This window comes from Chryseobacterium endophyticum, assembly GCF_056333165.1.
Map to the genome: position 1 here is coordinate 230686 of NZ_JBWGXE010000002.1, position 57671 is coordinate 288356.

At 40.1% G+C, this 57671-nt stretch carries 49 protein-coding genes (2 of these 49 only partly in view); 33 read left to right on the top strand and 16 right to left on the bottom strand.

Annotation, left to right across the window (positions count from 1 at the left end):
• The 8 genes from AC0N32_RS05420 to AC0N32_RS05455 all read left to right on the top strand — a co-directional run.
• Nucleotides 1-891, top strand: partial view of an aldose epimerase family protein gene (locus tag AC0N32_RS05420; protein ID WP_476392843.1) — the 3' portion only. It extends 270 nt beyond the left edge of the window; only the last 891 of its 1161 coding nucleotides appear in the window; its start codon lies beyond the left edge, outside the window; its stop codon occupies nt 889-891.
• Nucleotides 892-893: 2 nt separating this feature from the next.
• Nucleotides 894-2621 (top strand): sodium:solute symporter family transporter, encoded by a 1728-nt coding sequence (locus AC0N32_RS05425; RefSeq protein WP_476392844.1) that lies wholly within the window; start codon nt 894-896, stop codon nt 2619-2621.
• Between the two features lie 87 nt (nt 2622-2708).
• Complete coding sequence (locus AC0N32_RS05430; RefSeq protein ID WP_476392845.1) at nt 2709-3245, top strand: hypothetical protein; 537 nt, start codon at nt 2709-2711, stop codon at nt 3243-3245.
• Nucleotides 3235-3399, top strand: coding sequence for a hypothetical protein (locus AC0N32_RS05435; protein ID WP_476392846.1), 165 nt, complete (start codon nt 3235-3237; stop codon nt 3397-3399). Before AC0N32_RS05430 ends, AC0N32_RS05435 begins: the two co-directional genes overlap by 11 nt.
• Nucleotides 3400-3521: 122 nt before the next feature.
• Nucleotides 3522-4004 carry a Crp/Fnr family transcriptional regulator gene (locus tag AC0N32_RS05440; RefSeq protein WP_476392847.1) on the top strand — a complete coding sequence of 161 codons (483 nt, stop codon included), beginning with the start codon at nt 3522-3524 and terminating at the stop codon, nt 4002-4004.
• A 68-nt stretch (nt 4005-4072) separates the two neighbouring features.
• Entirely contained in the window at nt 4073-4429 is a 357-nt protein-coding gene (locus tag AC0N32_RS05445) for a DUF4260 domain-containing protein (RefSeq protein WP_476392848.1), read from the top strand.
• Between the two features lie 358 nt (nt 4430-4787).
• Nucleotides 4788-5432, top strand: coding sequence for a 3'-5' exonuclease (locus AC0N32_RS05450; RefSeq protein WP_476392849.1), 645 nt, complete (start codon nt 4788-4790; stop codon nt 5430-5432).
• A gap of 3 nt (nt 5433-5435) precedes the next feature.
• The gene (locus AC0N32_RS05455; protein ID WP_476392850.1) at nt 5436-7340 is read left to right on the top strand and encodes a DUF294 nucleotidyltransferase-like domain-containing protein; all 1905 of its coding nucleotides are present in this window, start codon (nt 5436-5438) and stop codon (nt 7338-7340) included.
• A gap of 134 nt (nt 7341-7474) precedes the next feature.
• On the opposite strand, the gene AC0N32_RS05460 is transcribed toward AC0N32_RS05455, so the two are convergent.
• The gene (locus AC0N32_RS05460; protein WP_476392851.1) at nt 7475-7720 is read right to left on the bottom strand and encodes a hypothetical protein; all 246 of its coding nucleotides are present in this window, start codon (nt 7718-7720) and stop codon (nt 7475-7477) included.
• On the bottom strand, nt 7692-8378 hold the full coding sequence (locus AC0N32_RS05465; RefSeq protein ID WP_476392852.1) for an NUDIX hydrolase: 687 nt from the start codon (nt 8376-8378) through the stop codon (nt 7692-7694). The genes AC0N32_RS05460 and AC0N32_RS05465 overlap by 29 nt, the downstream gene beginning before the upstream one ends.
• A 524-nt stretch (nt 8379-8902) precedes the next feature.
• On the opposite strand from AC0N32_RS05465, the gene AC0N32_RS05470 reads away from it, so the two are divergent.
• The 6 genes from AC0N32_RS05470 to AC0N32_RS05495 all read left to right on the top strand — a co-directional run bounded on the left by AC0N32_RS05470 (nt 8903) and on the right by AC0N32_RS05495 (nt 19065).
• Complete coding sequence (locus AC0N32_RS05470; protein WP_476392853.1) at nt 8903-11281, top strand: beta-L-arabinofuranosidase domain-containing protein; 2379 nt, start codon at nt 8903-8905, stop codon at nt 11279-11281.
• 16 nt (nt 11282-11297) lie between these two features.
• Nucleotides 11298-13208, top strand: coding sequence for a sialate O-acetylesterase (locus tag AC0N32_RS05475; RefSeq protein ID WP_476392854.1), 1911 nt, complete (start codon nt 11298-11300; stop codon nt 13206-13208).
• A gap of 29 nt (nt 13209-13237) precedes the next feature.
• On the top strand, nt 13238-14689 hold the full coding sequence (locus tag AC0N32_RS05480; protein ID WP_476392855.1) for an MFS transporter: 1452 nt from the start codon (nt 13238-13240) through the stop codon (nt 14687-14689).
• 8 nt (nt 14690-14697) lie between these two features.
• On the top strand, nt 14698-15816 hold the full coding sequence (locus tag AC0N32_RS05485) for an endo-1,4-beta-xylanase (RefSeq protein WP_476392856.1): 1119 nt from the start codon (nt 14698-14700) through the stop codon (nt 15814-15816).
• Nucleotides 15817-15903: 87 nt separating this feature from the next.
• Complete coding sequence (locus AC0N32_RS05490) at nt 15904-16878, top strand: glycoside hydrolase family 43 protein (protein WP_476392857.1); 975 nt, start codon at nt 15904-15906, stop codon at nt 16876-16878.
• Between the two features lie 153 nt (nt 16879-17031).
• Nucleotides 17032-19065 carry an alpha-glucuronidase gene (locus AC0N32_RS05495; protein WP_476392858.1) on the top strand — a complete coding sequence of 678 codons (2034 nt, stop codon included), beginning with the start codon at nt 17032-17034 and terminating at the stop codon, nt 19063-19065.
• A 113-nt stretch (nt 19066-19178) separates the two neighbouring features.
• On the opposite strand, the gene AC0N32_RS05500 is transcribed toward AC0N32_RS05495, so the two are convergent.
• On the bottom strand, nt 19179-19775 hold the full coding sequence (locus AC0N32_RS05500; protein WP_476392859.1) for a hypothetical protein: 597 nt from the start codon (nt 19773-19775) through the stop codon (nt 19179-19181).
• A 161-nt stretch (nt 19776-19936) separates the two neighbouring features.
• Here AC0N32_RS05500 and AC0N32_RS05505 point away from each other — a divergent pair, with 161 nt between their 5' ends.
• The 3 genes from AC0N32_RS05505 (at nt 19937) to AC0N32_RS05515 (ending at nt 23105) form a co-directional block, all read left to right on the top strand.
• A complete protein-coding gene (locus tag AC0N32_RS05505) occupies nt 19937-20809 on the top strand; it encodes an AraC family transcriptional regulator (RefSeq protein ID WP_476392860.1) in 873 nt (290 codons plus the stop codon).
• A gap of 69 nt (nt 20810-20878) precedes the next feature.
• Nucleotides 20879-22069 carry a galactokinase gene (gene galK, locus AC0N32_RS05510; RefSeq protein WP_476392861.1) on the top strand — a complete coding sequence of 397 codons (1191 nt, stop codon included), beginning with the start codon at nt 20879-20881 and terminating at the stop codon, nt 22067-22069.
• Nucleotides 22053-23105: a UDP-glucose--hexose-1-phosphate uridylyltransferase gene (locus tag AC0N32_RS05515; RefSeq protein WP_476392862.1), complete on the top strand. Its 1053-nt coding sequence runs from the start codon at nt 22053-22055 to the stop codon at nt 23103-23105. The genes galK and AC0N32_RS05515 overlap by 17 nt, the downstream gene beginning before the upstream one ends.
• Before the next feature lie 66 nt (nt 23106-23171).
• Here AC0N32_RS05515 and AC0N32_RS05520 read toward each other — a convergent pair whose 3' ends face one another.
• Nucleotides 23172-23621, bottom strand: coding sequence for a PA2169 family four-helix-bundle protein (locus AC0N32_RS05520; protein WP_476392863.1), 450 nt, complete (start codon nt 23619-23621; stop codon nt 23172-23174).
• 163 nt (nt 23622-23784) lie between these two features.
• On the opposite strand from AC0N32_RS05520, the gene AC0N32_RS05525 reads away from it, so the two are divergent.
• The 6 genes from AC0N32_RS05525 to AC0N32_RS05550 all read left to right on the top strand — a co-directional run bounded on the left by AC0N32_RS05525 (nt 23785) and on the right by AC0N32_RS05550 (nt 28930).
• Nucleotides 23785-24453: a MarR family winged helix-turn-helix transcriptional regulator gene (locus AC0N32_RS05525; RefSeq protein WP_476392864.1), complete on the top strand. Its 669-nt coding sequence runs from the start codon at nt 23785-23787 to the stop codon at nt 24451-24453.
• 2 nt (nt 24454-24455) lie between these two features.
• Nucleotides 24456-25925, top strand: a complete 1470-nt coding sequence (locus tag AC0N32_RS05530; RefSeq protein ID WP_476392865.1) for a phytoene desaturase family protein — start codon at nt 24456-24458, stop codon at nt 25923-25925.
• Between the two features lie 5 nt (nt 25926-25930).
• Nucleotides 25931-26767 (top strand): phytoene/squalene synthase family protein, encoded by an 837-nt coding sequence (locus tag AC0N32_RS05535; protein WP_476392866.1) that lies wholly within the window; start codon nt 25931-25933, stop codon nt 26765-26767.
• Between the two features lie 24 nt (nt 26768-26791).
• Nucleotides 26792-27247: a sterol desaturase family protein gene (locus tag AC0N32_RS05540; protein ID WP_476392867.1), complete on the top strand. Its 456-nt coding sequence runs from the start codon at nt 26792-26794 to the stop codon at nt 27245-27247.
• Nucleotides 27248-27961, top strand: coding sequence for a lycopene cyclase domain-containing protein (locus AC0N32_RS05545; RefSeq protein WP_476392868.1), 714 nt, complete (start codon nt 27248-27250; stop codon nt 27959-27961).
• A 618-nt stretch (nt 27962-28579) separates the two neighbouring features.
• Nucleotides 28580-28930, top strand: coding sequence for a hypothetical protein (locus AC0N32_RS05550; RefSeq protein WP_476392869.1), 351 nt, complete (start codon nt 28580-28582; stop codon nt 28928-28930).
• Between the two features lie 63 nt (nt 28931-28993).
• Here the strand turns inward: AC0N32_RS05550 and AC0N32_RS05555 are convergent, their stop codons facing one another.
• From AC0N32_RS05555 to AC0N32_RS05585, 7 genes are all read right to left on the bottom strand, one after another.
• A complete protein-coding gene (locus AC0N32_RS05555; protein ID WP_476392870.1) occupies nt 28994-30424 on the bottom strand; it encodes a sugar MFS transporter in 1431 nt (476 codons plus the stop codon).
• A gap of 199 nt (nt 30425-30623) precedes the next feature.
• On the bottom strand, nt 30624-33080 hold the full coding sequence (locus AC0N32_RS05560; protein ID WP_476392871.1) for a glycoside hydrolase family 3 N-terminal domain-containing protein: 2457 nt from the start codon (nt 33078-33080) through the stop codon (nt 30624-30626).
• A gap of 258 nt (nt 33081-33338) precedes the next feature.
• On the bottom strand, nt 33339-34217 hold the full coding sequence (locus AC0N32_RS05565) for an alpha/beta hydrolase (RefSeq protein ID WP_476392872.1): 879 nt from the start codon (nt 34215-34217) through the stop codon (nt 33339-33341).
• A 268-nt stretch (nt 34218-34485) separates the two neighbouring features.
• Nucleotides 34486-35652: an esterase gene (locus AC0N32_RS05570; protein WP_476392873.1), complete on the bottom strand. Its 1167-nt coding sequence runs from the start codon at nt 35650-35652 to the stop codon at nt 34486-34488.
• Between the two features lie 252 nt (nt 35653-35904).
• Nucleotides 35905-38196 (bottom strand): glycoside hydrolase family 3 protein, encoded by a 2292-nt coding sequence (locus tag AC0N32_RS05575; RefSeq protein WP_476392874.1) that lies wholly within the window; start codon nt 38194-38196, stop codon nt 35905-35907.
• Between the two features lie 11 nt (nt 38197-38207).
• Nucleotides 38208-40472 carry a TonB-dependent receptor gene (locus AC0N32_RS05580; RefSeq protein ID WP_476392875.1) on the bottom strand — a complete coding sequence of 755 codons (2265 nt, stop codon included), beginning with the start codon at nt 40470-40472 and terminating at the stop codon, nt 38208-38210.
• Nucleotides 40473-40514: 42 nt separating this feature from the next.
• Complete coding sequence (locus AC0N32_RS05585; protein WP_476392876.1) at nt 40515-40670, bottom strand: hypothetical protein; 156 nt, start codon at nt 40668-40670, stop codon at nt 40515-40517.
• A 328-nt stretch (nt 40671-40998) separates the two neighbouring features.
• Here AC0N32_RS05585 and AC0N32_RS05590 point away from each other — a divergent pair, with 328 nt between their 5' ends.
• Both AC0N32_RS05590 and AC0N32_RS05595 read left to right on the top strand, forming a co-directional pair.
• Nucleotides 40999-41748: an NUDIX hydrolase gene (locus AC0N32_RS05590; RefSeq protein ID WP_476392877.1), complete on the top strand. Its 750-nt coding sequence runs from the start codon at nt 40999-41001 to the stop codon at nt 41746-41748.
• Between the two features lie 3 nt (nt 41749-41751).
• Nucleotides 41752-42216 (top strand): NUDIX hydrolase, encoded by a 465-nt coding sequence (locus AC0N32_RS05595; RefSeq protein WP_476392878.1) that lies wholly within the window; start codon nt 41752-41754, stop codon nt 42214-42216.
• 1 nt (nt 42217) lies between these two features.
• Here the strand turns inward: AC0N32_RS05595 and AC0N32_RS05600 are convergent, their stop codons facing one another.
• Nucleotides 42218-42451, bottom strand: a complete 234-nt coding sequence (locus AC0N32_RS05600) for a hypothetical protein (protein WP_476392879.1) — start codon at nt 42449-42451, stop codon at nt 42218-42220.
• Between the two features lie 201 nt (nt 42452-42652).
• Here AC0N32_RS05600 and AC0N32_RS05605 point away from each other — a divergent pair, with 201 nt between their 5' ends.
• From AC0N32_RS05605 to AC0N32_RS05640, 8 genes are all read left to right on the top strand, one after another.
• Nucleotides 42653-45502, top strand: coding sequence for an AsmA family protein (locus tag AC0N32_RS05605; RefSeq protein WP_476392880.1), 2850 nt, complete (start codon nt 42653-42655; stop codon nt 45500-45502).
• The gene (locus tag AC0N32_RS05610) at nt 45503-46114 is read left to right on the top strand and encodes an alpha-ketoglutarate-dependent dioxygenase AlkB family protein (RefSeq protein ID WP_476392881.1); all 612 of its coding nucleotides are present in this window, start codon (nt 45503-45505) and stop codon (nt 46112-46114) included.
• A 120-nt stretch (nt 46115-46234) separates the two neighbouring features.
• Entirely contained in the window at nt 46235-46453 is a 219-nt protein-coding gene (locus AC0N32_RS05615) for a hypothetical protein (protein WP_476392882.1), read from the top strand.
• 379 nt (nt 46454-46832) lie between these two features.
• Complete coding sequence (locus tag AC0N32_RS05620; protein WP_476392883.1) at nt 46833-47063, top strand: glutathione synthase; 231 nt, start codon at nt 46833-46835, stop codon at nt 47061-47063.
• A 110-nt stretch (nt 47064-47173) separates the two neighbouring features.
• Entirely contained in the window at nt 47174-48172 is a 999-nt protein-coding gene (locus AC0N32_RS05625) for an SDR family oxidoreductase (protein WP_476392884.1), read from the top strand.
• Nucleotides 48173-48381: 209 nt separating this feature from the next.
• Entirely contained in the window at nt 48382-50181 is a 1800-nt protein-coding gene (locus tag AC0N32_RS05630) for a hypothetical protein (RefSeq protein ID WP_476392885.1), read from the top strand.
• Nucleotides 50182-50293: 112 nt separating this feature from the next.
• Entirely contained in the window at nt 50294-51148 is an 855-nt protein-coding gene (locus AC0N32_RS05635; RefSeq protein WP_476392886.1) for a GLPGLI family protein, read from the top strand.
• A gap of 47 nt (nt 51149-51195) precedes the next feature.
• Nucleotides 51196-51576, top strand: coding sequence for a VOC family protein (locus AC0N32_RS05640; RefSeq protein WP_476392887.1), 381 nt, complete (start codon nt 51196-51198; stop codon nt 51574-51576).
• A 71-nt stretch (nt 51577-51647) separates the two neighbouring features.
• Here AC0N32_RS05640 and AC0N32_RS05645 read toward each other — a convergent pair whose 3' ends face one another.
• From AC0N32_RS05645 to AC0N32_RS05660, 4 genes are all read right to left on the bottom strand, one after another.
• A complete protein-coding gene (locus AC0N32_RS05645; protein ID WP_476392888.1) occupies nt 51648-52052 on the bottom strand; it encodes a VOC family protein in 405 nt (134 codons plus the stop codon).
• 97 nt (nt 52053-52149) lie between these two features.
• Nucleotides 52150-53436, bottom strand: coding sequence for a TolC family protein (locus AC0N32_RS05650; RefSeq protein WP_476392889.1), 1287 nt, complete (start codon nt 53434-53436; stop codon nt 52150-52152).
• Nucleotides 53437-53518: 82 nt separating this feature from the next.
• On the bottom strand, nt 53519-55936 hold the full coding sequence (locus tag AC0N32_RS05655) for an ABC transporter permease (protein ID WP_476392890.1): 2418 nt from the start codon (nt 55934-55936) through the stop codon (nt 53519-53521).
• Between the two features lie 71 nt (nt 55937-56007).
• Nucleotides 56008-57671, bottom strand: the 3' portion of a protein-coding gene (locus AC0N32_RS05660; RefSeq protein WP_476392891.1) for an ABC transporter permease. It continues 751 nt past the right edge of the window; the window shows 1664 of its 2415 coding nt (coding positions 752-2415); its start codon lies beyond the right edge, outside the window; the stop codon is at nt 56008-56010.

Genomic DNA, 57671 nt, shown 5'->3' on the forward strand with positions numbered 1-57671 from the left:
GGATTTACGAAGCCTGAAGATTATTTCAACGGAAATCCATACTATTTCGGTGCATTGATCGGAAGATACGGAAACCGGATTGCCAATGCTAAATTTACATTGGAAGGCAAAACCTATGACATCGATAAAAATGACGGACCGAACAGCCTCCACGGAGGAAAAGACGGGTTCCATACTAAAATCTGGACGGTAGAGCCGGTGAAGGATGCCAAATTACCAACCTTAAAATTAACCTATGTAAGTGCTGACGGTGAAGAAGGATATCCGGGAAAACTTACCACAACGGTTCTGTATACCCTTACCGACGATAATGCCCTGGAAATTTCTTACGAAGCGGAAACGGATAAAACGACGGTCGTAAATCTTACACAACATTCCTATTTCAATCTTTCCGGAAACTTTTCCAACCTGATTACCGATCACGAATTGCAGATCAATGCCGATAAATTCTTACCGGTGAACAAAACGCTTATTCCTGTAGGAGAGCAGAAAGAGGTTAAAGGCACTCCGTTTGATTTCACGGCTGCCAAAGCCATCGGAAAAGACATCAATGCAGAAGACGAGCAGCTTAAGCTGGGCGGCGGATACGACCACAACTGGATCCTGAACGGAAACGGGATGAGGGCCATTGCCACCGTATACCATCCGGCCAGCGGAAGGGTGATGGAAGTAATGACCGATCAGCCAGGCGTTCAGTTCTATTCCGGAAATTTCCTGGATGGAAAATTCGATACCAAAACCGGTGGCAAATATGAGAAGAGAAGCGGATTTTGCCTGGAAACCCAGCACTATCCGGATTCTCCGAACCAGCCTGCTTTCCCTTCCACGGAGCTGAAGCCTGGACAAAAGTATCAGACCAAAACCATTTATAAATTTTCAGTTAAAAAATAAGTATGGGAAAACTAGCAACCATTGATATCATCATCTTTCTTATTTATTTTGTGGTGGTAGCCTCCTACGGGATCTGGATTTACAGAAAGAAAAAATCCGAATCTACAGGGAGTAAAGATTATTTCCTTGCCGAAGGTTCACTGACCTGGTGGGCCATCGGAGCCAGCTTAATTGCATCCAACATTTCAGCGGAGCAGTTCATCGGAATGAGTGGTGAAGGGTTCTTCGTTGGGGTAGCGGTTGCCGCCTATGAGTGGATCGCTGCTGTAGCCCTGATTATTATTGCCGTATGGTTTATTCCGATCTATCTTAAAAACAAGATCTATACGATGCCGCAGTTCCTGGAAACCCGTTACAACAAATCGGTTTCCCTGATCATGGCGGTGTTCTGGCTGTTTTTATATGTTATCGTAAACCTGACTTCCATTCTGTATCTCGGGGCATTGGCCATTGATACTTTATTGGGTGGAGAACACCTTCATATTATTATGATCGTCCTTCTGCTGATGGCTTTGCTGATCGGTCTGGGAGGAATGAAAGTAATCGGGTACACCGATGTGATCCAGGTAGCGGTATTGATTATCGGAGGTTTTGCCACCGTATATATGGCATTGCAGATTGTTGACCAAAGGATCAACGGTGCTGCGGTAGGAAATGCTTTTGCAGGATTCAATACCCTGATGAACGAAGCGCCGGGCCATTTCAAACTGATGCTGAATAAGCCAACCACCACCACGACTACTTTAGGAATGCCTCAGAACCTGGACGTTCAGAAGTATGTGGTATTGCCGGGACTGGCGATGTATTTTGCCGGACAGTGGATCGTAAACCTGAACTATTGGGGCTGTAACCAGTACATTACCCAGCGTGCTTTGGGAGCAGACCTGAAAACGGCCAGAACCGGGATTTTGTTTGCCGGATTTTTAAAGCTTTTCATGCCGATCATCGTTATGCTTCCGGGAATTGCAGCGTATGTACTATATACCAAAGGACAGCTTCCGGGATTCAACGGGGTGAAGGATGGCGCGTATTCAGCGATATTAGGATTTTTACCTGAAGGCCTGAAAGGACTTGCCGTTGCAGCTTTAACCGCAGCGATTGTAGCTTCCCTGGCTGGAAAAGTAAACAGTATTTCAACGATTTTCACGTTGGATATCTACAAAAAATACCTGAAAACGGATGCCACTGAAATCCAGATGGTAAGAACCGGAAGATGGGTGATTATTTCAGCCATGGCTGTTGCCCTGCTCTTTACCTGGACCGACGTCTTAGGCATCGGAGGAGAAGGAGGGTTTACTTTCATCCAGAAATACACCGGATTTATCAGCCCGGGCGTATTTGCGATGTTCTTGCTGGGAATGTTCTGGAAGAGAACCACCGGGACGGCCGCTTTGGTAGGGGTAATCTTAGGTTTCGTATTAGCGATCTTCTTTAACAGCTTTGCCATCGGCATCTTCGGAAAAGAAACCTGGCTGTATACGGCATTTACGTATGAAAAACTGGAAAACGGCGTGGTGCATACCATCACCGAAATCCCGTTTCTTATCAATATGGGATGGTCATTCTTCATTACCATTGTTGTCATGATCCTGATCAGCCTTGCCGGTCCTAAAGTCAACCCGAAAGCTTTTGCTATCGACAGCAAAATGTTTAAAGTAGACGCCAGAACCATGGTGCTGATTGTAGTTACTTTATTGTTGCTTACCGCTCTTTATGTAAGATTCTGGTAGTATTTAATTATCATATGTCAACAAAACAGGATGCCATTGGTGTCCTGTTTTTTTTTGTATAAAAGCGTTTTTTCGTATATTCACTTCATGAAACAGAGACAGGAAATAGGTCTTGAGTTTGAAATTGATAAGCTTACGAATTCCATTCAGAATATCATTACCGGTGACAGCTTTACAACAGAAGTAATTCTGGTGAATTCTATTTCTGAATTGAAGGTTGTTTTGAAAAAGAACGGTTGGCAATTTAATTGGAAAAACGAATTGAAGCAACCGCAAAGGGAAGTTTATAAACTTTCAATAACAAATAATCAGAATATAATTCAGGGTTTGATTAGCTTAGAAGTAAAATCAGATCATGTCTATATGCATTTAATAGAAAGTGCGCCATTTAACAAAGGAAGAGAAAAAGTGTATGTTGGTGTTCCCGGCAATCTGGTTGCTTTCGCTTGCAAATTATCTTTCCAAAGAGGTCATGACGGCAATGTATCATTTGTTGCCAAAAGCCAGCTGATTAAGCATTATGAGGAATCTTTGGAGGCAACTCATATAGTTGGTAGAATTATGATCATCGGTAGAATTGCTGCTTTAAAATTAACGAATAAATATTTTCCTAATGAAAAATAAATCAAAAGAACTGGATGTAGACTTCATAGGTGATGGAAAGCCCTTAACAAAACAGGAAGAACAAAGAATAAGCGATTTTATCAGGAAAAATAAAAAGGACAGTTCTGTCAAATCTGCTGAGAAATTAAATAAGAAGACTGAAAAGATGAATTAATTATTTAATTGAATATAGCTCCTATAGTGAACGACTTTACCGCACTCATCCAACAGCATTTCGGGCCGCTCAGCACTGAGGATCTAAATATTATTCGATCTTATTTTAAAGAAGAAAGACTCATGAAAAATGAATTTTTCACAAGGTCGGATCAGGTGTGCAACCGTCTAAGTATCGTAAAATCAGGAATATTGCGGGTATTTGCGCTTTCAGACGGAAAGGAAATCACCCAATGGATTTCTGTCCCGGATACCTTTATTACGGAAGCGATGGGTTTCTTCTTCAATCAGCCCAACCGTTGGAATATACAGGCTTTTACACAAGTAGAATTGCTAACCATCACGAAAACGGACTATCAGAAACTCTGTAAAGAATTCCCGAAGTGGAACGAAATCGAGAAACAGTTCGTTATGAAATGCTTCATGATGATGGAAGACCGGATTTTCTCTCATCTTTCGATGACAGCTGAAGAAAGGTACAATCAATATTTTGATCAGAATAAAGAATTATTTCATCAGGTTCCGCTGCAGTATATCGCTTCTGTTTTGGGAATGACACCGGAAACCTTCAGCAGAATAAGGAAACGTCAGTCCCAAAACTCTTGATATTTGTCAAGTAAAAGATTTCAGCATTATCAGACCTTTGTGGTATTAATTTTTAAATGATTAACACAATGAAAAATCTTTTGCAGCTCGAAGAATTAGGACCGTTTTTATTTGCTATTTTTCTTTTTGCCCAATTATCCTATTCTTGGTGGCTTTTTCCGGCCGGTCTTCTTTTGCCGGATCTGTCTATGGTCGGTTATTTAATCAATCCTAAGGCAGGAGCATGGTCTTACAATTTTTTCCATCACAAACTGGTGGCTATTCTTGTTTTAATGGCCGGATTCTCGTTTGACATTCCACTTGTTGAACTCATAGGAATTATCCTGTTGGGACATTCTTCCATGGACCGGATTTTCGGGTACGGATTAAAATTCAACGATGATTTCCGGCACACGCACTTAGGGTGGATCGGGAAGAAAGATTAAATCCAAAAAGGATATTAATTTTTCAATGGGGATTGCACTCCGTAGGTGTGCTATTAAAAAATACCCGTTTGGAAAAGCCACTGCAAAAGATAGAACTCCTTTGGAGTTCGGGCTTTCCTTTTTATGATTACTACACAGATATTGCTCCTCTGGAGCAGGACAATTCTATTGAATATTTAAGTAGATGATCAAATACAAAACAGGAAGACAGAAAATAAGTGATTTTCTTAGCAACAATAAAAAATCTGCTAAATCTTCGAGCGTATGTTTCAAAAATAAGGAATACAATTTAAAACTATTACAGCCAAACAGTCGCTTAAAAGTATCAATATCACTACATTTGTATAAACATTCTCCTGTGAATCCTTACCTCTTGTTTATCGATACAGAAACCACTGCCGTTCCCAAACGCTGGGATTTGCCGTATTCCGATACCGTAAACTGGCCTTCTGCGGTTCAGGTATCCTGGATCATCTGTTCGGAAAACGGAACGGAGGTGAAAAAAGAAGACCGGTATATTTTTGAGGAAGATCTTACCATTAGTGAAGAATCATTCCGGGTTCATGGGATTACGGAAGAATTTTTGCGATCCCGCGGGAAGAGCAGGAGGGAAGTGCTGGAAGCCCTTGCAGATGATATTTTAAAATACCGGCCACTAATCATCGGCCATTTTCTGGAATTTGACCTTCACATCCTCGCCGCCGATTTTCTTAGAGCGGAACTCCCGAATCCTTTTGAAGACGGCCGTTTTTACTGCACCATGCTGAAAAGCCGGCAATACACCTCCGGAAGTTCAAAAACCGGTATGCGGTTACCGGAACTCAGCCGGTATTTATTGGGTGAAATGTCAGAACCTTCCCATAATGCGATGATCGATGCGGCGGCAACAGCCCGTTGCTTCTTTGAAATCCGGCGGCAGAACCAATTGTCTCCAAAAGACCTGGAAGAAAAATACAAACTGATCCGTGAAAAACTACACTTTCCCGTTTTAAAACCTTTATAATGTATGGAACATCTGATCCCGCTTTTACAAAAAACACCGCCTTTCAGCCTTTTGCCGGAAAGCGTACTGCAGGAAGTTTCCGAAAGCATGCAGAAGAAAACATTCCATAAAGAAACCCTGGCTTACCGTCAGGAAGTGACGGAAATGCAGGGCGTGGATGTCATTATGGAAGGCGAATATGAAACATTTTTCTTCGATGCGTCCCAAAATAAACGTTGCATTGAAGTTCACCATTCGCCGTATTGTTTCGGGGGAATCTCCGTGGTGCTGAACAGGGTTCGTGCCCTAAAATCCGTAATGGCCAAAAAAGGAACTGTGGTTTATACCTTGCCTAAAAAAGAATTCACGGAACTTTGCAATGCTTACGAGGATTTTTTCCATTATTTCACTTCGGATTTCGGGAAGAAAATGCTGGATGAAGAATTCGCGCACTTTGTGAAAACCCCCGCGTCTTTTGAGGAAAGTTATTTTGCGGCGGACCAGCTGTACTCCAGGAAAATAGAAAGTATTGCTTTTAAAGATATCGTTTCGTGTCCTGAAAATACACCCATTTTTGAAGCGGCCCGTGTGATGGCTAAAAATAAGGTCAGCTGCCTGTTCATAAGAGAAGAAAACAGCCGAAAGATTATTGGCTATGTTACGGATATTACCTTGCGGGATAATGTAATCGCCCAATGCGTAGATCCGCAGAAAGCTGTGAAGGAAGTTATGGATAATCCGATTGTTTCCATTTCCAGCGATGCCTATCTCTATGAAGCGGTACTGATGATGTTCAAAACCAAAACCCGATATTTACTGGTGGAAAAGGACGGTGAAATGGCAGGATTCCTCAGCCGGAACCGTTTGCTGAGCGAACAGGCACAGTCGCCGTTGGTCTTTATCCAGTCGGTGAAGCAGGCCGGAAATACCGCAGAGCTTCGGAAAAAGTGGTTGCAGGTCCCGGATATGATCAATCAGCTCTTGGGCCGCGGCGTTCACGGGGAAATTGCCAGTCAGATTATCACGACTATTGCCGATACCATTACGGTAAAGGTGATTGAAAATGTCATTCGCCAGATCGGGAAACCGCCGGCGAAATTCGTATTTATGGTCACCGGAAGCGAAGGACGGAAAGAGCAGACGCTTAGTACCGATCAGGACAATGGCATCATTTACGAAGACAAAGCCAATGAACAGCGCGAAATGGTGCGTGAATACTTTCTCGACTTTGCCAAAAGGGTTTCCGACGATCTCAATACCATCGGTTTTGTCTACTGCAAAGGCGAATTTATGGCCAGCAATCCGAAATGGACCCACTCTTTGTCACATTGGAAAAGGAATTATGAAGAATGGATCAATGAGACGGTTCCTGAAAATGCAATGAAATTTTCCACTCTTTTCGACTGCCGCTATATTTATGGCGAAGAATCCATTATCAACGAACTGAAAGATTTTATCCAGGAACAGTTGCAGGTTCCGAACGAAAGGTTCTATACTTTTATTGCTAAAAATGCATTGCAGTACGAACCGCCTCTAACATTCTTCAAACGGATCAAAACACAAACCATCGGAAAAGCGGAAGTTTTCGACATCAAAACCGCCATGAGCCCGATTGTCGACCTGCTCCGGGTGTATGCTTTAAAGCATCACATCAATAGTGAGAATACCGGTGAAAGGATGAAAAAATTACAGGAAACAGGCGTGTTCAGCAAAGAACAGTATCAGGAGCTGCATCATTCGTATTATTACCTGATGGCTTTGCGCCTAAAAAACCAGGTCTACCAGATCAACATCGAAAAGAAAATGCCGGATAATTACATCGAGATCAGCCGCCTTACCAAGATCGAGCGGGTAACGCTGACTGAGATTTTTAAAGCGATCAACAGCTTTCAGCAGGGTATCCGTATGAAATTTACGGGAAGTCTATAGAAGATTATTCTGCTGTCAGAAACAATATGATGCTTTACGGGAGTATTGCTCTACTTCACTTAGGTAACGGTCTACTTCACTTTGGTAACAGTCTACTTCACTTTGGTAACAGTCTACTTCACTTGGGTAACGGTCTACTTCACTTGGGAACGGTCTACTTCACTATGGTAACAGTCTACTTCACTACTGTAACGGTCTACTTCACTTGGGTAACGGTCTACTTCACTTGGGTAACGGTCTACTTCACTTGGGTAACGGTCTACTTCCCTTGAGTAACGGTCTACTTCACTTGGGTAACGGTCTACTTCACTCGGGTAATGGTCTACTTCCCTTGAGTGTTGTCTCAGTACATCAGATTTTAAACATAAATCCCTCCGCAAGCTTTTTCTTGTATTTCTCCTCATCAAAGCGGTACAGGAAAGAGCCTTTTTTGGATGAGGTCATATCCTTTTCCTCCGTTTTTACGAGGATATCCAGTGCATTGATTTTGCTGATGAAATTCCGTTTGTCGTATTGTTCGTTAAAGATGGCTTCATATAAACTCTGCAGGTCTTTCATGGTGAATTTTTCAGGCAAAAGTTCAAATCCGATTGGCCTTGTAGATGCTCTTCTCCTCAGTCTCAGTACGGCATCTTTTACCATTTCATTATGATCAAAAATCAGTGTAGGGAAATCCTGAAGGTCGAACCATTTGGCACTGTATTTTTCATTGATCTGGATATTTTTCTCAATATTGATCAAAGCATAATACGAAATCGACATGATTCTGGCAGTCGGTTCGCGGTGGATTTCAGTATAAGAATTCAGCTGTTCGAGATAGATATTTTTCAGTCCGGTAAGCGTGTTGAGGACACGGTGGGCTGCTTCGTCAGACGTTTCATCATTTCCGATAAAACCTCCCATCAATGACCATTCTCCCAAGTTTGGCTCAAAATTTCTTTGTACCAGAAGAATTTTAAGATTTTCACCGTCAAATCCGAAAATTATACAGTCAACGGCTACCAAATGTCTGGGATACTGAGAATAATCCTGTGTCATCTTTATACTTTGTACAAAGGTAAAGTATTTACGGTTATGTTAATACAGAAATGTATTTTTTACACTTTTTTTCTGAAAATATTCATTCGCTTTAAAAATAGCGCTGCAGCAAATGATTTTGGGAGAAAAAAAATCTGTTTTCAGCCAATTTTATTCAATAAAAGGTATTAATTACATATCAAATTAGTGTTAAAAATATGTTAATTTTTGAATTTTAAATGAATAAGAATAAAATAGAACCCGTTTTAAACCTTACTGTTAAAAATACGATAAGTGATTTTGAGACCGATTAATGAATCTGCTTAAACGTTATGTATTCATTTTGTATACAATCATTTAATTTTATCAATCTGATTTCCTTATAGATTCATAATCTTATTTTTTATGATAAGTATTCGGATTTTAGACGGATTTAAATTTACTTTTGCATTGCTGGCTTGAACGATTTTGGGCCGTGGTTTTCGAAAATCTTTTGTATATAGATTCTTTCTTTTATTTTAGAAATGTTGAAATAACATTTATTAATGAGTAAAAAATTCTCCATTTTAGTATTAGGTTTTGCATCATTGACTTTCGCACAGGTGAGTCAGAAAATCCAATATTTCCCATTGCGAGATGTTAAGCTGTCGGAAAGTGTTTTCAATAAAGCCATGCAGGCTGATAAAATGTACATCATGTCTATGGAGCCCGACAGGCTTTTGGCACCTTATCTCAAAGAAGCAGGGTTACAGCCCAAAGCGGAAAACTATCCGAACTGGGAAAATACAGGTCTTGACGGCCATATCGGCGGACATTATGTTTCGGCACTGGCCCTGATGTATACGTCTACCGGAGACCCTAATATCAGGAAGAGACTTGATTATATGATTGATGAGCTTGAACGTTGCCAAAATTCTTCAGGAGAAGGCTATGTGTCTGGGGTTCCGGCAGGAAAAAAAATCTGGAAAGAAATTTCGGAAGGTAATATCCGTGCTTCCGGTTTCGGGTTGAACGACCGGTGGGTCCCGTTGTATAATATCCATAAAATATATGCAGGACTTCGCGATGCCTATTGGTATGCGGGTAGTGAGAAAGCCAGAAAAATGCTTATTAAACTCACCGACTGGATGGCGAATGAGGTTTCTGCATTGTCTGATGATCAGATCCAGGACATGCTGAGAAGTGAACATGGCGGATTGAACGAGGTTTTTGCTGATGTTTACGAGATTACCAAAGATCAAAAATACCTGAAACTTGCTCACCGATTTTCACATCAGGCGATTCTTAATCCATTGCTTTTGGGAGAAGACAAGCTTACCGGAATTCATGCCAATACCCAGATTCCGAAAGTAATCGGATATAAGCGGATCGCTGATCTTGAAAACAACCAGCAATGGAATAACGCGGCGGATTTTTTCTGGCATAATGTCACCGAAAAAAGATCTTCCGTCATCGGAGGAAACAGTGTGAGTGAACATTTTAATCCTGTTAACGATTTCAGCAGCATGATCAAAAGTATTGAAGGTCCTGAAACCTGCAATACTTACAACATGCTTAAGCTTACGAAAGCTCTTTTTGCAACTTTACCGAAGTCATATTATATGGATTATTATGAGAAAGCGCTTTATAATCATATTTTGTCCACCGAAAATCATGATAAAGGAGGTTTTGTGTACTTTACGCCGATGCGTCCAGGGCATTACCGGGTGTATTCGCAACCGCAGACCAGCTTCTGGTGCTGTGTAGGCTCCGGTCTTGAAAACCATGCGAAGTACGGGGAAATGATCTATGCGCATTCGGAAAATGATCTGTATGTCAATTTATTCATCCCGTCAACGCTCAAATGGGCAGAAAAGAAGATCCTGATCAGGCAGGAAAATAACTTTCCCGAAACACCATCCACCAAATTTATTGTTGATCTGGCCGGAAAAGGGAATTTTAATCTGAAAATCAGATCTCCGCAATGGACTAATCTTTCTGACGTTACCATTTCAATCAATGGAAAAAAACAAAATACACAGCCGGATGACAACGGGTATTTTACCTTAACTAAGAAATGGAAAAAAGGAGATGTTATAGAGATGAATCTTCCGATGCATCTTGAAGCGGAGCAGTTGCCGGACAAATCCGATTATTATGCTTTTAAATACGGACCTGTTGTCCTTGCCGCCACCTACGGAACAGAAAACCAGCAGGGATTACTTGCCGACGACAGCCGTGGAGGGCATATTGCACACGGCCCGCAAATTCCATTGAATGATATTCCTGTTATTTTAGGAAATGCTAAGGAAGTGATCAGTCATGTGAAACCTGCTGATGATCAGCTTACGTTTAGCATCACCGGGCTTTATCCTTCTGACAAGTTCAGCAAAGGCTTTAAGCTTATTCCGTTTTATAAAATCCAGGAAGAAAGATATATTCTGTACTGGCCGCAGGCAGATCAGGACAAAATAGAAATGATTCAGAAAAAGAAAGCAGCGGAAGAAGCTGAAACCCGAAAACTGGATCTCATCACAGCAGATAAAATTCAGCTGGGAGAGCAGCAGCCGGAATCTGATCATTTTTTTGAAAGCAAAGATTCGAATACCGGATACATGGAAGACCGTCATTTCCGTGACGCGAAAGGATGGTTTAGCTATAAAATGAAAAACCCCGGTAAGAATGCGTCGTACCTGTATGTGCTTTATTTCGATGCAAACAATAACCGTTCTCTGAATATAGAAATCAACGGTAAAAAAGTATCTGCAAAGAACCTTGAAGGCAAAGCCGGAAATTCACCACAGGTTATGCTGCTGCCGATTCCCGAAGCGGAAAAAAATAAAGAATCTCTTACTGTTAAATTTTATGCCGAAGAACAGATGTTGACTTCAAAGATCATTGAAGTACGCCTGTTGACAAAGGATTATAAAAAACCTGATCAATAAAAATTAAAAAAATTCCATGAAAATAGATTGTTCTAAAATCCTGTTTTTAATCATAGCCATTTTCAGCGTTTGTTTATTTGATGCTAAAGTAAAGCTTCCGGCTTTGGTTTCGGACGGCATGGTTCTTCAGAGAAACCAGAAACTGAAAATCTGGGGCTATGCCGATGCAGGCGAGAAGATTACGGTTAAATTTTTAAATAAAACCTATTCTGCTACGGCTGACAAAGCAGGAAACTGGAATGTCATGCTTCCTGAGCTTAAAGCCGGCGGCCCGTTTGTAATGACCATCAATGATATCACGCTTAAAGATATTTTAATTGGTGATGTCTGGGTAGCATCTGGTCAATCCAATATGGAACTTCCGATGAGAAGGCTTACTCCGCTCTACGGACAAGAAATGAAAACGGCGAATAATCAGTATGTCCGGTTTTTCACCGTACCCCAGAAGTATAATTTTAAAGCTCCTCAGAATGACCTCGATGGCGGCAAATGGGAAGCAACCGATCCGAAAACGATCCTGGATTTTTCAGGAGTGGCTTATTTTTTTGCTAAAAATCTGAATGAAAGAGAAAAAGTTCCGGTAGGAATAATCCACACAAGTCTGGGCGGTTCGCCGGTGCAGGCCTGGATGGATACGAATTCGCTTAAAAAATATCCTGAATATCTGGAAGAAGCAGAAAAATGGAAAAATGATGATTTAATTAAATCCACAGAATCCAACGAGCAGTCATTAAGCAAAGCTTGGTATGCCGAACTTGATCAAAGCGATATCGGTTTAAATCAGCACTGGGATAATTTTGATCTTGATGATTCATCATGGAAAACTATGAATGTTCCGGGATCATGGGAAGATCAGGAAGGCCCGTTTGAAGGTTCTGTCTGGTTTAGAAAAGAAATAATTCTGCCGAAAGGATCTTCGCAAAAAACAGCTTTCCTTAATTTGGGAAGAATAAAAGATGCTGATGTGACCTACATCAATGGAATAAAAGTCGGGAATGTAACGTATGAATACCCTCCGAGATGGTATGATATTCCGGCAGGCGTTTTAAAAGAAGGAAAAAATATCATCACCGTAAGAGTGATCAACGGAAGTGGAAAAGGACAGTTCATTGCGGATAAACCTTATTACCTTGAAGTTGACGGACAAAAAACTGATCTTAAAGGTCCATGGAAATATAGAATTGGGGCAAAAATGGAAAAAATGGCTCCCGGACAGACCTTTATCCGCTGGAAGCCGACCGGACTTTACAATTCGATGATCAATCCGCTGATTAATTATAAAGTGAAAGGATTTCTGTGGTATCAGGGAGAAAGCAATACCGGAAAACCGAAAGAGTACGGTGATCTTTTAACGACCATGATCAACGACTGGCGTTCTAAATGGCAGGAAAAAGAAGCTCCTTTCCTGATTGTTCAGCTTGCTAATTTTATGGAAGCTAAAAATCAGCCTGTGGAAAGCAACTGGGCAGAACTCAGAGACCAGCAGCGCAAAGTTTCGCTCAATGTTCCAAATTCAGGACTTGCCGTAATTATAGACGTCGGTGAATGGAATGATATTCATCCTCTGGATAAAAAAACAGTTGGCGACCGATTGGCTTTACAGGCATTAAAAATAGCCGATAAAGAAGATATTATTGCAGACGGACCGGTTTACCAGTCAATGAAAATTGACGGGAATAAAATTATACTTTCCTTTAAAAAGGGAACTGATGACTTTGCACCGGTTTCAGAATTAAAAGGCTTTGCGATCAAAGGAAAAGACGGAAGTTATCAATGGGCAAAAGCTAAGATCCAGGGCAAAAACATCGTCGTCTGGAATGATGAAATCAAAGATCCCGTTTCCATACGATATGAATGGGCAGATAATCCTGACGGCAATTTAAAAAACAAAGCAGGTCTTCCTGCTTCTCCTTTTACAACAGAATAAAAATAATTTAAAGAAATCAAATATTTGAAATGAATAATCAGCCACAAAAAATATCGGTGATTGAAAAAGTAGGCTACAGTTTGGGAGATCTTGCTGCCAATCTTGTTTTTCAGACCCTGGTAACCTATCTCGCTTACTTTTACACGGATATTTACGGATTAAAGGCGGAAGATGCTTCGGTGATCACGCTTATCGTAGGTTTAATTGCCGGTTTCGGTTTCAATCCGATGATCGGGGCTTTGGCCGACCGTACCAGTACCAAATGGGGAAAATTCCGCCCATGGATCTTATTTACAGCCGTTCCGCTCGGGATTGCGGCTTTATTAGCATTCAGTACGCCAGGCTTTTCGTACAAAGGAAAAATGATCTACGCGGCGGCAACTTATTCACTGTTGCTATTGCTGTATGCGGCCAATAATCTTCCTTATGCCGCATTAAGTGGGGTGATCACGGGAAATATGGGCGAAAGAAACAGTATTTCATCCTATCGTTTTGTAGCGGTAATGTTTGCCCAGTTTTTTGTACAGGTATTCATGCTTCCTATTATTCTATCCGCCGGGCACGGTGATAAAGCGGCCGGTATCGAAACGGTGATGACGTGGCTTGCCGTAATTGGTTCAGTCATGCTTCTGATCACATTTTTCACCACGAAAGAAAGAATTATTCCAAAACCGGAACAGAAATCTACTTTAAAAGAGGATTTAAAAGATATTTTCCAGAACCGACCATGGATTATCATGTTGACCGTAACGGCTTTCATTTTCATTACACTGGCCATGAAGGGAGGGGCTTATGTGTATTATTTTAACAATTATGTGGATGAAGCTTCACTTAAAAGTTTTATTTCCCCGATTACTTCTTTTTTCAACTCAATCGGAATGAATTTCTTTGGTGAAGATCCGAAATCTGCCGGTTTTGGGTTGTTCAATGCAGGAGGAATCATTATGATGATCGTGGGAATCACTTTTTCCAAGAGATTCGCCGATAAATATGGAAAGCGTGATACTTTCATTGCATCGCTTTTTATTTCCACCTTATTTGTGCTGTTCTTTATATTTTATCCTCCGAAAGCGGTTGGAATCATGTTCCTGTCCCAGATTTTACACGGTTTCTTCTACGGAATCAGTACGCCGTTATTGTGGGCGATGATAGCCGATGTAGCCGACTATTCCGAATGGAAAAACAACAGAAGAGCGACGGCTATTATTTTCTCTGCGATGATGGTCGGATTGAAGGTGGGTTTAAGTATTGGCAGCTCTTTAGTAGCACTGATCATCGGAAAATACGGATATATTTCCACTACCGAAGGCATGGCTAATGTCGTTCAGCCCGAAACGGTGGCAGCGGGAGCTAAAATGCTCGTAAGTGTATTCCCGTCGATACCTTTTTTCATCGCATGCGGATTGCTTTTATTTTACAAAATCAACAAAAAAATGGAAGTTCAGATCGAGAAAGATCTGGCGGAAAGAAGAAAACAATAATTATGAATATGAAGCGTATTATCTTATTGGGTTTAATGACTTTTGCTGTTTCCAATGCAGTGGCCCAAAAAACGGAAAATTCTCTGAAAGAAGCCTTTAAAAATAAATTTTACATCGGAACGGCCATGAGTCTTCCGCAAATTAACGGAACAGATGTGAAATCGGATCAGATCATCACTTCGCAGTTCAGTTCTATTGTCGCGGAAAACTGTATGAAATCGATGTTTTTACAGCCTCAGGAAGGAAAGTTTTTCTTTGATGATGCCGACCGATTTGTGGCTTTTGGTGAAAAAAATAAAATGTTTATCATCGGCCATACGCTGATCTGGCATTCGCAATTACCTAAATGGTTTTTTGTAGACAAAAACGGAAAAGATGTTTCTGCCGAAGTCCTTAAGCAGCGGATGAAAAATCATATTACAACCGTCGTTTCCCGATACAAAGGCCGTGTAAAAGGCTGGGATGTCGTAAACGAAGCGATTATGGAAGACGGAACGTATAGAAAAAGTAAATTCTATGAAATCCTTGGGGAAGAATTTATTCCTTTAGCTTTTCAATATGCACAGGAAGCTGATCCGAATGCTGAATTGTATTATAATGATTACAACGAATGGTTTCCTGAAAAGGTGAAAACCGTTATTAAAATTGTTAAAGACCTGAAATCAAGAGGAATCAGGATTGATGGGGTAGGAATGCAGACCCATGTAGGCCTCGATACTCCAAAACTGGCTGAGTATGAAAAAGCGATAGAAGATTATTCATCGGCAGGAGTAAAAGTGAATGTTACCGAGATGGAAATCAGCGCGCTGCCTTCACCTTGGGGAACTTCTGCCAACGTTTCCGATAAAGTTGAGTATGAGGCTAAAATGAATCCTTATACAAAAGGTCTTCCGGAAAGTGTACAGAAAGAGTGGGAAGCCCGTTATCTTGATTTTTTCAGTCTGTTCATCAGGCATCAGGATAAAATAAGAAGAGTGACCTTGTGGGGAGTAACCGACAATCAATCCTGGAAGAATGATTTCCCGGTAAAAGGAAGAACCGATTATCCATTACTTTTTGACCGCAATTTCAAAGCAAAACCGGTCGTTGAAAAAATAATTCAATTAACAAAAGAAAAAAATAAATAGTAAATCATTAATTATTAATTATCAATTATCAATTATCAATTATCAATTATCAATTATCAATTATCTTCTAAATATCAATTTTAAAAAATGAACAAAGCAAAATACCTTTTCCCGAAAGACTATATGGCCGATCCTTCCGTACATGTTTTTGAGGGTAAAATTTACATTTATCCTTCCCACGACCGTGAAAGCGGCATTGAAGAAAATGATAACGGCGATCACTTCGATATGAACAATTATCATGTGTTTTCTTTAGATGACGTAGAAAACGGAGAAGTTACGGATCATGGAGTCGTGTTGTCCGTTAAAGATATTCCATGGTCGGGGAGACAGCTTTGGGACTGTGATGTTGCTTTTAAAGATGGAAAATATTATATGTATTTCCCATTGAAAGATAAAAACGATATCTTCAGAATCGGTGTTGCCGTGAGTGATAAGCCTTACGGACCTTTTGTTCCGGAAAAGCATCCCATGATGGGAAGCTACAGCATAGATCCTTGTATTTTTGAAGAAAATGGGAAACATTATATGTATTTCGGAGGAATCTGGGGTGGTCAGCTGCAGCGTTACCGGAATAACAAAGCGCTGGAATCTGCGATAATTCCTCAGGATAATGAGCCGGCCATTCCGTCTAAAGTAGCTTTGTTAAGTGAAGATATGCTTGAATTTGCAGAAGAGCCTAAAGATGTTCTCATCCTCGATGAAAACGGAAACCCTTTGCTGCATGGTGACAGGCACCGTTTCTTTGAAGCTTCATGGATGCACAAATACAACGGTAAATATTATTTTTCATATTCCACCGGAGATACTCATTTGTTGTGTTACGCTACCGGAGACAATCCTTACGGGCCGTTCACTTTTCAGGGCGAAATTTTAACACCCGTAGTCGGATGGACCACCCATCACAGCATAGCAGAATTTAAAGGGAAATGGTACCTTTTCTTTCACGACAGCGTTCCAAGCGGAGGGAGAACCTGGCTCAGAAGCATGAAAGTCGTGGAAATTGAATATGATAATGACGGTAAAATCAAAACCATCGAAGGACTGGACGAAAATCAGTAAAATGCAATCAACTTTGTCAAAGTTCAGAACTTTGACAAAGTTTGTTTCAACAGATTCCAAAAGATTCTAACAATAGCCATAGATTTAAAACTATGGAAAAAATACCAACCGTGGGCGAAAACCTACGGAAAGTCAAATTTAAAGCAAATCCCAATGCAACATTTCAGAATTTACCTTGTTTTATTACTCATGATTCCGTTAACGGCCTTCGCGGAAGACGGAAGTCAGCTCTGGCTTCGCTTTCCTGCAAAAAACGGAATTTCTACAAATCAGATTATTGCTAAAGGAAACAGTGCCACCTTAGATATTGCCAGAAAAGAACTGAGGAATCATTGGCAGGGGCAAACCGTCGAACTCCGAACGGAAAAATCATTGAAAAACCTGAAAGACGGCTATACCATAAAATCTGTGCAGAATAAAATCGTTATTTCTGCCGGAAAGGAAATCGGATTGCTTTACGGGGTGTATCATATTTTGCGACTGCAGCAAACCAATTCATTGACCGCAAGCCTAAATATTACCGAAAAGCCTTCATATGATGTCAGGATTCTTAACCATTGGGATAACCTGGACGGAACGATCGAGCGCGGCTATGCAGGCCATTCACTGTGGAAATGGGAAAATCTTCCTACAAAAATATCTCCGAGATATGAAGAATATGCAAGAGCCAATGCGTCGGTCGGGATCAATTCTGTAGTATTGAATAATGTGAATGCTTCTCCGAACATGCTTCGTGAAGATTACCTGAAAAAAGTAAAAGTTCTGGCAGATATTTTAAGGCCGTATGGAATCAGGGTTTATCTTTCGGTCAATTTTGCGTCCCCTAAAGTTTTGGGAGGAACCGAAAATTCTGATCCGCTGAACAAAAACGTTCAGAAATGGTGGAAGGATAAAGCTTCGGAAATTTATAAATTGATTCCGGACTTCGGAGGATTTTTAGTGAAAGCCAACTCTGAAGGTCAGCCGGGGCCACAGGATTACGGAAGGACACATGCCGATGGTGCTAATATGATGGCCGATGTTTTAAAACCATATGGAGGAATTGTCATGTGGAGGGCATTTGTATACAGTCCCAGCAAAGACGACCGTGCTAAGCAAGCCTATCTTGAATTTGTGCCTCTTGACGGTAAATTCAGGGATAACGTGATTATTCAGATTAAAAACGGACCGGTTGATTTTCAGCCTAGAGAAGCTTTTAACCCTTTGTTCGGGGCATTGAAGAAGACACCGGAGATGGTTGAATTTCAGATCACCCAGGAATATTTAGGACAGGCGAATCATCTGGTTTATCTGGCGCCTTTATTTCAAGAAACCCTTGAGAGCGATACCTACGCCAATGGGGAAGGGTCTACCATTGCTAAAATTACGGACGGAACATTAAGACCTGTCAGACTTACGGCTATTTCCGCGGTTGCCAATATTGGTGAAGACACCAACTGGACCGGTCATCAGTTTGCACAGGCCAACTGGTATGCTTTCGGAAGACTGGCATGGAATCATCAGCTCAGTGCAGATCAGATTGCCGATGAATGGATTAAAATGACCTTTACCAATAATGAAAAGTTTGTTAATCCTGTTAAAGAAATGATGCTCACTTCAAGAGAAACGGCTGTTGATTACATGATGCCTTTGGGACTTCATCATATTTTTGCCGGTGGGCATCACTATGGTCCTGAACCTTGGGGAGATTATAAAGGTGGAAGGCCGGACTGGTCGCCGGTATACTATCACCAGGCGGATAAAACCGGACTCGGATTCGACAGAACCAAAACGGGAAGTAATGCAGTTTCACAATATTTTCCACCTCTGAATGAACTTTACGGAAACATCAAAACATGTCCTGAAAATCTTATTTTATGGTTTCATCATGTTCCTTGGGACTATCAGATGAAAGACGGGAAAACATTATGGGAAGAACTTTGCTATAAATATGATTCAGGAGTTCACGAGGTGAGGGATTATCAGAAAATATGGGATCAGATGGAGCCTTATATCGATAATCAGAGGTTTACTGAAGTACAATCGAAGCTGAGAATCCAGGCGAAAGATGCAGTATGGTGGAAGGATGCCTGCCTTCTGTATTTCCAGACTTTTTCTAAGATGCCGATTCCTTACGATATCGAAAGACCGGTGCATGAGCTGGAAGATCTTAAAAAGATAAAACTCAATATGGGCCACCATAATTAAAAAATGAGGCAACTCTTTTTCTGTAATAGAAGAGTTGCCTCATAAAAAAATAACTGTACGTAAAATTTATCCGGTATTAATCGGATCAACTATATAAAAATTTAGTTTAAGATTTATTTCAGAGAAATTACTTTGTTGAAAATATTTCCATTTTCTTCCACACGGATGATGTAATTTTCTGAAGTGTTGCGGTTAAGATCGAAAGTCAGATCCAGAGCTCCGTCCGCAGATTTTTTAGTGGCATTGTAATAACTGTTGTTGGCAAAATCCATCACTGAAATATTCACTGGAGTATTGGCGTTTGCTATATGAAGCTTTACGATATGATCTGAAATTGTGTATTCAGGTTTGTTAACAACACTTACCGGTGTTTTATCAACTTCCATTACATTGTTTTTCCCGATGTTTATTCTGTATTTTTCAACTTTTGTCTCCGATTCGGCAACCAGGTAATACGTTCCTGACGTAAATTCGTTTAGGTTATAAGACTTGGATACTACATTTTCGGTATCTAGTTTTTCAGAAAATAATTCACCTTCAATATCGTTATAAACAAACAATGAAACATTTTTAGCATTGGATATTTCAAAGTTTAATGTTTTAGAATTCACATTTCCTAAAGAGATAGAAAAGTCTCTGTCTTTACTCATCAAGCTTGCTGACATCAATAAGAACGCTGCAAGGAAACCGGATTTTAATAATTTATTCATAATGACAAGTTTTTTGTTATCAATAATTTATACTGCAAATCTACAGCAGTAATCCTTTCCGTTCTATAATATAATTTTCATATATATGTACAATTTTAACCTAATTTCTATGTTAATTGAATATTAATTGTTAATTTTACATATATAAAAGGTGCTTAAAAATGAAACATTCAAATCCCGCTTTTGAAGCCATAAAACCTAATATCGGAAGTAGTTTCACCAGCCTCAAATTCTTACGTAATGAAAATATAAAATCGCATGTCTGGCATTATCACCCGGAGGTTGAGCTTATATTTGTGTGTAAAGGTTCGGGAAAAAGACAGATTGGAAGCAATATTTCTTATTTCTCCGACGGCGATCTTGTGCTTATCGGCAGCAATCTTCCGCATTGTGGCCTCACTAACGAAAATACCAATAATGATTACGAAATGGTCATCCAGTTCAAACCGGATTTCCTGGGAGAATACATTTGGGGCACCCCTGAAATGCAGAGAATATCTGCCTTGCTGGAAAAATCGAAAGCGGGAATTGTATTTGATGAGAACATAAAGAAAACCGTAGGTGAAAAAATCGCTCAAATGCACGAAATGTCATCACTGGGCAAGTTGCTGTGCTTTCTGGAAATATTGGATGAACTCGCGACGACACACGATTACAGGATATTGAATGCCGGAAAATATTACCTGCAGACCCAGGTAGAAGACAACGACAGAATAAATCATATTTTTAATTATGTAAAAGATCATTTCAAAGAGCAGATTACGCTTGAAGAAATTGCCGATCTGGCCAACATGAAAGTTCCTTCTTTCTGCCGCTACTTCAAGAAAATTACAAATAAAACATTCACCCAGTTTGTTAATGAATACCGCATTACGCATTCCCTGAAACTTCTGGCAGAACAGCCTTTAAGCATCACGGAAGTTTGTTTTGAATCAGGATTCAATAATTTTAGTTATTTCAATAAGACTTTTAAAGAGTATATCAAAAAAAGCCCGTCACAATACAGAAAAGAGTTTAATTACTTTATCGAATAAGCGTATTGTTTATTAAAAATATACGTGTAAATTTAACACTTATAAATTTTAAGCATAAACACTCATATTTTGATCCAGGAAAAATTAATTAATGACACTAAAGAAGCCTTTCGGATAGCCTTTCAGTCACAGCCGGAACATATTTTCCTTTCTCCGGGAAGGATAAACATTATCGGTGAGCATGTAGATTACAGCGATGGTTTCGTTTTGCCGGCAGCCATTGATAAATACATTTGCTTTGCTGTGGAAAAGTCGGATAATCCGGAGGTCTGTACATTCTTCGCAAAAGATCTTAATGAAAGTTTCAGTTTTAATGTTCATGAAAAGCAGGTACCTGTTTCACAAGGTTGGGTCAATTATTTGCTGGGCGTTTTCAATGCTGTTCAGGAAGAAGGGAAGACCACCGGAGGGTTACGGATTGCTTTCAGCAGTACGATTCCTATGGGATCCGGTCTTTCTTCATCGGCTGCTTTAGAATGTGGGTTTGCTTTTATTCTCAATCAGCTTTTTAATTTAGGTTTTTCTAAAAAAGAACTCGCTCTTATCGGTCAGAAGTCCGAACATACTTTCGTTGGCGTTAAATGTGGAATCATGGACCAGTTTGCATCTGTTTTCGGTAAAGATGGAAAGGTCATTATGCTCGATTGCCATTCGCTGGATCATCAGTATTTCAACGCAGATCTTGAAGGCTATCATCTGGTTTTATTCGATAGCTGTGTGAAACATACGCATCTTACATCAGGCTACAACGACCGGCGCCTTGATGTTGACAACGGAAAAAAAGCCTTGTGGGAAAAATTTCCGCATATAAAGAAATTCAGGGATTTCAGTTTTGAAATGCTTGATAGCGTTCGTGAAGAAATAGGAGAAATATCCTATAAAAGATGTTTTTACCTTTTAAAAGAAATCAAAAGGGTAGAGCAGGCTGCCAAAGCATTGTCTGAAAATAATGCAGAACTTCTCGGCAAGCTTTTGGTGGACACTCATTCCGGGCTTTCGGAAGAATTTGAAGTCAGCTGCGAAGAGCTTGATTTTCTTGTGGAGCAGACCTTACAGGAAGAAGGTGTTCTGGGAGCAAGAATGATGGGCGGCGGATTTGGCGGCTGTACGATAAACTTTATTAAAGAAGAACATACAGACCGGGTAATTCATTCAATAAGTGAAAAATATAAAGCTGAATTTAATATTCAGATGAAAATATATCAGGTTAAAATCTCAGAAGGAACAAAAGAATATACAACGAATGAGCTCAGCATTTGACAGTAAGCAGCATCCGCACCGAAGATACAATCCGCTTTTGGACGAATGGATTTTGGTTTCTCCCCAACGTTCCAAAAGGCCGTGGCAGGGACAGACTGAAAAAAAGGAAGCAGAAAAACTCGCCGCCTACGATCCTGACTGTTACCTGTGTCCGGGAAATGTCCGGGCGAACGGGCAGAAAAATCCCGATTATAAAGGGGTTTATGTTTTTGATAACGATTTCGGATCCCTGCTCAACGAAAAAGTTGAATTTTCCGAAGATCATTCCGATTTTTTCCGTCTTAAACCTGAACGCGGGATCAACAGGGTCATTTGCTTTTCTGAAAACCACAGTCTCACTTTACCTGAAATGGAAAAGGAAGATATTAAAAAAGTAGTCGATGTCTGGCAGCAGCAATATGAAGAACTTGGGGCTAAAGATTTTATCAGCCACGTTCAGATATTCGAAAATAAAGGACAGGTCATGGGATGCAGCAACCCTCATCCGCACGGGCAGATCTGGGCACAGTCGTCTATTCCTTCCGCCGTTTTAAAGACCCAGGAAAACCTGAGAAATTACTTTGAAAAAAACGGCAGATCTCTTTTGGAAGATTATCTCGGACAGGAACTGAAAGCAGGGGAAAGAATTGTCCTCGAAAACGAAGATTTCGTCGCTCTTGTTCCTTTCTGGGCAGTCTGGCCTTATGAGACCATGATCGTCAGTAAGAGAAAGATCAACAGTATGCTGATGTTTACTGAAGATGAGAAGCATTCATTGGCGGCGGTTATAAAAGATCTTACCACAAAATATGATAACCTTTTTGACGTATCATTTCCTTATTCAGCAGGCATTCATCAGTCTCCGACAGATGGGCTGGAACATCCTGAATGGCATTTCCACATGCATTTTTATCCGCCGCTTCTCCGGAATGCTGAAGTCAAAAAGTTTATGGTCGGTTATGAAATGCTGGCCGAAGCCCAGCGTGACGTGACTCCCGAACAAAGCGCAGAAATCCTGAAGAATCTCTCTACCATACATTATAAATTGAAAGATTAACAGCCATAAAAAAAAAAGAGAACCCCAATTGGAGTTCTTTTATTTTATGATTTAAATAAATAATCATTAATTGAGTTCTTCCAGATTTTCAAATCTTGAATAGGAAGACTTCAGGTGATGAAGATGATCGGAAACTACCTGCGAACTTTCAGGGCACAGATCTCCGCTATCCAAAGCATCTTCGTAAGCATTGATGGCTGCCTTTTCTCCGAATACGACATTTTCAAGGGTAGATTCGTCTTTGTTTCCGGTAAATGAATTTTTTACGTCAATCCACGCACGGTGTACCGCTCCGGCTGTACTGGTGGTATTGTCTGCCTCACCTCCGCGCTCATTGATCAGCCTGATAAGGTCAGATTTCATGTTCTGGGACTGAGAAACCATTTGGTCATAATCGTTTTTCAAGGCAGAATGGTTGTCCCATACTTTGTCCTCTACTTTAGAAAATCCTTCAATTCTGTCGTTGGTAATGTTCAGTAAGTCGTTTAATACTGATACTGTTTTTTCGTTGTTCATATTAAATTTTTTTGGTGTCCGTTGTAAGTTGCAATAAACATGCCTGAATACGGGATATTTTTAAATTTTATCAAAACTATAATTTGGCATAATTAATGATGCTCGTTTATTATTATACTAAATTGTAGCAATACTGGTCTATTTATATTTTAAAATTCGAAACATGAATTACAGAATGACAAAAGAAGTCATTGAGCTTCTTGAACAGTTTGAAATCGAAAATGGTGAACACTACTATTCAGCTGATATCAACGGTTTTAAAAACTGGCTTTTTGATAAATCTCTCCTTGAAAACAAACAGAAAGAAGAACCTTACTGGGAAGGCAAAGAAAGCGGCAGAAGCGCTGAAAGTGCAATCAGTACATTGCTTGTCCACCTGAACAGATATGCTAAAACTTATTCGAAGTCGGCCATTTCAGAATCCGATTTTACCACACAGGAAGATTTTATTTACCTGATCAACCTGAAAGCATTCGGAAAGATGACAAAAATGGAACTGATCAAAAAGAACATTCACAATAAACCTGTAGGAATGCTCATCATCACACGACTGCTGAAACAGGGATGGATCGAACAGACCGAATCCGATATCGACAAAAGGAATAAAATCATATTTATTTCAGAAAAAGGAAAACTGGCTCTGGAAAAACAAATGAAAAAAATAAGAGAGGCCACCGAGATCGTAGCCGGAAACCTCAATCATCATGAAAAAATGGAGCTGATCCGAATCCTTAATAAACTGGACCGTTTCCATTATCCTATTTTTTCAAGAAATATCGACAGCAAAGATCTGATTAAAACCGTGTACGAAGAATATTCATTTAATAATTAATTATGAAAAAGAAAATTGCGGTCATAGGATCAGGATTCTCAGGTTTGTCGGCTGCGGCATACGCCTCGAAGGAAGGTCATGAAGTCCATCTTTTCGAAAAGAACAGCGATCTTGGAGGAAGGGCAAGAAATTTTAAAACCGATAACGGATATACCTTTGATATGGGTCCCAGCTGGTATTGGATGCCCGATATTATCGAATCCTTTTTTAATGATTTCGGAAAGAAAGCTTCTGATTTTTATACGCTGGTTCCATTGGATCCGCAATTTGAAATGGTTTTTGAAGATGGCACCATGAATATTCCGCATAACTACGAAGAGATGAGAGATCTCTTTGAAACAACGGAATCCGGTGCCGGAAAGAAGCTCGATGCCTTCATGAAAGATGCACAGTATAAATATGAAGTCGGAATGCAGGATTTCGTAAACAAACCCTGTCATTCATGGTTTGAATTTGTTTCGCCTAAAATTGCCAAAAGTGCTCTAAAGCTCGATCTCTTGACCAACTTTCAACGCTTTGTACGTAAATATTTTTCACACCCAAAACTGATCGTTCTGATGGAGTTTCCGGTTATATTTCTGGGAGCGGCCCCGAAAGATATCCCTGCACTGTACAGCTTAATGAACTATGGCGGTTATAAGCTGGGAACATGGTATCCGATGGGCGGTTTCTCAAAAATTATAGATGCAATGAAAGATATCGCTCAGGAGCAGGGAACCCGTTTTCATGTGAATGCAGATGTTAGTAAGATCAATATTAAAGATAAAAATGCATCATCCATCACCGTAGATGAGAAAGAAATGAATTTCGATGTGATTATTGCTTCTTCAGATTACCACCACACGGAAAGCAAACTTATTCCTGAGCAATACCGGAATTACACGGAAGATTACTGGGAAAAGAGAGTTTTTGCTCCTTCATGCCTTATTTTTTATCTTGGATTTAAAGAGAAAATCCCCAACCTCAAACACCACACCTTATTTTTTGAAAATGACCTTGAGCTTCATACGGAAGAAATTTACAAGGACAAAAAGTGGCCGACAAAACCATTGTTTTATGCCTGCTGTCCTTCCAAGACCGATGATTCCGTAGCGCCGGAAAACAGCGAAAATGTCTTCCTGCTGATGCCTGTAGCACCGGGTATCGAAGATTCCGAAGAGATCAGGGAACGGTATTTTATGGAAATGATCATGAGACTGGAAAAACATACCGGAGCAAAAGATCTTCTCCTGAAAATAGATTATAAAAAAAGCTATTGTGTAAAGGATTTTAAGGAAGATTATAATGCCTACCAGGGAAATGCCTATGGCCTTGCCAACACATTATCCCAGACCGCGGTCCTGAAACCTTCACTCAGAAATAAAAAAATAAAAAATCTTTTCTATACTGGTCAGCTTACAGTACCTGGGCCGGGTGTACCGCCATCCATCATCTCAGGAAAAATAGCTGCCGCCGAAGCCATAAAAAATTGATTGCTATGAAAAAATTATTTGACGAACTTTCCTACAAAGTCAGCAAAGAGACCACTAAACAATACAGCACAAGCTTTTCATTAGGGATTTTAGCCTTGTCTTCTGCCATCAGAAACCCTATTTATGCTATTTACGGATATGTACGCCTGGCAGACGAGATCGTAGACAGCTTCCACGATTACAACAAAGAAAAGCTGTTGAAAAAGTTTAAAGAGGAAACATTCCAGGCGCTGGAAGACCGTATTTCACTCAATCCTATCCTGCAGTCTTTCCAGGAGACGGTTCATGCCTACCATATTGATGATAAGCTTATCCGTCAATTTTTAAAAAGTATGGAGATGGATCTTCAGAAAATCGATTATAATTCCGATCTTTACAAAGAATATATTTTGGGGTCAGCAGAAGTGGTGGGGTTAATGTGCCTTCAGATATTTGTGAACGGCGACCGGGAACAGTATGAAAACCTGAAACCTTATGCCATGATTTTAGGATCGGCATTTCAGAAGGTCAATTTCCTGAGAGATATGAAAGACGATTATTATACACTGGGAAGAAGCTATTTCCCAAACCTGGATATGACTTTATTTGATAACAACGTAAAACTGTCGATAGAACAAGAGATCGAGGAGGAGTTCCGGCAGGCGCTTATCGGCATTAAGAAACTTCCTGCATCCTCAAGGTTCGGGGTTTATCTTGCCTACCGGTATTATGTTTCGCTGTTCAGGAAAATTAAAAGAAAATCGGCGCAGACGATCTTAAATGAAAGGGTAAGAATATCCAACGGCGCTAAAATTTCCCTGATGATGAGTTCCTACGTCCAGTACAAAACGTCCTTTTTATAATGATGATTTAAAAATATATTAACAATGAATTTTTTAATTGTAATAGCTACTTTTTTTGTGATGGAAGGGATGACCTGGCTCATTCATAAATACATTATGCATGGCCTCCTGTGGGCACTGCATAAAGATCATCATGACCATAGTAACGAAGGGCACATGGAAAAAAACGATTATTTCTTCGTCATATTTGCGGTTCCCACTATTATCCTAATGTATTACGGAACAATACAGGGATTCAATCACTGGTTTTATATCGGGCTGGGCATTGCACTTTACGGGATGGCTTACTTCTTTGTTCATGATATTTTTATTCACCAGAGAATAAAGTTGCTGAGAAATACCGAAAATCCGTACCTTTTGGCCATCAGACGTGCCCACAAGCAACATCATAAGCATACCGGAAAGGAAGAAGGTGAATGTTTCGGGTTTCTTTGGGTTCCCGTCAAATATTTTAAAATGTACTTTAAGAAAAATAAATAAATGCAGCAGTACCTCTACCTCCTTATCAATTTTTTCACCATTATTATATGCTTTATATTTTCTTTTCATCACAAGATAAGGTTTAGCAGGTATTTCAGCGCATTCCTTACGGCTTCCCTGATCGTGGCCGTATTTTTTATTGCATGGGATGCATGGTTTACAAAAATTGGGGTGTGGTGGTTCAATGATCAATATCTCATAGGAATACGGCTTTTCGGTTTGCCGGTCGAGGAGTTGCTTTTCTTCATCTGTATTCCTTTCTCCTGCCTCTTTACTTATTTCTGTCTTGACAAATTTTTTAAGCTCGACTGGAAACCTCTTCCGCAGAAGATCTTTGTAGTCGTGAGTATCATCAGCGCATTAGTGATCAGCAATTTTTTCTGTGAAAAGATTTATACTTTCATTACCTTCCTTTCCACGGGCTGCAGCCTTTTCCTGCTCTATTTTATCCTGAAGGTAAGATGGATCGGAAAAGTCTCCTTCGTATACCTTCTCCTGATGCCGGGATTTTTAATGGTCAACGGAATTCTTACCGGGACCGGCCTGGAATCACCTGTTGTGAACTACAATCCAGACCACTTTATCGGACTGAGAATTTTCACCATTCCTATTGAGGATACCGTTTACGGCTATGAACTTATTCTCTGGAATGTTTTTTTCTTCGAGATTTTTAAAAAGAATGAAGAAATGCCGGTAGAAGAAGTTGAAGCTTGATTCACTTAAATCTTTTTTAAATAAAAGCTTAGAAGTACTAAAGAAGTATAAAAGCACATTGATAAATGCTTTCCACGCTTCAGAGCTTTAAATAATTCCATAACATACTTTCCAAACGCTTCAGTACATCTGTACCATGTCGTCAGCTACGTTATCAAAACCTTCGTTGCGGTTGTTTACTCCTCTGAACCTTCAGATAATACCTCCGGATATGTCAGGGATCTGTCTGGATCCGTTACTCTATCCCAACCGACACATTCCGGACCCCGTCGGATAGGTGTACCATGTCGTCAGCTACGTTATCAAAACCTTTGTTGCGGTTGTTTACTCCTCTGAACCTTTAAATGATACCTCCGGATATGTCAGGGATCTGTCCGGATACGTTACTTAACCCAACCGACACGTTCAGGCCGCCGTCGGACAGGTTATAACATCACCGGATACGCTATACAAACTATCCGTTGTGGTTCATCACCCGTCAGAACCATTAAATAACATCACCGGACTCGTTATGCACCCTCTATTTTCGAAATAGTGTTCAGGCGTTATGCGTTAAAAAAAGTTATTTTTTCATCCGGCATCAAATTTATTTGTTCTTTTGTACAAAAAATTAATAAAATGAAGAAAATAGTACAGGCTTTCGGAGTGCTGATACTTTTATTAGGTTCGCAGTCCTTTTTTGCTCAGAAGCAGTCAGATGATGATACCCTAAAATTTAAAGGGGATAATACCACCAGAAATTTCCGGCAAAAAACAACCGTTTTTACAGGAAATGTGTCTTTAGCATCGAAGGCTATCAGTTTCGAAAATGCGGAGAAGGTAATCGTAGACGAAAATACCCACGAAGTAAAGATTTACAAACCGAAGAACTTTAAAATTATTCATGTCGACGCATTGGCCAAAACAGGGAAGAAGACTGATGAGGATGTTATTGTCTATAACACCAAAACCAATACGCTTTCGATGTAAATTTGATGCTTTATGGAACAAAAAAACCTGCCCGACGGCAGGTTTCACTATATAAAAAAATATCTAATGTCCTGATTTTGCATCGGCATCCTGCTTTACGTGTCCAAGATATTTGGTACAGTAAGCTCCGAAAATAAGAATCACGACATAACAGAATACCGGAATAATAAAGGAGTGCTGCACTCCGAAGACATCAGCCAGATATCCCTGGAAGATAGGAACGATGGCTCCTCCCAGAATAGCCATCACGACTAAAGAAGAGCCCTGGCTCGTATATTTACCCAATCCTGAAATAGCCAGTGTATAGATATTCGAGAACATAATGGAATTGAAGATCCCGATTCCCAGAATGCTGTACATTGCCATTTCACCATGATTTAACATAGCGGAAATCAACAGAACGACATTCACTGCCGCGAAAATCGACAGGGTTCTTGCCGGAGCTGCTTTTCCGATGAAGAACGCCACAAAATTTAATGCAATAAATACAAGGAAAAAGCTGATCTGTGCAAAGGTAAGATCTACAATACTGAAGATTACCAGGAATACGGCTGCCGCAGCACCCAGCATGTACAGTGCTTTTTTACCCTGACTGATCGACTGGTTCAGTGAAATTGCTCCCAGGAAACGCCCGATCATCGCGCCACCCCAATATAAAGAAAGGTAGTTTTTGCTGACCACTTCCGATAAATTCATGACCTGAGGCTGCTCCAGGAAACTGATGATAAAGCTTCCTACCGCTACTTCTCCGCCCACGTAACAAAACATCGCGAGAACTCCGAATTTCAGGTGATTGTGCTCCAAAGCACCGTAACCTTTTACGATTTCTTCCCCCTTTACCTGGAAGTCCGGAAGCTTAACCCTTGAAATCAACAGAGCCACCAACAGCAAGATCCCGGCAAAGATAAGATAGGGTATCTTGGTAGCGGCCGCCGAAAAGGAACCGTCCGGTGCGGAAAAAAGCTCGAAAATCAGATGCCCGCCCAAAACCGGTGCGATCGTTGTTCCGAATGCATTGAAAGCCTGCGTCATATTCAGCCTGCTCGATGCGGATTCTTCAGGACCCAACAGCGAAACATAAGCATTGGCCGTAATCTGAAGAACGGTAAATCCTAATCCCAGGATAAACAGTGCGCCCAGGAACAATCCGTAAGAAGCAAAGCTTGCTGCCGGATAGAAGAGTACACAGCCTACTGCGGCAAGGAAGATCCCGAAAAGAATTCCTTTTTTGTATCCTACTTTATCAATCGGGTCACCCTGGGTGCTCGATATCAGGAAGTAGATCAGGGAACCGATAAAATAGGCACCGAAGAAACAGAACTGCACCAGCATCGATTCAAAGAACGACAGGCTGAACAGCTGTTTAAGATAAGGAATCAGGATATCATTCATACAGGTGATGAATCCCCACATGAAAAATAAAAGGGTGATGGTAACCAGAGGAACCGTATAATTCCTGCTTTTAACCTTTACATCATTGATCATAACATTCATTTATTTAAAAAAGTGGTTAAAGATACCCATTTTAAAGATATAATCTTAATTTGAGACATTAAACTTATCATGAAAATTCTGTGTTTCCGAAAACATAAAGGAGCCTTGGAATAAAATGCAGAAAAAGTGTGTGGGTTCTAATTTTTGAATTAAGTATGAATGTATGCATTCTATATCTGCGGCTCCTTTAATGTAAGTTTTACGGTTTTATGTCTTCAAATTTTTCATCTGCCGCAAACACATGCTGAACTTTTTCTACCGTGAGTTCTTTCGGAACCGAAAAATCAGCGGTCTGTCTGATGTCCAGCGACGAAGCCCCTGCAGCAATTTTATAATTTCCGGCTTCAGCAATCCATGCGCTTCTGGAAGGGACAAATGAGGCCAGGTCTTTCGGCTGTAAGGTCAGGGTTACCGTTTGGGATTTCCCGGGCTTCAGTTCTTTTGTTTTAACATAAGCTTTAAGCTCGGACGATGGCTTGTCGATCGACTGTTTCGGAGCAGAAAGATACAGCTCTACCACTTCTTTTCCGCTTACTTTTCCTGTATTTTTGATGTCGACGCTCACTTCCAATTTATTATTGAACGTTTTTGAAGCGGTTTTAATATTTGTATAGGTAAAATCCGTGTAAGATTTTCCGTAACCGAATTCATAAGAAGGTTTTACCCCAAAAGTATTAAAGTAGCGGTATCCCACATAAACACCTTCCTGGTAGGTCACGTCTTTCGGATTATCCGCCGGAACACCCGGAAAGTTTTTTGCAGAAGCATGATCTGCATAATTCACCGGGAACGTCATCGTCAGTTTTCCGGAAGGATTTACCTTTCCTGAAACTACATCCGCTACAGAATGTCCGCCTTCCTGTCCGGGCTGCCACGCCAGTAAAATCGCATCTGCTTTATCTTTCCATGATGCGGTTTCGATCACGCCGCCGATGTTTAAAATAACAACCACTTTTTTTCCTTTGGCGTGAAAAGCTTTTGAAATTTTATCCAGCATTTCGATTTCTTCGGTGGCCAGGTTGAAATCATTGTCAACCACCCGGTCGCCGCCTTCCCCGGAATTTCTTCCCAGGGTCACAAAAGCAATTTCCGATGTTTCCGCTTTTTTAGCGTAGAACGCATCATCGAATTTTATTTCGGGAAGCCTTTCAGGTAAGGCTAAAATGCCTCTTGCCTTTCTTCTTTCTTTTTCGGCAGCAACTTCTTTTTCAGCATGAGGTTTATATAAGTCGACTAATTCTTTGTCTAATTGGTAACCGGCAGCATTTAAACCTTCCAACAAAGAAACGGTGTGCTTGTTATTCACACTTCCGCTTCCGGTTCCGCCGGTAATCCATGCATAAGACGTTACCCCGAACAGAGACACTTGCTTTTGTTTATCGGCAAAAGGCAGTGCATTTTTTTCATTTTTAAGCAAAACCATTCCTTCTGTCGCGGCATTTCTCGTTACTTCCGCATGTTGGGCAAGATTCGGCTGGTCGCTGTATCGGTAGTGTTCGAAAGTTGGTGTTTTAAAGATGTATTCCAGGATTCTTTTTACATTTAAATTGGCCACATCCTGGGACAGTTTACCGGAATTAAGAGCTTCCAGCAGTACTTTTTTCTGCGCAGGAATTCCCGGCATCAGGAGGTCGTTTCCTGCATTCATCTGTTTTACTACATCGGAAATTCCACCGTTTCTGATGGATTCAAAACCTGGAAACCCTCCGAACCAGTCGGTCATGACGATCCCTTTAAAACCCCATTCGTTTCGTAAGACCTGAGTCAGCAAATCTTTTGAATCTGATGTATAAACGCCGTTCACTTTATTGTAAGACGACATTACCGTCCAGGGCTGGGATTCTTTCACTGCAATTTCGAAGTTTCGAAGGTACAGTTCACGCATTGCCCTTTCGGAAACATGGGCATTGATCGTCAATCGGTTGGTTTCCTCATTATTTGCCGCAAAATGTTTGATGGAAGTTCCCACGCCCTGGGACTGGATTCCGTTCACAATGGCGGCTGCTGTTTTTCCTGAAATTAAAGGGTCTTCGCTGTAATATTCGAAGTTTCTTCCGTTAAGAGGATTTCTGTGGATATTGAGGGCAGGGGCGAGCAGGACATCCACGCCGTATTCCTTTACTTCATTTCCCATTGCTTTTCCTACCTGCTCCAGCAGTGCTTTATTCCATGTTGAAGCCAAAGCGGTTCCCACTGGAAAAGCGGTAGCATAATAAGTTTTGGAATCATTCGGTCTGGTCGGCGCAATTCTAAGGCCTGCGGGGCCATCCGCAACCACAGTAGCCGGAATTCCAAATCTGCTCAGCGCTGCTGTTCCCCCTGCCGCTCCGGGAACCAGTCCTTGTTTTGAATCTCCTACCGGGCCTGTCAGTACTTCTATGCCGGGCATTCCTGTTCCTATCAGGATCTCTGCTTTTTCCGCATTGGTCATCTGCCTGATGATGGCATCGATTCTTTTATCGGTTGATAGCCGGGTATCTTCCCAGGCATCAAGCTTACCGTTTCCGTTGAGGTCCCTGAATATTTTTCCGGCAACAGTCACCGTTGGGGTATTCTGAGCCTTAGCGAGAGGAGCTGCCGCCAAAAGCGCAACAAACATCCCTGCATATTTTGTTTTTTGAGAAAACTTTATCAGGGTTGAGATATTCTTTTTCATAATTTTTTTTATTAATGATTATACTTTAAAGTTGCGGCAACAAACTGTGCAGACACAGCCATTGCCGCAAAAAAAGAAACTATATTAAAATTCGATTTTGTTTTTTAACCACAAAAGCCACCTAAGTTTTCAGTAAAAAACTTTGAAAATAGAAGAGCACATCAGAAGGAAATCAAAGATTTTTACTCGCCTTGATGAGCTTTTTTGAAAAGCTATACATCCGTCTTCAGTAAAAAAAATTGTGGTTTCATTCTAAGGCTATAAGAACTTGTGGAATCTCAGCCAGTCGAGATAGACATCCGACCATTTATCGACAGGGAGATTTTGTTTCCCCATTCCGAACCCGTGCCCGCCTTTTTCATAGATATGGAGCTCTGCAGGTTGTCCGGCCTTTAGCCATTTACTGTAAAGCAAAACTGATTTTGGAGCAAGCTTTAATTGGTCGTCACTGGCTGCACAGATAAACAGCGGAAGGGGAGTGCCTGGTATTTCTGTATTTAAGATTTCATCGCTCGGACCTCCATAGATGGAAGCAGCGAAGTTCGGTAATGTGGAAGCATCTTTGCTGTGAAGTACGCTTTCCAGAATAACGCTTGCTCCTGCAGAAAATCCTATAACGCCTAGTTTTTCGGCATTGATGTTTAAGTCTTTGGCGTGAGCCCTGATATAAGAAATCGCCGTTTTGATATCGTCTCCAGCCATCACTTTGATCGGTGCTGTTTTGGCGTCAAATGCGGGTCTGTCTTTGATGTTTTCCATCATTTCTTTTGCCGGATCGTTGGATTTCGTTTCGAGTAATCTGTATTTTAGAACGACTGCGGTGATTCCGTTTTCTGCCAGTTTTTTCGCCATATCGATCCCTTCACGGTTGATGGAAAGACTTTGAAATCCGCCACCGGGAGCGATAACGATAACCGTTCCGTTGGCTTTCTTTTTATCGGCTTCAAACAATAGCATGGAAGGCTGGGCGACATTGAAAACAACTTCCGTTTTGAATAATTCGTTGAACTGCTGAGCTTCTTTCTGTGTCCAGTTTTCGGTTCCGGGTGCTTTACCCTGGTATAATGGAATGGATTTCTGAGCGTTGATGCTTGTAAGACCTGCAAGGAATAAACCTGCTATGATTACTTTTTTCATTTTGATTTTAAATTTTTTAAACGCAAAGAGCGCAAAGTTTTTTTTTAATGTTGTTCTGCAAATTTTTCGTTCGCAAAGGCGTTTGACTTCGTCGAATCATTGATTTCACTCAGCTAAGACTGCATTAAATTGACAGTTTGTTTGTCATTTCGGTAGGAATCTAGGCTGTTGAGATTCCTACCGGATGACAAAATCCTGTTGTATGTTGTCGTGTATTTTATGCTGAATCCGAAGCACGACTTGAGCGGAAATAGCTGCCCAAATTATTTTACTTAAATAACTGCGGAACAAATTCATTGAGATACGTTCTCCAATTGCTCCACGTGTGACCGCCTTCAGATTCTACGTATTGATATCTGAAATTCATTTTGTCGAGTTTCTGGCGGTACTCTGCGACGTTTTTGTAGAGAAAATCTGTTTTTCCGATGCCGATCCAGTACAGTTTATAAGCATTGGTCTGCTGGGTTTTCAGTTTGGAATCCAGATTCTGGTAAACCGGGCTTTTCTTTTCGTCCGGAGGAAGAATTGCGGGAGAAAAAAGGCCGACATAATCAAACGTTTTCGGCTGATTGGCTGAAATGTATAATGAATGGAAACCGCCCATCGAAAGTCCGGCAATCGCACGGTTTTCAGCGTTGGCTTTTGTTCGGTAATTCGATTCCGTGAAATCCATAATTTCCCTGAAATAGGTTTCCATATCGCCTGAGAAAATATCCGGTGTCCTCATATCGATTTTATAAAACCCTTTGGAAGATTCGCCCGGCGCCGCGGCATTGCTGGTGTGACCGTTCGGCATTACGACGATCATCGGTTTGGCTTTTCCCTGAGCAATTAAATTATCAAGAATCTGTGAAGCTCTTCCCAAAGTCATCCACGCTTCCTCATCGCCGCCCATTCCATGCAGCAGGTATAAAACCGGGAATTTTTCCTTCGAGTTTTCGTAACCTGGAGGTGTATATACCGTTAATCTGCGGTCTTCTTTCAGTCCGGTGGATTTGTACCATCTTTTGGAAACCGTTCCGTGCGGTACGTTCTGAACTTTATAATTCTCCGACTGTTTGCCATCTACCAAAACCATACTCATCACCGAAGCGACATCGCGCACCTGGTAAGAATTATTCGGATCATTGGCTTTCACACCATCCACCACGAATGAATAGGTGTACAAATCGGGAGTAAAATCACTTTTCGTAAACGACCAAATACCGTCTTTGTCTTTCTGTAAATCCACGGAACCCGGTTCCATTCCCTTCGACGGAAACCAGTTGCCCTGGAGTTTTACGCTGTTCGCGTTGGGTGCGAGCAGACGAAAGGTCACATTCTGACCGCTGATTTCCGGGGAAATTAAATTCTTCTTTCCGCTGAAATCCAGGCTTTCCTGAGCAAACATCAGTGAACCCAGCATTAATGAATAAATGGTGTATCTGATTTTCATCTTAATTTTATTTTTTTAAATTTTAAACATTAAGAAATTAAGTTTTAATAATATATTGCTTAATGTATCTTAATAAAAATCAATATATTGATTTCTTAATTTTTCATCGTTAATATTTTTTCTTAAATCCTTAATGTTGAATTTTTAAGAATAAACTTCGTTTATTTTCATTAAGAAAAATAAGTTTGAATCAGAAAACCGGACAAAAATGTCCGGTTTCAGACATCAATTAATAATCAATTTTATGATGAATTATTTTTTGTACTTCACAGTTCTGGAATCTTTGATCACGCCGGACCAGTTCATTCCGTACCCGAAATCATAGTTGTGGCCTTCGGTATCTTTGTGCGTTTCCATATCGTAAGGCACATCTTCTTTCTGCTTTTCCACCGTTTCCATATTGGCAGGCATTTGTAAAGGAAGTAATCCAGAAGGTTCGTATTTTCCGGTTACGATATCTACAACCGCCTGATTGGATACATTAAAGTTTATCAGAATCGCATCGGCGTGCTTTTCAAATTCATTAAAAACCATCGGCTTTGAAGCTGTTACCGAAACGATAACCGGTTTCCCGTTCATTGCTTTGTAGGTGTTTTCTATCGTCAGCAAATCGGTGAAGTTGGTTGCGGTGGAGGTTTTATTTTTAAACGTTCTGTCGTGTACATTCGGTGCAACAACGGGGTCGCCAGCAGCAATACTTTTTTCACGAGCTTCTGTCGCCGTGTAAGTCTGATATTGAAGAGAAATCGGCACGTAACCGTTTCCGCCTTCCTTTGCATCGATATCGCTGTAACCGCCTTCCTCACTGTGAGGACTTTTCACAAAAACCAACGCGAAATCAGCTTTTGTCGGGTCTTCGGTAACGTTGTAATGTTTTTTGATTTTCTCGATATCAACCGGATAATCCAAAGACGGAGCGGTGTAAATTCCCCACCAGTTGAAGGTTGCCGGAGAATATCTTTTCGGAATGTACACCGTTTTTCTTTCTTTAATCGGAAGGATATTGGCTTTATTTTTCAGCATTACAATCGATTTTACCTGCGCTTCATAACCTGCTTTCATAAATTCAGGGTTACCGACGATCTTTTTGGTTTCTTCGATGTTGACATAAGGATTTTCAAACAATCCCGTTCTGAAGAAGTTTCTCAGTAAACGAACCGCTGACTGCTCGAACTTCGCACGATAAGCTTTTTCACCGTGTTCTTTCACACCCATTTGGTAGGCTTCCAGAACAGGTCCTTTGTCGTTGTTCCCTCCGAACTGGTCGACGCCGGCTTCCAGCACTTTGTAATGACGCTCCGCAATCGATAATTTTTCTGCACCCCAAGGTTTTCCGGCAAATCCGCCCGGAGATTTTGGCTCGTCCGCTGTGATGAGCCAGTCGGTACAGACTACGCCGTCATATTTGTATTTTCCACGAAGTAAATCGGTAATCAAATATTTGCTGTAACCGTTTCCGACGTTTTCACCGTTTTTCGTATCCTGATTAAAACTAATCGTGTAATAAGGCATCACCGCAGAAGCTTCTTTGGTTCCGCCGTTCAACTTAAATGCTCCTTCCGTAAAAGGTTTTACGTGATTCTGGAAATTATTTCCCGGGTATACCGCAAATTTGCCCATTGCCCAGTGGCCATCGCGGCCGCCTTCTTCAGGTCCGCCTCCCGGCCAGTGTTTTACCATGGCATTCACACTTTTGTTTCCCCAGCGGTTTTTGTTTCCGGCGGTGGTCTGGAAACCGTCGATGTATCCTCTTGCCATATCTGCCGTCAGTTCAGGACTTTCAGAAAAAACGTAGGCAATCCTGTACCAGCGGGGTTCTGTACCAAGGTCAATTTGTGGGGATAAAGCGGTTGAGATTCCTAATGCTCTGTATTCCTGAGCAGCGATATTTCCGAATTTTCTAACCAGTTCGGGATCGAATGTTGCTCCCATTGCCAGACCGTCGGGCCAAAGTGAAATCTGGCCACCCGCTCCTTCATTAAACTCTGCGGTAACTGTTGCAGAATGTCTAGGGTCCGTACTGTTGTTGGCCGGAATTCCCAAACCAAAACCTTCGATATACGCCTGGATGTTGTTGCTCCATTGTGCCGCAATGGCAGGAGATTCAACGGTGGTTACGAGAACGTGACGCAGGTTGTCTTCTTTCAGGAATTTCTTTTGTTGGTCTGTTAAATCAGACGCTTTAGCACCGCTTTCTTTGTAAAATTTTCCGTTGTATTTTCCAGCCCTGAAACCGTCTGCCGGCGCAGGAACCGATTGGTGGCCGCTGTACAGCATTAATCCAGCGATCTGCTCAATGGTCATTTTAGAAGCCAGATCTTTTGCTCTTTCGTCGACAGGAAGTCTCCAGTCTTCGTATTTATCAAGCTTTCCGTTTTTATTTAAATCCTTGAATTTATTTCCGCCAACCGTCAGGATTTTCACGCCTGAATCTGTTGAATATCCTAAAACCGGGCCTTTGGAATTTGTAACCGTTTGAATATTCTGTGAAAATGCCGTTACTCCTAAAAATAACGCAGCAAAATTTAAAACTGTCTTTTTCATTGTTTTACATTTTAGAAATTAAAGCTTACGGACAACTGACCGGTTAATGGCATAATATACGTTCCCGTCAATAGTTTTCCATAATACGGACTTGCATCGGTAATCAGCTCGGCACCGTTGATGGTTCCGCTGGCTCCTCTCTGGTTCAGGAAGTTGATGACCGTTGCGCCAACGTTGATGTTTTTATTTACCGTATAACTTACCCCACCGAAGGTTTCCCATCTCGGAGCGAAATACAAAGCGTTCGTAAGGTTTGCATATTGTTTTGAGAAATACCTGAAACTTGCCCAGAATCTCCATTTGTCAACCGTATAGCTAGGATCGATTTCCATTAAAACTTTCGCAACACCTAACACGTTATTGTCGTTATAATCGTAGTCTTTTCCGAAGGCATTGAAATTAAACTTCTTATAAACCGGATTCTGGAATGTTACCAAATAATGCAAATTGAATCCTTTAAAAGGCTTTAACACGAAATCGGTCGTCCAACCCAAGGTCTGAATATCGTAATACACCGTTGTTGTCTGTGCTTCGGAACTGTTGGTCGGATTAACGAGGTTGTAACGGTTCAGGTTGTTGTTCTTTTTAAGATATGTCGCCTGGGAAATCAATTGGATCCAGTTGGTGTTCCAGAAAATCCCGAATGCGCCAAGTGGGCTTTTAATTTTATTGGTATTCGGTTCAAAAGCCTGGGAATAGCTTTCCAACCTTCTGTTTTCCTCGGTATACAAGAAGTTGGCTAAAACCCCGAAATTCTTTGTAATGTTGTAGGTTGCGTTTAAACTTCCTGCAATCTGGAAGAAACTCTGGCTGATGTGGTTGAACTGAGCCGGATCTGTGAAGCTGAAACCAATGGTTCTCGGCGTCAAAGAATATTCACCGTCAAGGATATGATTTCTCAAATGCAAGCCGTAGCTCAAATTGAAATTGTCGGTCACTTTCCATTCATCGGTACCGTAGACAGAAAGTTTGTTTTCTGTTCCGCTGTGATACTCGCCACCTGCGTTATAATTGTAGAAACCGTCTGCATCGGTATTCGGACCGATCAGTCTCTGCGGTTGCGGCTCAACGGTCTGGAAGAAGAAAGTACGGTCGGATGTGAATTTATTAACGTGGTAGAATTGTTCCAACACCCCGAAAGTTACATTGTGGTTTCCAAGCTGCTTATTTAATGAAAATCTTCCGGCAACACTGGAAATCGGGGTTTCCGGCGTGTACATTCCCAGGATTGTTCCCACCGGCCCGGAATAAGACTGACCGTTAGAAGCCAGTGTATATCCGGATGCAGAACCGGCATTGAAGATACTTAGAGGAATCATATTAGACATTTTCACTTTAGAAAAATGCGCTCTTGTTGAGAATTTAAAATTCCAGCCGTTGTCTAAAAGATAATTACCAAAAATATCGATATTGTGTGATTTTGACCTGTTGTCATTTCCACTCATTGACCGCCACGAATACTCGCCGGTAAGAATATCTTTGACTTTCATCAGCCCGTCTCTCACTACGTAAGAATCTCTTCCGATTTTAAAGTTATCAAGCTCTGTAACTTTACCTTCCGGCCCGTACTGGAATACGGCATAGTTGGTAATGCTGTAAGAATCTGCGTATTTGTATAAGATCGAGATCTTACCTTTATCGTTATCGAAATATTTTGTGATACCTGCCCTGAAGATCTTAGTTTCATCGGCATTTCTTGCAAAACCTAATTTGTAGGTACTAGGGTCAAAGTTGGCGAAAGCGCCCACGGTGTACGTCCACCCGTTTTTAGAAATCGGTCCGGAAGCATTTACATCTCCCTGTAGCCATCCGAAAGTACTCGTTGTGAATTTTCCTTTTAATTTAAAATCTTTGGTTCCTGTCTGCGAGTAAGAATTCACCGCAAAACCGAGGTCGCCCATGGTATTGGCAAGCTGATCCATTTTCAGAAGCCCTGTTTTCTCCAGGCCAACGCTTTGTCTCCAGGTTTTATTCGGAAGCTCTGGCCAGAAAAAATAGACGGCGGGAAGATCGTTTTCAAGAATCGTTATTCCGCCTACGGTTGATGGAAGACCGATATTTACATCTCTCGGACTTGTATTGTTTGCTGCATTCAGCATTACATTTCGGTTGTTGTCTTCTTTAGAGGAAGTGGTCACGGTTTTTACACCTTCTTCATTTTTAATAACCGCTTTTACGGCTGTTTTCACGGAAGCACTGTCGGTTTCCTGCCCGAACGCTGTTGCGAAAGAAAGCATAAGCCCCAATGCTGAAATTTTAAAAGTTGATTTTCTCATTTCTTAGTTGTCTAAATTTCTTATAGTTGTTTTCGTACGTATTTAAAGGCATAATTTATCCTGCATCCAAAAATCTATGGATGAAACTTTATTTTCAGCACCGGTATTGTTTTGGCCGGTTTCCCTCAGCATCAGATTCCCGAAAAGTTCAGCAGTTTTTCTGCTGATATCGGAGAGAAAGATTCTATGATCTTTCAACAGTTTTCATACTCCAAGAAAGAGTAAACATCAAAGTAATTTTGTTCAGATCAGTGTTTGAATTCATTGCTTCTTTATGAATCATTACAATACTACATTCTTTATCTGAATTATGCAAAAAAATGTTAATGAAATTTAACATGTTAATTAAGTTGTTGTAAATCAGTTTTTTAACTGTTATGTTTTAATTTTTATATCATTGTTTCAGTACGAAACAATGGTTAGAAATAACCAAATGGTCTCCCAAAAAGTATCGCGGGAAGCCATTTTTTTATTCTGTAAGATTTTTACTAGATTTGTTTAAATAAAATTTTCCCAAATTCCCCCGATGGATTCCAAACAACAAATTTTAAATAAATCTAATGAGCTTAAAGAGGTTTTCCTGCCTCATCTTTCTGCCGATCCTGTGATCTTCGGCTTTGATCAGAATGAACTGAAAGTTCTTCTTCTTAAAATGAACTACCGTAAACAATGGCTTCTGCCCGGCGGTTATGTGAGAAAAGATGAAGATCTTGACGAAGCGGTCGTGCGTATTTTAAAAGAAAGAGCCGGGATCAGCGATGTCTATCTCGAAGAATTCGGCGTTTTCGGTAAAAAGAACAGAAGTGAGTTCTATTTCGAGGATTTTGATGAAACCCTCTTTCACAAGCAGAGATTTGTCACCATTGGCTATTACGCTCTTTATAATCCGGACCGCTTCAATCTTATAGCTGATGAATACAGTGAAACCTGCGAATGGATTTATCTGAGTGAACTTCCTGATATCGAACTGGCTATGGATCACCGGGATATTATTGAAAAAGCACTTCTGACGCTAAGGGAAAAGATTTCCCATAAACCGATAGGCTATAATCTGTTGCCGGAAAAGTTTACCCTTTCGGAACTTCAGAAACTGTACGAGGTTATTCTTGGAAAAGAGCTCAACAGAGGAAATTTTTACCGTAAAATAAAAAATCTCGGAATTCTCAAAAAACTGGATGAGCAAAGAAAGGGAGGAGCCCATAAAGCCCCGGACCTGTACTCCTTTGATGAAGAAAATTATCTTAAAGCGCTCGAAAACGGTTTAAGCAGTTGGTAATGTATGAAAATAAGTGCCGGAATTTTATTATTTAAAAGGGAAAAAAACAATATCTTTTATTTCCTTGTACATCCGGGCGGACCGTTCTGGAAGAATAAAGATGGTGGATCGTGGTCGATACCGAAAGGAGAAGTTTCAGAGGGTGAAAATCTTCTGGAAAGGGCTAAAATAGAATTTGCAGAAGAGACCGGGAAAACAGTTGACGGTAATTTTACAGAACTCGACCCTATTGTTCAGAAAGGGGGAAAAAAGGTTTTTGCCTGGGCGCTGGAAGGTGATATTGAAACTTCAGACATGCACAGTAATGTGATTACGATCGATTGGCCGCCACGATCCGGCAGAAAGCTCGAAATTCCTGAAGTCGATCGGTGGGAATGGTTTTCTTCCGTTGACGCTAAGGAAAAAATAAATCCCGCACAGGCAGGATTTCTTGTTCAGCTTGAGAAAATACTTTCATCGAAACTTTAGATTAATCATTTTCAGATTCTTTTTTAAAGCTTACCACTTCATAATTTCCATCAGAGCAGTATTTTTTACAGCTTTCATCGTCAAAAGATTCGGGAGATTTCAGAAAATCTTCAATAAATTTTGCGCTTTCATCCGTGTTGGAGGGTGTGATAACGACATGGAAAAGATTAAGCACCGATTCGTCGGCGTTCTTAAGCGATTCTTTTTTATGTTCTTTGGCTTCGTTGAAGTTCATAACGTTTATATTTAATTTTTTTGGCTAATGAATAAATTATGCCATCAGAGATCTTTTTGTGTAATAATTAAACCTTTGTGGTATTCCGTCAGTAAAATTTCAAGAAATATGGCTTGATTTTAGATAATGGTAATTTGTTAAACTCAAAATTACAGGCTGATGGGAAGGTTTAAAAGAATCATAATTAAAATTCTAAAGTGGATGGGTATTTCGATAGCATCCATTCTTTTTTTAATGTTCATCATACCGATTTTATTTCCGGGAACAATCTCAGAACAAGTGAAAGTATTTGCCAATCAGCATCTTGCGGGAAAGCTGGATTATAAAAGGACACACCTTACCTTTTTCAGGCATTTTCCCTCACTTACGGTTTCCGTAGATGATTTTTTGCTGAAAGGGTCAAAGCCTTTTCAGGAAGATACTTTATTGTCAGCAAGGGAAGTCTCGGTAGGCATTAACCTGAAAAACCTGATTTTTGACCGACAGGTGAAGATCGATGAAATCTACGTTACCGATGCTTACGGAAATGTTTTTGTCAACAGCAAAGGACAGGCAAACTATAATGTCTATGTAGCAAAGCCTTCCCAAAAGCCGAAAGATACGACAGGCGCCGGAACATCCATTAAGTTGGATCTCATCAAACTTAAAAACTGGAATATTAAATACATCGACCATTCTGCGCGAGTTCTGGTAGACGCAAAAGGACTGAATTATACGGGAAAAGGCGGCCTGAGCGAAGATATTTTCGACCTTGAAACCGATCTGGATATCAATAAACTAGACTTTAGCCTTAACAGAATTTACTATGCCAAACAGAAAACCTTACATGCTGACCTTATCACAAGAATCAATACCAATGCGCTGACTTTTGTTCTCAGGAAAAACGAGTTGAGAATCAATGATCTTCCATTAAAGTTTACAGGTTTTTTAAGCATCCTTAAAGACGGATATAACCTTGATATTAAAGCCGCTTCGGAAAAAACAACCATTCGGGATATGATTTCCGTACTTCCACCACAGTATCTCGATTGGGCAAAGGATACGAAAATTGAAGGCAACAGCGATCTCTTCTTCAACCTGAAAGGCCGCTTCAGCGAACAGCAGAATCTGAAACCCCGGCTTAAAGCAAGGTTATTGGTGAGAGACGGTTTTGTTTCAAACGGAAAGGCGCCGGTTCCGATGAACCACCTGAATATGGATCTTAATGTCGATCTGCCTTCCCTTGATACGAATCAGCTGGCCATTGACCTTAAAAACCTGGGATTTGATCTTGGTCCGAAAAACAGTTTCAAGGCTGTGGTTAAAACCAAAGGTTTAAATGAGATGCAGATCAATGCTGATATAAAAGGTGCCGTTGATCTTCAGACCCTTGATCAGGCTTTGGGACTGAAAGATATTGATATCCGCGGTCTTATGGATACCAATATCAAAGCCAATGGAATTTTCAGTCTTGACAAGAAATTATTCCCCAAAACAAACGGCTATCTCAATCTCAAAAATGGCTGGCTGAAAACGAAATATTACCCGAATCCGATCCGGAATATTAATATTGCTGCAAACATCACCAATACCGACGGTACTTTCAAAAGTCTAGGCGTAAAGCTGAATCCATTCAGGTTTGATTTTGAAGGAAATCCTGTGTTTGTAAATGCTGATCTGCAGAATTTTGAAGATGTTTTGTATAAAGTAAGAGCAAAAGGTGTCTTGAATGTCGGCAGAATCTATCGTGTTTTTGCCAAAAAAGGATTTGATGTAAGCGGACTCATTATGGCAGATTTATCTTTAAACGGAAAACAGAGCTATGCCACGACCGGACAGTACAGTAAACTCGACAATAAAGGAAGTCTTATCTTAAAAAACATCAAAGCAACCACGGAATTTTTACCGAAATCTTTTTTTATTAAAGAAGGTAATTTCCGCTTTGAAAACGAAAAGATGTGGTTCAGGAAGTTTTTTGTCACTTATGGTAAATCTGATTTTGCTCTTAATGGCTACCTTCTCAATACCATCAATTATTTTATCGAGCGAAAAGGAACGCTTCACGGGAAATTCGGTTTAAACTCCAACTATGTTCTCATCGACGAATTTATGGCTCTTAAAAACGGCGACAATTCAAAAAAATCCATTGACGTAGAATATGCCAAAGTAGAAAATCCTAAAAGCAGTGGCGTAGTAATTATCCCGAAAAATCTCGATGTTTCGCTGCAGACTCATATTCGTAAAGTAGAATTTAAAGGATTAGCCTTAAATCATCTCAATGGTCAGGCTTCCGTAGATAAAGGCCAGGTTTATCTTAAAAATACTTCATTTGACATCATCGGAAGTAAAATGAATATTGACGCCAGATATCAGGACGAATCTCCGCTTACCGCCAATTATGATATTGCCCTTAAAGTGTTAGATTTTGATGTTCAGCGGGCTTACAAAGAAATCGATATGGTACGGGAAATGGCCACTGCCGCCAAAAACGTCAAAGGAATTGTATCCATTGATTATAAATTAAAAGGCGATTTCGATAAAAACATGAAGCCGATTTATCCTTCTCTTGAGGGCGGAGGTATCGTGAATCTGCGTGACGTTGAAGTTAAGAATTTAAAGATGCTTTCAGCAGTAGGAGATAATATCGGGGCAAAAGCATTCAACAATCCGGATATGAAGGGCGTTAATATAGAAACACATATTAAAAATAATCTTATTCATGTGGATAAATTCACGTTCAGGGTTTCTATTTTAAGGCCAAGCATCAGTGGAACGACCAGCTTCAACGGGTTGCTTGATCTCAGGGTGAGGATCGGGATTCTTCCGGGCGGGCTCATCGGCTTCCCGGTTGTGGTTACCGGAACTCATGAAAATCCTAAGATTAAAATTTTCAGTAAAAAAGGGCAGGGTATTCTGGATGCGGCTTATAACAGAAAGCTAAACAAAGTAATTCGCCAGGAAAGAAGGGCTGAGAAAAAAACAAAGAGACAGCAGCGTAAGGAAAAAGAAGCGCAGGAAGAAAAAGCAAAGAATGCCGAAAAGCAGATTACAAAAGATTTAAAGGAAAAATAAATGAGTCAGCTAAGTTTATTCGGTTCAGATGAATATTATGAATTTCCTGAAGAACTTCTGGAATATACCGAGCACTTTTTAGAACGGAAAGAAGCGGATGAACTACAGGAAAAACTTTTGCTTAAAGCTCCCTGGAAACAGACTTCAAGGAAAATGTATGATAAAATCGTGGTGACGCCACGTCTTACAGCCTGGTATGGTGACAGCAGCAAAATGTATCATCTCGGGAATAACGATTTTGTAGTCAATGAATGGTCCCCGGAATTATTGGCATTAAAGGAAAAGATCGAAGTATTCTCAGGTTATCAGTTTAATTCTGTTCTGCTTAATCTGTATCGTGACGGAAATGATTCCGTAGCCTGGCATCGTGACAAGGAGAGTGAATTGGGCAATCGGCCGGTAATTGCTTCCATCAGTTTGGGACAGGTAAGGAATTTTGATTTTAGAAAAGCTGATGACCATCAAAATAAATACAGCATTGCCCTGGGACATGGCTCACTGCTGATCATGAAAGGTGATCTACAGCTCCATTGGGAACACCGGATCGCAAAATCTTCGAAACTCATGAAACCGAGAATAAACCTCACCTTCAGGCTGATCCGCGAGATGTAAGAATTGATTTTCAGTAAATAAAAATAATTATTAATACCATAAATGTATAAAAAAATAATTATTAACAAAATTTGGCAAAGAAATTGTCTATTGATAACCAAAGTATTAAAAACATCAGCTATGAATATTTCTTATTACGATTTTAAAAATATGCCTAATCAGGATCAATTCAGCTTAGTGATGAATGAAGGACGCATAATGAACGAAAGAACCGTTAATACTCTGAAATATATTTTGTACGAAGTTTCCCATTTTACGGTGGAAATGATTTATAATATTCAGAAAGATAAAATTGAAGGCATTAATGTTTTTCAGAACAAAGGTGCTTATGCCATTTGAAAATGGACACAACAAATCGATATAAATGAGGAGCGGCTTTATTAAAAGTCGTTCTTTTTTTGTTTGAATTTAAATAAAAATGATTTTGAAATTGATGGGATAACTTAAATATAATATAAAATTAAAGTTGATTTAAAGTTGATTTTTGCATCATTCATAATGCCGGGGTTATAAAAACAAAAAATCCTCAGAAAACTGAGGATAAAAACTAATAACCATGAAAACTCAAATTAAACATGAGTATTAATTAGTATTAAAATATTATGCCATAAAAAGGATCAATAAAAATTTTTAATATAATTTAAGATATTTTAAGAAAAAATAATAATTTGAATCGTTGGCATGGTTTATTCTTTACACTTAAAAAATTATAATTTATATGGCACACAGAAATTTTATCAAGTCAGATTTTATTCTGGACGAAGCATCAAACCAGTATCAGATAGAGTTCCGTAAAGGAAACATAGGGGAAGGATCAAATCTTATCGTCGAAAAACTAAGTGATGATGGTAGCTACGAAACGATACAGGCTCAGATTAAGAGGCACAATGACAGTATTTTTATATGCTGGAGTGAACCCTTCAACGGGAGACTCATTTTTGAAGAATAATGACAGCCCCAATTTATTTGGGGTTTTTATTTGGTAACTAATAACTTGTGGTAAATGCTTGTGGCATAATAATAGGTTCGTTTTAGTAACAACCAAAACCAATTTGCAAAATGAAATCCAATAATGAAATCCAACAAAGTCTTAAAGGAAAAACCGTTGTCATAACAGGCGGAAGCAGTGGAGTAGGAAGAGCCGCTGCCGAAGCATTTGCGCTGGAAGGCTGCAATATCGTGGTCGCCGCAAGAGGTAAAGAGGCCCTGGATGAAACGGTTGCCCTGTGCCATGATCTTGGGGTGGCTGCCATGGCCGTACCTACCGATGTATCAATAGAAACCGATGTGCAGAATCTTGCCAATAAAGCATTACAATTCAACGGAAGAATCGATATATGGATCAACAATGCTGGAGTAATGGCAAGCGGAAAATTCGAGGAAATCCCGATGGATGTCAATGAGCAGGTTATCAAAACCAATCTTTTTGGGTATATGCATGGTGCTTACAGTGTTTTACCGATATTCAAAAGACAGGAGGATGGAGTACTGATCAATAATGTTTCCATAGGGGGCTTTATGCCGGCACCTTACAGTGCGGTCTATTCCGCGACGAAATTCGGGATCCGCGGGATGATGGAGTGTCTCCATGGTGAAATTTCCGATTTTCCGAACGTGTACATCTGCAATCTTTATCCACAGATACAGCGCTCTACGGGAAATATGCATTCGGCCAAGTTTTCAGGACTGGATTTTAAAATTCCGCCTTTTGCGGCCGATCCCAGAGATACAGCAGCTAAATTTGTCGAACTGGCAAAAAATCCGCAGAAAGATATGTTTCCGGATGTTACCTCACGAATCCTTACCGGAATGTATAAACTATTTCCAAAACCGGTCATTAACACGGCTTCTGCGGGCATGAGAATGATGATGAAGCTTAAAAATGCACCGTCAGATTCAGGAAATGTTCTGGAGCCTTCTTCCGGGCCGCACCGTATTTATGGAGAAACTATTTTACCTGTTCCTTCAAAAAAAACGAAATTGGCATTAATGGCCGGTTTAGGATTGGGACTTGCTTATATGTTCCTTAAAGTTAAATCTTCAGGAAGAGAGGAATAAATTCATCTGCATACTTCAGATGGTTATCAATATGAAAGTTTCGGGCAAATCTTTGATCTGCCCGAAACTTTTTTATGTCATGATTTTAAAAATTTACTGAATAAAATGTGTGTTATTGTATGCATAATTAATTTTAAACCTATACTTTTGTGGCAGTGAATGAGTTGATGGGAATTTAGAGGTAAGAACATTATTTAATCAATATAAAAATGATCAAAAAGCCTTTACACAATTTCCATATTCCCGTAATGGGATTAGCTTATACGATAGACAGTCCTATCCGTGTAGCGCAGTACGGAATTTCATCCGTAGTTTCTATAATCGATGATGAGATTATAGAGAAAATGAAAAATTTTTACAGTTCAAAATTCAACCTGAATTACAGCAGTATTTCCACGAGGGTTGAAGATTACCGTGCTAAAAGGATCACCGCTTATCTTGATATGCTGGATGATATCGTGAATGAAAAATTCGAAGCTTTTAAAGAAGAACTCTCAAAGAATAAAACGGCTTTGATGAATTTTATGGAAATGCTGCCGAATACTTCCGAACTGAAGGACGGATTACAGAATTTCCTCAGTCAGAAAGAAGGAATTACCTCTTCGATAAAATGTTTTATTGAAAAACATCTCTCCCCCGGCAACATCGATGTCAATATCATGACAAAAGTGGATAAGGACAATTTTAAAAATCATCAGCAACTGCCGGTGATCTACAATGATGCGCACGCTTCATTACGAGGATTTGCAAAAAGCAGGCTGTCTTCTTCCATGGTCCTTTCTGCAGGGATGAACCCCAGGCTGTATAGCTATATAGAAGAGTTTGACGATTTCTATCCGGATCAATACGGTCAGATTAAAAAGAAAATCATACTGAAAGTAAGCGATTTCCGCTCTGCGATGATACAGGGGAATTTTTTGGCTAAAAAAGGACTTTGGGTATCGGAATACCGCATCGAATCCGGGCTAAACTGCGGCGGGCATGCTTTTGCTACGGAAGGTCTTCTGCTGGGACCCATCCTGGAAGAATTTAAAATTAAAAAAAATGAGCTTGTAGAATCTTCCCATGTACTGATGAAAAAAGCACTGGAGCAGAAAGGAAGATATACCGTTTCAGAACCCCTGGAAATGAAAATCACCGTGCAGGGTGGAGTAGGAACGGCAGAAGAGCATGAATTCCTTCTCCATACCTACGAAGTCGACAGTATCGGCTGGGGATCTCCTTTTCTGCTCGTCCCGGAAGCGACCTCTGTAGATCAAGGAACAAGAAAACTTCTTCAGGAATCGAAGGAAAAAGATTTTTACATCAGCAATCTTTCGCCGCTCGGCGTACCTTTCAATACGGTTAAAGGATCGTCCAACGAAATCATCAGACATCAGAAGCAAGCGAAAAACCGTTACGGAAGTTCGTGTCCGAAAAAATTGCTGGCACTAAGTAAAGAATATTCACCGGAAGGGACCTGCACAGCGTCAAAGAAATACCAGGACCTCAAATTACAGGATCTTGAAGCTGAAAGAGCCACGATCTCACCTGAATTATATGAAAAGAGAAAAGAAAAAATTTTCGAAAAAGCCTGTCTTTGTGTAGGACTGGTAAATGCTGCCTATCTAGAAAACGGATTGGAGATCAAAGGTGAAAAACAGGGGGTTGTGATTTGTCCCGGCCCGAATCTGGCTTATTTTGATAAGGAGATATCACTTTCTGAGATGGTGAGGCATATTTATGGCAGTGCGAATGTTATTTCTCATAAAAGCAGGCCTAATATGTTCATCAACGAAATGAAGATGTATATCGATTATCTAAAAAATGAAATTGAAGAATTCTGCGGAAATGTCACCGCCGGCCAGATCAAAAAATGGAAAAATTTTAAAGAAAACCTTCTGCAGGGCATCAGTTACTATGAAAATCTGCTTCAGAAGACTGATTTTTTTAGAAATGACCTTAATATCAAATGTTACCTCCAGCACGGTAAATTGTTAGTTTCAAATATCGAAATTCCTGAAAAATAAATTATTAAAGCAACCTTCATTAACCGATGAAGGTTTTTTTGTGATTATTTTATCCTTATTAAAATAGAAAAACATTACTTATATTTGAGTGATTGTCATTATTTAAGCAACCATGAAAATAATTATCACTTTTTTACTGTTAATGTCCGGATTTCTTTTGTCTCAGAATCAAAGGTTTGTATATGAATATACCTTCAAATCAGATTCCCTGAATAAAGATTATGTTCAGAAGGATATAATGAATCTCGATGTTTCCCGAGAAGGATCGCATTTTTACAGTGATTTACTGATTTCAAGAGATTCTCTTTTTAAGGCCCAGATCGAAAAAGGAAAAGCTTCAGATTTTGTTGAAATTGATCTCAGAAAACTCAGGCAGCCGGTTGCAAAGTTCAGGGTTTCAAAAACTTATCCCGGATTTGAGACTGTATTTCACAGCGTCGTTAACGCCAGTAATCTGGCCGTGAAAGAACTTCACAAAATGAACTGGACGATTCTTCCCGATATCGAAAACATAAAAGGCTTTAAAGCCCAGAAAGCCACTACGAATTTTGGAGGAAGAAATTGGGTGGCATGGTTTACCCATGAGATTCAGATCCAGGACGGACCTTATAAATTCCATGGTTTGCCAGGTTTAATTTTACATATCGAAGATGAAGCGAAAACTCATATTTTTACCCTTGCCGGAAGCCAAAAACTCGATCAGCAGCCATTATTGACGGCGTTTAAAGCAAATGAGATTTCCGTTACCAAAGAGAGGTTTAATGAGCTTTGGAATGAATATAAAAAAGATCCTGCCAAAAATATCAAAATCATGCATGGAAACTCCGAAATGTCTCAAACTTTATTTTATGATTCAAATACAGGAAATCCGCTTACCAAAATGGAACTCATCAGGAATAAAGAAAACCGTGCAAAAGAGTTTTTTAAGAGATTTAATAATTTTATAGAAAAAGATCTATACCGCTAGGATAAAATGCCGATAATTATACTGATGTAATTTATAAATTTGTATATATGAATGCGAAACTTGATACGATAATGCTTTATGTTCAGAATATTAAAGCACTCCGGGATTTTTATGTTGAAAATTTCAGCCTGACCGTTATTGAGGAAGATGAGGTCTGGGTATTATTAAATGCCGGACCTTTAAATATTGCCTTTCATAAAATTGGAGAACATTTTTTAAATACAATGCAGCCAAACCATAAATTTGACAATAACACCAAACTTATCTTTGAGATAGACACCGATATCGAAACGGCACGAAACGAATTTATGGCAAAAAACATCGAAATGAGGGCAATCAAAACCTTCGAAAATTATGACTACTGGCTCTGCGACGGAACTGATCCTGAAGGAAATGTATTCCAGTTAAAAAAACGAAAATCATTCTAAAATTCAAGGGTTACAAAAAACGGGTTATCCGGAAAAACAGAGTTCCGTACCCGCTCTCTGTATCATGATTGTTACCCAAATTTCTTTTTTGCCTCCTCACTGACGGGAGTGAAAAAATTGATAAGATTCCCATCCGGATCCCGGAATAACAGTGAGCGGTTTCCCCAAGGCATGGTGGTTGGCTCCTGAACGATTTCCGAGGTCAGATTTTTAATTCTTTCATAACACTCATCTACATTCTCTACCAGAAACTCGATGATGATGCTTCTATTAGCTTCAGGAGCAGCAATGCCTTCCCCAAAAAAAGCCAGTGTCCGTGTGCTGCCGATGGCCAGCGTAAAATTGCCTGATTTTATCTCGGCGAAGTCATCTGTAGACCAATTGGCCGTTGTTTCTGTCGCCTGTTCAAAGAATGAGACTAATCTCTTAATATCAGCTGTTATGATTCTTAATGATACCAAATTTACCTTATCCATGTTCTATTGATTGATGTTAACGGTACAAAGGTAAAGAGGCAGTATGACAACTATCTGTCAGCAGTAGAAATATTTCTTTTGAATTTTACGTATTTCTCTACAGATCATTCTCTAAAATCTTAAGCAGTTCAGTCTGTTGCATTACATCGTTTTTACTGTTTATCAGATTATAATTGGCTTGCAGCCAGTTGTTTCTGACCAAAAAGAATGTATAAGCATCCATCAGCCCTTCTTTATATTTTTCTTCCGACTTCTGAAATGACAATCTTTGATTTTCAAAATTGGCCTCCAAAAGATTATATTTTTCCTGTGCATTGAGAAACTGCGCCTTGATGGAATTAATGCTTTTGGTTAAATCATTAACGATGATGTCTTTATTATAGTTGGAATTGATGACATTCAGCCTGGCGATTTCGATATTGTTTTTCACCTGTAATTTATTGAAAACCGGAATATTAAGTCCGAACGATAACTGCTGGTTTTTGTTGAGTTTCAATTGCTCCGAAAAGTCGGTCGCAGGCTGTCCTAAAATTTTATTGTAAAAACTTGACCATGTGTAAGATCCGTTTAGTGTAGGCAAGTATCCTGACTGGGCAATGGCTACATTTTTCTGTTGGGCCTGAATTTCTTTTAAAACCGCTTTATAAGCAGGATTTTTTTCTAAAAGTCTCTGCACAAAATTACCGTCATTGAAATTTGAATCCATAAGATGTTCTTCATTCATGGTAAATTCAAGGGTATCTTTGGTGATGGCTAATGCATTCAGAAGATTGATTTTAGACAGATCTTTAAGATTTTTTGCTGAAACCAGCTGTTCCTGCATGGTTCCGAGATTGGCTTTGATGTCATAAATATCACTTTTCGGGCGGCTGCCTATTTCCACCTCTTTCTCAGTACGCCTGATCTGGTCTTCAATCCCGGAGATCTGGGTTTGCAGGACCTCAAGCCAGCTTTTACTGTTCTGGTATGTGAAAAACATCATGACTACGTTCATTTTAACCTCATTCTGAGCCAGCTTCATTTTGTAAACCGAACTTTCCTTATTGATTTTCGAAAGGGAGATGGTAAGGTAGTTTTTCCAGTTCATCAGTTCCCAGCTGGCCTGGGCGTAAATCTGATCATATTGCGTGTTGATGGCTTCCCTCTGGTTGGTGTTCTGGTTGATAGAAGATCCGAAACCATAGTTGTGGCTGGCCCCGGCATTTACGGAAGGAAGCAGCATTCCTTTGGCAGCGGAAATCTCCCTCTCGCTTTTCTTTATATTTACGGTAGACTGAAGTACTAACGGATGATTCGCAGAAGCGTAATCCAGGCATTGTTCCAGGGTCCAGCTTTCCTGCGCCGGAAGAAGATTAATGAATAATATGAAGAATAGTTTTTTCATAATTGTTTGTTGTTTGTCGGTTGACGGTTATTTGTTGCCAGTTGATCAGTTCATCAAATCACAACAATCAGCCAACGACCAATTATTCGTATTTAAGGTATTTAACAAGATTGATTTTTGTGGCGCGATAAGCTTTGAAACTCACAACTACAAAAGTGAGGATGAGTAATAGAAACATGCTCAGAACATACGGCCAGACCGGCATACCGATTCTGTACGAGAAATCTTTCAGCCACTCACTCATCGCATAATAGCCAAACGGCATACTGATGAAAACCGCAATGATACAGATCAGAAGGAATCTTTTCGTCAGATCCCAGATAATGGTTTTCTCATCGGCTCCTAAGGTTTTTTTGATGGCCACATCCTTTAATTTTTGATCAATCAGCAAAGATGATAGCGCGAATAAACCTAACAGTGCAATCACAAGAACAACCACATTTAGGGTTGTGAATAAGGCCTGTTGTTTTTCAAATTTCTCAAAGGTTTTGGCAAACTGTTTATTCACAAACTCAAATTCATAAGGATAGCCGGGTTCTGCTTTGGTGGTCCAGAATTCTTTAATGCGCTCCAAGGTTCCGTTGATATCGTTTTGGGAGATTTTAATCTGCAGGTTGCTCATATTGTTCTTCACCCAGTTTCTGTCGTAGTTGAAATATACAATAGGCTGCACAGGTTTGTCTACCCCTTCGTAATAAACATCCTTTACCACACCAAGGATTTTATATTTTTTCTTACCGTCCCAACCGGTGAAAAATTCTTTTCCCAAGGCTGTTTTCGGATTGTACCCCAATTTTCCCGCAAAGGTTTCGTTGACCACGGTTCCGTTAATCGTATCGGAAGCTTTTTTCCAATCCAGATCGCGTCCGGAAACAAATTTCACTTTGTAGAATTTCAGAAAATTCTCGTCTATGCCGCCCAGCATTGTCTGAATGGTTTTAGTGGTATCTGTCGACAGTTTTACGACCGAACCGTTCGCAGTGCCATAACCTATCGTATTGACAGAGCCTGTAACATCGGTCACACCAGGGATTCTTGCCAGCTCTGCTTTCAGTCTTTTATATTTGTTGACATTGAAATTATTTTCCCAGTTGGCTTTTTTGAAATAAATCTGAATTGCCTGGTCACCTTTGAATCCTAAATCCTTATTCATCATATAACTGACCTGTAAATGGATAATAAGTGAACAAATAATGAAAAATGACGAAATGATCAGCTGCAAAGTCAGGATAAAGTTTCTCAGTAATACACCACTTCTGCTTCTGGCAAAATTTCCTTTAAGGGTAGTGATCGGTTTAAAATTGGAAAGGTAAATCGCCGGAATAAGTCCTGCCATCAACGCAAATACGATCAGTAATAATCCTGAATAAATGAATACTTTCGGGTCATTCAGCGTAATTTTCTTACCGAGAAATTTATTGAAAGACGGCAAAAATAATTCAACCATGGCAAAGGCAACGATGTATGAAGCTAAACAAATCATAAAAGTTTCCAGCAAAAACTGTAATACCAGTTTCGGTTTTGAGCTTCCGATAACTTTTCTCACATCTACTTCTTTGGCTCTTTGCGAGGCCTGGGCGGTTTTAAGGTTTATTAAATTGATTCCCGACAAAACTAAAATCAGGACTGATAATCCCAGCAGAATCATGATGGATTTTTTGTCGCCTTTGCTGATGCCGTTACTTTTCGCATCCAGTTTCATTGTACTTGCCGGAGTGAGATAAACCGTGGTCGGATTATTTTTATCCAGAGTATAACCCCATTGTTTGGCCGACATTTCATCCTGCTCACGCATCATTTTAGACATTTTGTTTTCCAGAGCTTTAATATCCGTACCTGGTTTAAGTTTGAAGAAACCATTGTAATTATAGTTCGTCCACTTATCTTTAGACTGCTCCAGATAAGGGTTTTTGTATATAAAATCCGGCTGGAAAACCGTGTTGCCTTCGGGAAGTTTATAAATGGCGGAAACTACATATTCCTGATCGTTCGAATCACTTTTTACGGTTTTACCGATAGCATTGAGATAATCGTCGCCAAAAAGCAGCCGGGCGGTTTCGTCTGACAGAGCAATTTTTCCGTTGTCTGATAAGGCATTTTTAAAATTTCCCGCAACTTTTTCAAAAGGGAACAATCTCAGAAAAGAGTTTACCGTAGCCGAGCCTAAAACGTAAGCTGAAGCGTTGCCGACGCTCAGTTTCTGTTTTCCCCAGTCATTGTAGATCGCGGCATCCTCAATCTCGGAAAATTTATCTTTAGAAACAAAAATTTCAGGATAGCTGGAGACGGCCATCATTCCGAAATCCCCGGTTTTGTTTTCCACCAGGTAAATATTGTCTTTATCGGGCATCCATTGTTCATAAGACTTTTCGTCCTGCCAATGAATAAATATCAACAGAAATACACACAATCCCACACTCAGTCCCAAAATATTGATGATGGTGGAAAGCCAGTTTTTTCTGTAATTGATGAATGCTATTTTGAGCCAGTTTTTTAACATAGTTGTTAGATTTTAGTTGAGGGTTGCCGGTTTTTCGTTGATAAAACACTTCCGGCACCATCAACAAATTTTTACTCGTATTTGAGATATTTCACAAGATTCACTTTGGTGGCCTGATAAGCTTTAATACTTACCACGGCAAAAGTGAGAATCAATAATGAAATCAAGCTCAGAATGAATGGGAAAACCGGCATATCGATTCGGTAAGCGAAGTCTTTCAGCCACTCGTTCATCAGATAATAACTAATGGGAATACTGATTAAAACAGCGATCAAAGTAATCCAGAGGAATTGTTTGGTTAAACCCAGAATCAATGCTCCGTCTGATGCGCCCAGCGTTTTTCTGATCGCGACATCTTTAAGTTTCTGTTCAATCATTAATGAAGACAAGGCGAATAATCCTAATAAAGCTACCATCAAAACCATGGCGTTCAGAATAGTGAATAAAGTCTGTTGTTTCTGATATACCTCAAACGTTTTTGCAAATTGTTTGTCGACGAAATATGACTCAAACGGATAGCCGGGTTCTACATTGCTTTCCCAGTATTTTTTAATTCTTTTTACGGTGGCCGGTATATCATCCGCTTTTAGTTTCAGCTGGATATTGTATACATTGTATCTTTTCCAGCTTGTGGCACGGTAATGGAAAAAAATCATCGGTTCCACTTCGGATTTTAAGCTTTTAACGTTAAAATCTTTTACAATTCCTACAATTTTGTATGATTTATCATCAAAACCAGGACGGAATTCATTTTTTAAGGCCTGCTCATCAGTCCAACCGAACTGTTTCACAAAAGTTTCATTCACAAGGACATTATTAATGGTATCGGAAGCTAATTTAGGATTCAGCCATCGTCCTTTGAGGAGCTTAACGCCCATAAACTGTAGGTAATCATAATCCATGGATCCGTGCTGTGCGTAAATGGTTTTGTCCATATAATCCATATTTGAATTGCTGTAACGGTAGCTTCCGGCAACAGCTTCCCCGTAGGAAACGGCCTCAACACCTTGTATTTTACGCATTTCGTTTTTAATGCGTTCATATTTAAGCCATGGCTGAGGGCTGTTTTCGCTGAAAGAAACCAGAAAAACCTGTTTCCCATTGAAGCCCAGATCTTTACTCATCATATGTTTTACCTGGGAATTTACAATAAGCCCTCCTATGATGAAGAAAGATGAAATAACGAGCTGCAGGATCAGAATTCCGTTTCTGAGCCAGACTCCGTGTCTGCTTCTGGCAAAATTTCCTTTCAGAGTTTCAATGGCTTTGAAGTTTGCCAGGTAAGCGGCGGGGATGAGGCCGGAAATCAGCGTAACCGCCAAAACCATTGTTAACGAGTAGAAGTAGACCTGCCAGTCGTTCATTACGATTTCTTTGTCAAAAAATTTATTGAAGCTTGGTAAAAGAAGCTCCGTCAATGCCAGTGACAAAATATAAGCGGCAAAACAAATTAAAAAAGTTTCCAGTAAAAATTGCATTACGAGCTTAGACCTTGTGCTTCCGATTGCTTTTCTTACCCCGATTTCTTTGGCACGCTGGGAAGCCTGTGCTGTTTTAAGATTGATAAAATTGATGGCAGACAAAATCACAATCAGTACCGAAAGGCCAAAGAGGATCATCATGGTTTTAAAATCTCCGGTTCCGAACCAATAGGCTTTTCCGTGAAGTTTCATTTGATCCAGCGGGGTAAGTAAACTTCCCCTGGGACCGTACATGTCAAGATATTTTTCAGGAG

What these genes read in the sequence shown, in the direction of transcription:
- AC0N32_RS05425 (WP_476392844.1), top strand. Translation starts at nt 894, where the DNA reads ATGGGAAAACTAGCAACCATTGATATCATCATCTTTCTTATTTATTTT.
- AC0N32_RS05430 (WP_476392845.1), top strand. Translation starts at nt 2,709, where the DNA reads ATGAAACAGAGACAGGAAATAGGTCTTGAGTTTGAAATTGATAAGCTT.
- AC0N32_RS05435 (WP_476392846.1), top strand. Translation starts at nt 3,235, where the DNA reads ATGAAAAATAAATCAAAAGAACTGGATGTAGACTTCATAGGTGATGGA.
- AC0N32_RS05440 (WP_476392847.1), top strand. Translation starts at nt 3,522, where the DNA reads ATGAAAAATGAATTTTTCACAAGGTCGGATCAGGTGTGCAACCGTCTA.
- AC0N32_RS05445 (WP_476392848.1), top strand. Translation starts at nt 4,073, where the DNA reads ATGAAAAATCTTTTGCAGCTCGAAGAATTAGGACCGTTTTTATTTGCT.
- AC0N32_RS05455 (WP_476392850.1), top strand. Translation starts at nt 5,436, where the DNA reads ATGGAACATCTGATCCCGCTTTTACAAAAAACACCGCCTTTCAGCCTT.
- AC0N32_RS05465 (WP_476392852.1), bottom strand. Translation starts at nt 8,378, where the DNA reads ATGACACAGGATTATTCTCAGTATCCCAGACATTTGGTAGCCGTTGAC.
- AC0N32_RS05470 (WP_476392853.1), top strand. Translation starts at nt 8,903, where the DNA reads ATGAGTAAAAAATTCTCCATTTTAGTATTAGGTTTTGCATCATTGACT.
- AC0N32_RS05475 (WP_476392854.1), top strand. Translation starts at nt 11,298, where the DNA reads ATGAAAATAGATTGTTCTAAAATCCTGTTTTTAATCATAGCCATTTTC.
- AC0N32_RS05480 (WP_476392855.1), top strand. Translation starts at nt 13,238, where the DNA reads ATGAATAATCAGCCACAAAAAATATCGGTGATTGAAAAAGTAGGCTAC.
- AC0N32_RS05485 (WP_476392856.1), top strand. Translation starts at nt 14,698, where the DNA reads ATGAAGCGTATTATCTTATTGGGTTTAATGACTTTTGCTGTTTCCAAT.
- AC0N32_RS05490 (WP_476392857.1), top strand. Translation starts at nt 15,904, where the DNA reads ATGAACAAAGCAAAATACCTTTTCCCGAAAGACTATATGGCCGATCCT.
- AC0N32_RS05495 (WP_476392858.1), top strand. Translation starts at nt 17,032, where the DNA reads ATGCAACATTTCAGAATTTACCTTGTTTTATTACTCATGATTCCGTTA.
- AC0N32_RS05500 (WP_476392859.1), bottom strand. Translation starts at nt 19,775, where the DNA reads ATGAATAAATTATTAAAATCCGGTTTCCTTGCAGCGTTCTTATTGATG.
- AC0N32_RS05505 (WP_476392860.1), top strand. Translation starts at nt 19,937, where the DNA reads ATGAAACATTCAAATCCCGCTTTTGAAGCCATAAAACCTAATATCGGA.
- AC0N32_RS05515 (WP_476392862.1), top strand. Translation starts at nt 22,053, where the DNA reads ATGAGCTCAGCATTTGACAGTAAGCAGCATCCGCACCGAAGATACAAT.
- AC0N32_RS05520 (WP_476392863.1), bottom strand. Translation starts at nt 23,621, where the DNA reads ATGAACAACGAAAAAACAGTATCAGTATTAAACGACTTACTGAACATT.
- AC0N32_RS05525 (WP_476392864.1), top strand. Translation starts at nt 23,785, where the DNA reads ATGAATTACAGAATGACAAAAGAAGTCATTGAGCTTCTTGAACAGTTT.
- AC0N32_RS05530 (WP_476392865.1), top strand. Translation starts at nt 24,456, where the DNA reads ATGAAAAAGAAAATTGCGGTCATAGGATCAGGATTCTCAGGTTTGTCG.
- AC0N32_RS05535 (WP_476392866.1), top strand. Translation starts at nt 25,931, where the DNA reads ATGAAAAAATTATTTGACGAACTTTCCTACAAAGTCAGCAAAGAGACC.
- AC0N32_RS05540 (WP_476392867.1), top strand. Translation starts at nt 26,792, where the DNA reads ATGAATTTTTTAATTGTAATAGCTACTTTTTTTGTGATGGAAGGGATG.
- AC0N32_RS05545 (WP_476392868.1), top strand. Translation starts at nt 27,248, where the DNA reads ATGCAGCAGTACCTCTACCTCCTTATCAATTTTTTCACCATTATTATA.
- AC0N32_RS05550 (WP_476392869.1), top strand. Translation starts at nt 28,580, where the DNA reads ATGAAGAAAATAGTACAGGCTTTCGGAGTGCTGATACTTTTATTAGGT.
- AC0N32_RS05555 (WP_476392870.1), bottom strand. Translation starts at nt 30,424, where the DNA reads ATGAATGTTATGATCAATGATGTAAAGGTTAAAAGCAGGAATTATACG.
- AC0N32_RS05560 (WP_476392871.1), bottom strand. Translation starts at nt 33,080, where the DNA reads ATGAAAAAGAATATCTCAACCCTGATAAAGTTTTCTCAAAAAACAAAA.
- AC0N32_RS05565 (WP_476392872.1), bottom strand. Translation starts at nt 34,217, where the DNA reads ATGAAAAAAGTAATCATAGCAGGTTTATTCCTTGCAGGTCTTACAAGC.
- AC0N32_RS05570 (WP_476392873.1), bottom strand. Translation starts at nt 35,652, where the DNA reads ATGAAAATCAGATACACCATTTATTCATTAATGCTGGGTTCACTGATG.
- AC0N32_RS05575 (WP_476392874.1), bottom strand. Translation starts at nt 38,196, where the DNA reads ATGAAAAAGACAGTTTTAAATTTTGCTGCGTTATTTTTAGGAGTAACG.
- AC0N32_RS05580 (WP_476392875.1), bottom strand. Translation starts at nt 40,472, where the DNA reads ATGAGAAAATCAACTTTTAAAATTTCAGCATTGGGGCTTATGCTTTCT.
- AC0N32_RS05590 (WP_476392877.1), top strand. Translation starts at nt 40,999, where the DNA reads ATGGATTCCAAACAACAAATTTTAAATAAATCTAATGAGCTTAAAGAG.
- AC0N32_RS05595 (WP_476392878.1), top strand. Translation starts at nt 41,752, where the DNA reads ATGAAAATAAGTGCCGGAATTTTATTATTTAAAAGGGAAAAAAACAAT.
- AC0N32_RS05600 (WP_476392879.1), bottom strand. Translation starts at nt 42,451, where the DNA reads ATGAACTTCAACGAAGCCAAAGAACATAAAAAAGAATCGCTTAAGAAC.
- AC0N32_RS05605 (WP_476392880.1), top strand. Translation starts at nt 42,653, where the DNA reads ATGGGTATTTCGATAGCATCCATTCTTTTTTTAATGTTCATCATACCG.
- AC0N32_RS05610 (WP_476392881.1), top strand. Translation starts at nt 45,503, where the DNA reads ATGAGTCAGCTAAGTTTATTCGGTTCAGATGAATATTATGAATTTCCT.
- AC0N32_RS05615 (WP_476392882.1), top strand. Translation starts at nt 46,235, where the DNA reads ATGAATATTTCTTATTACGATTTTAAAAATATGCCTAATCAGGATCAA.
- AC0N32_RS05620 (WP_476392883.1), top strand. Translation starts at nt 46,833, where the DNA reads ATGGCACACAGAAATTTTATCAAGTCAGATTTTATTCTGGACGAAGCA.
- AC0N32_RS05625 (WP_476392884.1), top strand. Translation starts at nt 47,174, where the DNA reads ATGAAATCCAATAATGAAATCCAACAAAGTCTTAAAGGAAAAACCGTT.
- AC0N32_RS05630 (WP_476392885.1), top strand. Translation starts at nt 48,382, where the DNA reads ATGATCAAAAAGCCTTTACACAATTTCCATATTCCCGTAATGGGATTA.
- AC0N32_RS05635 (WP_476392886.1), top strand. Translation starts at nt 50,294, where the DNA reads ATGAAAATAATTATCACTTTTTTACTGTTAATGTCCGGATTTCTTTTG.
- AC0N32_RS05640 (WP_476392887.1), top strand. Translation starts at nt 51,196, where the DNA reads ATGAATGCGAAACTTGATACGATAATGCTTTATGTTCAGAATATTAAA.
- AC0N32_RS05645 (WP_476392888.1), bottom strand. Translation starts at nt 52,052, where the DNA reads ATGGATAAGGTAAATTTGGTATCATTAAGAATCATAACAGCTGATATT.
- AC0N32_RS05650 (WP_476392889.1), bottom strand. Translation starts at nt 53,436, where the DNA reads ATGAAAAAACTATTCTTCATATTATTCATTAATCTTCTTCCGGCGCAG.
- AC0N32_RS05655 (WP_476392890.1), bottom strand. Translation starts at nt 55,936, where the DNA reads ATGTTAAAAAACTGGCTCAAAATAGCATTCATCAATTACAGAAAAAAC.